The following is a 54,547-nucleotide window of genomic DNA, read 5'->3' on the forward strand; positions in this document are numbered from 1 at the left end:
TTACCTGGCCGACCGGTCGCACTATGGCGAGGTGCCCGAGATCGACGGCATCTCCGCCGGCGGGATGCCGACGCGGGTGAAGTGCCTGCACGCGCTCGCCGGTCACGCGCTCGCCGCCGGTCCCGGCGTCAACCCGATCGGCGACGCCGCCCTCGCCCGCTCCTCCTGGTCGCCGGAGCGATGCGCGTGCGTCCGTCCCGGCGCCGCGCGCGGAGACGAGGCGGGATGATCACGCGGCGGATGCTGCGCAGCATCGTCGCGGTCGCGGCGGTGGCGGCATCCGTGCTCCTGGCCGGGGCCGCCCCGGCAGCCGCATCAGCCACCCCCGCGCCGACGCCCACCCCGCCCATCCCGGACCAGCGCGCCGACCCGGTGCGGGGCGCGCAGTACTGGCTGGACGGGTCGAGGATCCGCGACGCGTGGCAGGTGACGCGCGGGAAGGGCACCACGATCGCGATCATCGACACCGGCATCGGCAAGCCCCCGGTGACCTTCGACGGCGCGGTCGCGGACGGCGCCGACTTCTCCGGCAGCGGCACCGAGGACGGACGCACCCCGGTCGGCGCCGTGAACAGCAATCACGGGACCTGGGTGGCCTCCCTCGCCGCCGGCCGCGGCAATCCGGACGGCACCGGCCTGATCGGCGTGGCCCCCGAGGCGCAGCTGCTGTCGATCTCGCTCGGCTTCGGGGCGTCCGCGGCGGCCCCGTTCACCGAGCAGGTCGCGGACGCCATGCGCTGGTCGGTGGACCACGGCGCCGACGTGATCAACCTGTCCTTCACGACGAACACGCTGGACTGGGATCAGAGCTGGGACGAGGCGTTCCTGTACGCCTTCGAGCACGACGTGGTCGTCGTGGTCGCCGCGGGGAACCGGGGGAGCGGCACCGGCATCGTCGGCGCTCCCGCCACCATCCCCGGCGTCCTCACGGTCGGCGGGGTGGACCAGGCCGGCAAGGCGAGCCTGGAGGCGTCCACCCAGGGCTTCACCATCGGCGTCTCCGCGCCCAGCGAGGACCTGCTCGGCATGTCCGCGGACGGCAAGGTGGTGCAGTGGGACGGCACCAGCGGCGCCGCCCCCATCGTGGCGGGTGCGGCGGCGCTCGTGCGCTCCGCGCACCCCGACCTGGACGCCGCCAACGTCATCAACCGGATCATCAGGACGGCGGCGCCCGTCCCCGGCGCCGCGAAGCCGCACGATCCGCTCTACGGCTACGGGCTGCTCGACGTGCACGCGGCCGTGACGGCGTCCGTCGCCCCGGTCGCGGAGAACCCGATGGGCGACCTCGAGGAGTGGATCCGGCTGCATCGGCGCGCGGCATCCGAGCCCCAGCCGGAACCGGAGGTGACGCCCGTGAGCGTGCCGCCGCTGCCGGCTGCGGACCCGCCCAGCGAGCCCGGATCGCCCCTGCTGCCGAGCTCTGAGTCGCTGCGTTACGGTACCCTCCCGCTTCTAGCACTCACGGTCCCTGGTATCCTGATCGGGCTTGGCGTCACCGCAGCTGCCCGGCGCATCCGTCTGGCGCGCGGTCGTCGCACGCCTTCACCCTGACGACGAGGAGTTGTCCCCCTGTGCCTCAGAACACCGCCGTGCCTGAGAACGCCGTGCCGAAGATCCTGATCGTCGGTGGAGGCTACGCAGGCTTCTACACGGCCTGGAAGCTCGAGAAGCACCTCCGCAAGGGCGAGGCCGAGGTCACCATGGTCGACCCGCTGCCCTACATGACGTACCAGCCCTTCCTGCCCGAGGTCGCGGCCGGATCGATCGAGCCGCGTCACGCGGTGGTCGCGCATCGCCGTCACCTCAAGCGCACCAACGTCATCACCGCGAAGGTCACCGGCATCGACCACGCCAACAATGTCGCCACGATCACGCCCCCGATCGGCGAGCCGTACGAGTTCGCGTACGACCAGATCGTCGTCACCGCCGGCGCCGTCTCGCGCACGTTCCCGATCCCCGGCATCGCCGACAACGCGATCGGGATGAAGACCATCGAGGAGGCCGTCGCCGTCCGCGACCGCCTGTTGTCGAACTTCGACAAGGCGGCCGCCATCCCGGCCGGGCCGGAGCGCGACCGGCTGCTCACCGTCGTCGTCGTCGGTGGCGGCTTCGCCGGCATCGAGGCGTTCGCCGAGCTGCGCTCGCTGGCATCCGCCCTCGTCTCCAAGTACCCCCAGCTCACCTTCGAGGACACCCACTTCCACCTCATCGAGGCGATGGGGCGGATCATGCCGGAGGTCTCGCTGAAGACCAGCGAGTGGGTGCTGAAGGACCTCGCCAAGCGCGGCGCGAACGTGCACCTGGACACCCAGGTCACCAGCGCGGTCGACGGCGACGTCGAGCTCTCCACCGGCGAGGTGATCCCGGCCGACCTGATCGTGTGGACTGCCGGTGTGATGGCCAACCCGACCGTCGTGCGCGGCGGCGACCTGCCCGTCGAGGAGCGCGGCCGGATCCAGACCCGTGCCGACCTGCGCGTCGGCACCGCGGACGAGATCGTCGAGGGCGCGTGGGCGGCCGGCGACGTGTCGGCCGTGCCGGACCTCTCCGGCGGCGGCGTCGGCGGCTACTGCGTGCCGAACGCCCAGCACGCCGTGCGCCAGGCCAAGCTGCTCGCCAAGAACCTCGTCGCCGTGCTGCGCGGCGAGGAGCCGAAGGAGTACTTCCACAAGAACCTCGGCGCCGTGGCCGGTCTCGGCCTCTACAACGGCGTCTTCCAGTCCGGCGACATCGCGCTGAAGGGTTTCATCGCCTGGATCGCGCACCGCGGCTACCACGGCCTGGCCATGCCGTCGTGGGAGCGCAAGTGGCGCGTGCTGTGGGGCTGGTGGAACAACCTGTGGCTCGGCCGCGACATCGTGAACCTGCAGGCCGTGCAGCACCCGCGCGCCGCCTTCGAGGAGTTCGCGGCACGTCCGCGTCCGGCTGCGGATGCCACGGCGCCCGCGCCCGCGAAGACCGAGCCGGCCGCCGCGAAGGCCGAGCCGGCGGCGGCGAAGGCCGGCGCCGCGGCCGCGAAGAAGGATGCCGCGGACAAGAAGCCCGCCGCGAAGAAGCCGGTCGCCAAGAAGGCCTCGGTCAAGACGGCGGAGAAGGCGAGCGCCTGATCCGGCCGGACGCCGAGCCGTCCGGACGCTGAGCCTGTCGAAGCGTCCGCAACTCGCCGGACGCTGAACCTGCCGGACGCTGAGCCTGTCGAAGCGTCCGTCACGACCCGAAGTCACGACCCGAAGAGCGCGCCGCGGTCCTCAGGACCCGGCGCGCTCTTTCGCGTCCCCGAAACCCTCTTACCTTCGTCATCTATCGAGTTACGATAGATACATATCGTCGAACGTGAGGGGCTGATATGGGAAGACTGACGATCCTGGCGCTGCGGGTGGTCATCGCGCTGTCGCTGGCCGGCTCGGTGGTGGTGCAGGCGATGATCCTGCTCGCGGTGTGGCGCGACCTCGACGACGCCGGTGTCGCCGATGTGCAGAAGACCGTGCTGATCGCGATCTTCGCCCTCGGAGTGGTCACCATGCAGGTGTTCGCCGTGTGCATCTGGCAGCTGCTCACGCTGGTGCGGCGGGGCTCCGTGTTCTCGCATGCCGCCTTCCGGTACGTGGACGTGATCATCGGGGCGATCGCCGCGGCATCCGTCCTCGCGTTCGCGCTGGCCGCGCTCCTCGCGCCAGGGGACGTCGCCCCGGGCATCGTCGGGCTGATCTGCGGCGTGTCGCTCGTGCTCGCCGGCATCGCGCTGCTCGTGGTCGTGATGCGGCGGCTGCTCGTGCAGGCGATCGAGCGGGATGCCGAGGCGCGGGCGCTGCGCTCCGAGCTGGACGAGGTGGTCTGAGTGCCGATCATCGTGGACGTCGACGTCATGCTGGCCCGGCGGAAGATGTCGGTGGGCACGCTCGCCGAGCGGATCGGGATCACTCCCGCGAACCTCGCCGTGCTGAAGAACGGCCGCGCCAAGGCGGTGCGGTTCTCCACCCTGGACGCGCTGTGCCGGGTGCTGGAGTGCCAGCCGGGGGACCTGCTGCGGTGGGAGCCGGACGAGGCGGCCGGCGAGCGGGGCGGCGAAGTGACCGTGGCCGCGCGGGAGGACTGAGGACGCCGGCGGGGACCGTGCCCCCGCTGGGATTCGAACCCGCCCCACCGGCCCCCACCGGCCCTCCACCTGTCGCTGCGCGACGCGCGGAGCCTCCGCCGGCGGGGACCCCGGAGTCGTGTGTCTCACCCAGGCACGAGAACGGTCGACGCCACCGCCCTGCGGGCGGCGCCGCCGACCGTGCCCCCGCTGGGATTCGAACCCGCCCCACCGGCCCTCCACCCGTCGCTGCGCGACGCGCGGAGCCTCCGCCGGCGGGGACCCCGGAGTCGTGCGTCTCACCCAGGCACGAGAACGGTCGACGCCACCGCCCTGCGGGCGGCGCCGCCGACCGTGCCCCCGCTGGGATTCGAACCCAGACTGAAGCGAGTTTAAGTCGCCTGCCTCTGCCGTTGGGCTACGGGGGCGTGCACCTGCCAGCCTAGGGGGCCTGTCGCCCAGGCGACGCGCAGGACCGCCGCATAGGATGAAGTGATCCACAGAGGGGGCTTCGCATGGAATGGCTCTGGCCGGTACTGATCGTCGTCGGCGTGCTGGTGCTCGTCGGCGTCTATCTGTGGTCGACCTACAACTCGCTGGTGCAGCTGAACGTGCGCGTCGACGAGGCATGGAGCGGCATCACGGTGCAGCTCAAGCGCCGCGCGGACCTCATCCCCAACCTCATCGAGACGGTGAGAGGGTACGCCGCCCACGAGAAGGCGGTGTTCGAGAGCGTCACACGCGCTCGCGCCGAGACGCTGTCGGCGACCGGCCCCGCCGAAGCCGGAGTCGCCGAGGGCCACCTGCAGCAGGCGCTGCGCAGCCTGTTCGCGGTGGCGGAGGCCTACCCGCAGCTGCAGGCCAGCCAGAACTTCCTGCAGCTGCAGCATTCGCTGGTCGACACCGAGGACAAGATCCAGGCCGCCCGCCGCTTCTACAACGGCGGCGTGCGCGAGCTGAACACCAAGATCAAGGTCTTCCCGAACAACCTGTTCGCCCGCGGGCTGGGTTTCACCGAGCGGGAGTTCTTCGAAGTCGCCGACAACGGCGCGATCTCCGAACCGCCGCGCGTGCAGTTCTGACAGACGGGGGGATCGGTGCGCGAAGCGCGTCGGGCCCCCTCGTCTGTCAGGCGACCGTGCCCAGCTCCGCCTCCCGCGGATGCGTGTGCCGCTCCACCTCCACGTCCCGGCCGTGCAGCGCGCGGGCCACGGCGTCGGCCGCGTCGCCCCAGCCGGAGACGCTGATGCGCTCGAGTCTCTGCCATCCGGCCGCCCGCAGCAGCTCCCCGGCGATCGCCGCGGCATCCGCGTCCCGTCCCTGCGGCTCCCACCACGCCGACTGCACGCGCAGGGTCGACACCGCGCGGTCCGCCTTCAGATCCACGCGGGCGACGATCCGGTCCCCGGCGAGCACCGGCAGCGAGTAGTACCCGTAGCGGCGCTTCTCGGCCGGGACATAGATCTCGATCCGGTAGTCCAGCCCGAACACGCGCAGCGCCCGGTCGCGGAACCACACCAGCGGGTCGAACGGCGTCAGCAGCGCCGCCCGGCCGATCCGGCGGGGGAGCGCGGCCTCGCGGTGACGCCACGCCGGCAGCGGGCGCCCCGACCGCTCCCAGCCGCGCACGCGCACCGGCTCGAGCTCGCCGGCGTCCACGAGGTCGGCGATCGCGGCACGCACCGCGGTCCGGTCCCGGAGCCGGTGGTAGTCGTCCAGGTCGGCCTCGGTCGCGACGCCGTACGCGCGTGCGGCCCGGCGGACCAGCTCGCGCACGGCATCCGCCCGGGGCACGTCCCGGGACCGGACGGCGGCCGGGATCACCTGCTCCGCGAGGCCGTAACGCCGCTCGAAGCCGTTGCGCCCGGCGATCGCCACGTCGCCGCAGCGCCACAGGTGCTCGAGCGCGACCTTCGCCTCGTCCCAGTCCCACCACGAGCCGCGCTCCCGCGGAGCGTCGTCGCGGAGGTCGGCCGGACGCAGCGGCCCGTGTTCCCGCAGCTCGGCACGGACCCAGTCGAGCGTCCGGGTGTGCGCATGCATCCACGCCCCGGGCTTCGCCGCCCGCGCTCGCCAGTCGTCCATGCGGAACCGCCACAGCGCCCAGTCGCCGACCGGGATGAACGCCGCCTCGTGCGCCAGGTATTCGACGTAGTGCGTCGGGCCGGCGAGGAAGAGGCGGTCCAGCAGCGCCGGGTCGTACGCGCCCAGGCGCGAGAACATCGGCATGTAGTGGGAACGGGCGAAGACGTTGACGGAGTCGATCTGCAGCACGCCCATCCGGTCCATGGCGCGATGGAGATGGCGGGATGCCACCGCGGCGGGCGGCCGCCGCGAGAAGCCCTGCGCGCCCAGGGTCATCCGGCGCGCCTCCGCGGCGCTGAGAGTCTCGGTCACATCGCCAGGGTATCGACGGGCACCGACACCGGGTCGAGGCTCCCGCTTCGGAGCCGGGGCCGCCCCCGTCGTAGACTTGCACAATGAGCGACGAGCGCAGACCGCGGTTCCGAAACCCGTTCCGCCCCGTGCCCCCACCGACCGAGAGGACGGTGACCACCGCCGCCGACGAGACGATACCGTTCGGGCTGCGGGTCGCCGCCGGCTATTCGTGGCGGCTGCTGGTGATCGCGGCCGTGATCGGGGTGTTCATCTGGCTGGTGATGCTGCTGAAGCTGCTGGTCATCCCGCTCCTGGTCGGCATCCTGATCACCGCGCTGCTGTGGCCCGGGTTCGAGCTGATGCTGCGGGCCCGCTTCCCGCGCTGGCTCGCGATCGCGATCGCCATCCTCGGCACGATCGGCATCGTCACAGGGCTGCTGTGGCTCGTGGTGTGGCAGGTCCGCGCGCAGCTGCCGGATGTGCAGGAGAAGACCGCGCAGGCGATCGAGACCTTCCGGCAGTCGCTCGTGGACGGGCCGCTGCACCTCAGCGAGCAGCAGATCCAGGACTACATCGACCAGGGGATCGCGCTGATCCAGGAGCAGGCCGAATTCCTGTGGAGCGCGGCCGGAGCGCTCGGCGGCACCGCCGCGCACGTGCTCACCGGCGCGCTGCTGTCGCTGTTCATCCTGATCACCCTGCTCGCCGACGGCGCCGGCATCTGGCGCTGGACGGTGAAGCTGTTCCCGCGCAACGCCCGTCCGGCGGTGGACGCCGCGGCACGCAACGGCTGGGCGACGATCGTGAACTACGCCCGGACGCAGGCGCTGGTGGCGGCCATCGACGGCATCGGCATCGGCATCGGCGCCGCGCTGCTGCAGGTGCCGCTGGCGATCCCGGTCGCGGTGCTGGTGTTCCTCGGTTCGTTCGTGCCGATCGTCGGTGCGGTGATCACCGGCGCCGTCGCGGTGTTCCTCGCGCTGGTCTACAACGGCCCGCTGATCGCCCTGGCCATGCTCGCGGTGGTGCTCGCGGTGCAGCAGATCGAGGGCCACATCCTGCAGCCCATCCTGATGGGATCCGCGGTCAAGGTGCATCCGCTCGCGGTCGTGCTCGTGGTCGCCGGAGGCGCCATGATCGCCGGCATCCCGGGCGCGCTGTTCGCCGTCCCGCTCGCGGCCTTCATCAACGTCGCCGCGGTGACCATCAGCACGGGGTCGTGGCGGACCGGCGAGAAGCCCCACGCCGACCTGATCTGGAGCACGGTGCCGCATCCGCGGCAGAGGAGGAATCGATGAGCACGACCCCCAGCCTGGCCGAGTTCGAAGCGGCCGCGGAGAGCCTGGCGGGGGTGATCGCGCACACGCCCGCGCTGCCGTCGCGGGCGCTCAGCGAGAGACTGGGCGCGCCGGTCGTGCTGAAGATGGAGAACCTCCAGCGCACCGGCTCGTTCAAGATCCGCGGAGCCACCTACCGTCTCGCTCAGCTCACGGCGGAGGAGCGCCGCCGCGGGGTCGTCGCGGCATCCGCGGGCAACCATGCCCAGGGCGTCGCGCTCGCGGCGCAGGCTCTCGGCATCCACGCCACGATCTTCATGCCGCTGGGCGTGCCGGTGCCGAAGCTCCTCGCCACGCGCGGGTACGGCGCCGAGGTGGTGCTGGAGGGGGAGACCGTCGCCACCTCGCTGCAGCTGGCGGCCGAGTTCGCCGAGCGCACCGGGGCGGTCCTCATCCACCCCTTCGACCACCGCGATGTGGTGATCGGACAGGGCACGCTCGGCCTCGAGGTCTACCAGGACGTGCCCGAGGTGGACACCGTGCTGATGGGCATCGGAGGCGGCGGGCTGATCGCCGGCGTCGCCGCCGCCGTCCGGGCCGCGGCGGCACGGGACGGGCGCCGCGTGCGGATCATCGGCGTGCAGGCCGAGAACGCCGCCGCGATGCCGCCCTCGCTGCAGGCCGGGCACCCGGTGGAGATCCGCACCCAGCCGACCATCGCCGACGGCATCCTCGTCGCCCGGCCCGGCGACGTGCCGTTCGAGATCATCCGGGAGCACGTCGACGAGGTGGTCACCGTCTCCGACGACGACATCGCCCGGGCGCTGCTGGTGCTGCTGGAGCAGGCGAAGGTCGTCGTGGAGCCCGCCGGTGCGGTCGGCGTCGCCGCCATCCTCGCCGGCAAGGTGCGCGCCACCGGCACGACGGTGTCGATCCTGTCGGGAGGGAACATCGACCCGCTGCTGCTGCAGCGGGTGGTGGCGCACGGTCTCGCCGCGGCCGGCCGCTACCTCACCATCCGGATCCCGCTGCCCGACCGCCCCGGCCAGCTCGCCCGCGTCTCCGAGCTGCTCGCCGAGGCGGGCGCGAACGTGATGGAGGTGCTGCACACCCGGCACGGTCAGGGGCTGCAGATCAGCGAGGTGATCCTGCAGCTGAGCATCGAGACCCGCGGAGCCGAGCACACCGAGCTCACCCTCGACACGCTGCGTCGCGCCGGCTACGACCCGATCGTCGTCCCCGACTGAGCGCGCTCAGGCATCCGTCCCCACCTCACCCACAGACGCGTTCGGGGCGGATTCTGGCATTCGGGGCGACGCACGCACGCCCCAAGTGTGAGAATCCGCCCCGAACGGGATGGGACCGCGGGGGAGACGGGCGGGTCAGCCGGTGTAGGTCTCCACGCCGAGGATCTCCACCGGGATGGACCGGCCGTTGGGCGCCTCGTAGGAGGCCTTGTCGCCGATCTTCAGGCCGATGATCGCCTGGCCGAGCGGGCTCGCCTCGCTGTACACGTCGAGGTCGCTGCCGGCCGCGATCTCGCGGCTGCCGAGCAGGAACACCTCCTCGTCGCCGGCGACCCGCGCCGTGACGACGGTGCCGGGCTCGACGACCCCGCGGCTCTCGGGCGCCTCGCCCACCTTCGCGGTCTTCAGCAGCTGCTGCAGGGTGCGGATGCGCGCCTCCTGCTTGCCCTGCTCGTCCTTGGCGGCGTGGTATCCGCCGTTCTCGCGGAGATCGCCCTCTTCGCGGGCGGCCTCGATGCGCTTCGCGATCTCGTCGCGGCCTGTCGTGGAGAGGTACTCCAGCTCCTCCACGAGCCGGTCATAGGCCTCCTGGGTGAGGAACGGTACCTGAGCGTCTGTGGACACAGCGTGCTCCTTACGTAGCGTGGCCCCTTCAGGGGCTTCGTGATTCCCGGACACTTCCTGCGAGCCCGGTGATATGCCACGACGCCCCGGCACGGGCCGGGGCGTCGGTGTATGGCAACGAGTTTAGGACACCCAGCAGGTGTTCACCAAACCCGTCGTCGCGGTCGCGACGGTCGGGATGGTGACCTCCAGCGCCCGGGAATGCCCCTCCCCGGCGGGGATCCGGACGATCTTCCAGCCGACCACGCCGAACTCCTCGTCCTGCGCCTCCACCGCGCACACGACGTCTGCTCCGGCGGGCGCGGTCACCTGGAAGCGCAGCGTCACACTGTGCTCGTCGACGACCTGGAAGCCGAGCTCGTCGGCGTCCACGGCGTTCATCGCGCCGCTCACGGTCATCCAGCCGAACGCGCCGACGACGACGGCGGCGGCGACCCCGGCGACGATCCACGGCAGGCGGCGGCGCGCGGTGCGGCCGTAGCGGTCGTCGAGGTCGCGCGCGGTGGTCACGGTGCTCCGGGATCGATCGGGATCGTGCAGATCGGGCGTGTGCGGATCAGCGGCACGGGGGACCGGGCGGCGGGATCGGCGCGCCGTCCGGGCCGGTTAGGCTGGTGTCTCCAGGTTATGCGACCTGTGCGGGAAAGGCGGCCACATGCTCCTGTTCGGCGATCAGACTCCGATGCCGACGCCCTCGATGACCGTCGATCCGGAGGCGGTGACCCCGGGCTTCGTCGGCTTCGCGGTCGTCGCGATCATCCTCATCGCCGTGGTGCTGATCATCTGGGACATGAACCGCCGCATCCGCCGGGTGCGCTACCGCGCTGAGGTGCGCGAGGAGCTCGATGCCGAGCAGGCCGCGACGGATGCCGGGGACGACGACACCGGGCGGCCCGACGGGCCCCGCTGACGGGCCCCGTCGGCGTCCTCGTCCTCACACCCCGACCCGCTCGAACGCGTCCAGGCTGATCCCCTGATCCAGGATGCGGCGCGTCCACTCCTTCGCGCTGTGCAGACTGTGGTCGCGGTAGTTGCCGCACTCCACGGCCGAGACGCCGGGGACGTCGTCCCACTCCGCCTCCTCGGCGATGAAGGCGAGGCTGTCGCGGATCGCGGTGACGACGTCGGCGACCGCCGGTTCGCCCCACATGATCAGGTGGAAGCCGGTGCGGCATCCGAACGGCGAGATGTCGATCACCCCGTCGATGCGGTCGCGCAGCTGGCTGGCCAGCACGTGCTCGATGGTGTGCAGCCCCGCGGTGGGGATCTCGCCTTCGTTCGGCTGCACGAACCGCACGTCGAAGTTCGAGATCGCGTCCCCGCGGGGTCCGTGCTCCACGCCGATCAGCCGGACGTACGGCGCCTTGACGGCGGTGTGGTCGAGGGTGAAGCTCTCGACGTCGGCCATGCTGCCTCCTCGGGTTCGTGGCTCGTTGTCCGCATTCAGGATGCCACGCCGCGGCGCACCGCAGCCCGCTCAGCCGGGCAGGCCGAGCGAGGGGGAGTGCGGGTCCAGCGAGATCAGCAGGCACGCGGTCCAGTGGCAGAGGAAGGCGAGCACGGTGCACACGTGGAAGATCTCGTGGAAGCCGAAGTGCCCCGGCCACGGGTTCGGCCGCTTCATCGCGTACACCACGGCCCCGGCGCTGTACAGCAGGCCGCCGACGCAGACGAGGATCATCATCGCGACGTTCGCGGCCAGCAGGTCGCCGAGGTACATGACCGCCGCCCAGCCCAGCAGCAGGTAGAGGGCGACGTAGAGCCAGCGCGGCGCGGAGAGCCAGAACACGCGGAACAGGATGCCCACCAGCGCGCCGCCCCAGACCAGGCAGAGCAGCAGGACGCCCTTCTGCGGCACCAGGGCGAGCGTGGCGATCGGGGTGTACGTGCCGGCGATGAGCAGCAGGATGTTCGCGTGGTCGATGCGCCGGAACACCGCCTTCACGGTGGGGCTCCAGTCGATCCGGTGGTAGAGGGCGGAGTTGCCGAACAGCAGCAGCGAGGTCGCCATGAACACCGCGGCGGCGGTCTTGGCCGGACCGCCCTGGGCGAGCGCGATCAGCACCACGCCGGCGACGATCGCGACCGGGAACGTGCCGGCGTGGATCCAGCCGCGCCAGGACGGTTTGATGTCGACGGCCGCGTCCTGCGCAGCGGCGTCCATCAGCGGCAGCTCGGGCACATCCGTGTTCTTCGGTCGTCGAGTGCTCACCTGCTCACCCTAAGCGCGGCCGCATGCCCGCAGAGGAACATGTCGCGCGCCGCCGGGTGGCGCTCAGCGGCGCGGGGTAGCGTAGGCACGTGAGTGCGCGAGAGAGCTCGGGGCGGGGGCCCCTCTACCGGCTCTACGGGAACCTGCTGCGGCGGCGGCTCGACCCGGCATCCGTGCCCCACCACGTCGCGATGATGATCGACGGGAACCGGCGCTGGGCGCGTCAGCTCGGCTACGACTCGCCCGCCGACGGACACCGCGCCGGAGCCGCGAAGATGCGCGAGTTCCTGCAGTGGTGCGACGAGCTCGGCATCCGCGTGGTGTCGCTGTACCTGCTCTCCAGCGACAACCTGCGCAAACGCGACTCGAAGGAGATCGGCGACCTGATCGAGATCATCGCCGAGCTCGCCGACTCGCTGTCGCAGCACGGCACCTGGCGGGTCAAGCACGTCGGCCGGGCCGACATCCTGCCCGCCGAGCTGCGCCGCGTCCTGGAGGGCGCGGAGGAGCGCACCCGCGAGCACGCCGGACTGCACGTGAACCTCGCCGTCGGATACGGCGGGCGCAACGAGATCGTGGACGCGGTCCGCAGCATCATCGCCCACCACGACGCGTCCGGCGGCACGCTGGAGGATCTCGCCGCCCAGCTCACGCCGGAGATGATCGGCGAGCACCTGTACACCGGCGGGCAGCCGGACCCTGACCTCGTCATCCGCACCAGCGGTGAGCAGCGGCTCAGCGACTTCCTGCTCTGGCAGAGCGCGCACAGCGAGTTCTACTTCGTCGAGGCGCTCGGCCCCGACCTGCGCAAGGTCGACTTCCTGCGCGCGATCCGGGACTACGCCGACCGCGACCGCCGGTTCGGGCGCTGATCGGCACCGGCGCGGCGCCGGCGATGCCAGACTTGCGTCATGACCGTCTTCGACGACTACGTCGCCTCGTTCGACGCGGAACCCGGGTACCTGAACTGGGCGGCCTTCGGTCCGCTCTCTCCCGCGGTGCGCACCGAGGCGGCCCTCGACGCCGACCTCCTCGGCGGGGTGCGCCCGTCCTCCCACGCGCTCGTCGCCGAGCGCATCGACCAGGCCCGGGCGGCCGTCGCGGAGCTCCTGGGCGCGAAGGTCGACGAGGTGACCCTGCAGCCGTCCTCCACCCACGGCCTGATGCAGGCGCTGTACGGCCTGTCCGGGGCCGTCGTCGCGGCTGCCGGCGAGTTCCCCAGCATCAGCCTCACCCTGGAGCGCGCCGCGCAGGCCTCGCGCGGCGCGCTGGTGCCGCGCTGGATCACGCCGGAGGACGGGCAGGTGACGCCGGATGCCGTCGCCGCCGTGCTCGACGACGAGGTCTCCGCGCTCGCGGTCAGCCACGTCGACTTCCGCACCGGGTACCGCGCCGACCTCGCCGCGCTGCGCGAGGTCATCGGCCCGGACCGGCTGCTCATCGTCGACGCCGTGCAGTCCTTCGGCGTGGTCGAGGACGACTACGCCGCCGCGGACGTGGTCGCCGGCCACGGGTACAAGTGGCTGCGGGCCGGCCGCGGCACCGGGTTCGCCCGGTTCTCCGACCGCGCCCGGGAGCGGATCGTCCCGGTGCTCAGTGGCATCACCGGCACCGTGGCCGAGGACATGTACGCCGGCGAGCTGCCCGGGCCGGCGGCATCCGCCCGCGCCTTCACGGTGAGCGGCCCCGACCCGCTCGCCGCCGGCCGCCTCGACACCGCCGTGCGCGAGGTGCGCGACGCCGGGGTCGCGGCCGTCCAGGACCGCATCGCCGAGCACGTCGGCGAGATCATCCGGATCGCCGACCGGCACGGCATCCGCGTCGCCTCCCCGCGCGGACGCGCATGGCGCGCCGGCATCGTGTCGCTGCTGCCCGCGGAGCCGGGCCGTCTCGCCGCCTCGCTGGCGAACGCCGGCGTCGTGGTCACCGCGCGCGGGCCTGCGGTGCGGATCTCCGCGCACGCCGGCACGGATGCGGAGACGCTGCGGATGCTGGACGAGGCGATCGCGGCATCCGGCAACGAGACGTTCATCATCGGTTAATCGAACGCGCGGCGTGTCGAGGACCGGGCACCGGCGGCGGCGGTCGTAGCGTCAAGGCATCGGGCACCGTGCCCGATCGGGTCGGCCTCAAGGATCGCGACTCGTGGCCCTGGTCGACTCGTGGCGAAGCCGGGAGACATCCCGGGTCGGGAGTGGGTCGTGACCACACGTACAGCGCACCAGTCGTCCACCCGAGGGGACGGACAGTCCCGCCGCAGGGCCGCACAGCTCGGAGCCGTGTCCGATCAGGACACGGCTCTTCGCACATATGTGCTCGACACCTCCGTCCTGCTGAGCGATCCGCAGGCCCTGTTCCGCTTCGCGGAGCACTCCATCGTGCTGCCGGTGGTGGTCATCTCCGAACTCGAGGGGAAGCGGCACGACCCCGAGCTGGGCTACTTCGCCCGGCGCGCCCTGCGGCACCTGGACGAGCTGCGCATCGAGCACGGCCGGCTCGACTTCCCGGTCGAGGTCGGCGAGGGCGGCAGCCTGCGCGTCGAACTGGGCGACGGCGACATGTCGATCCTGCCGGCCGGCATCCGCCTCGGCGACAACGACAGCCGCATCCTCGCGACAGCGCTGCACCTGGCACAGGACGGCCAGGACGTCACCATCGTGTCCAAGGACCTGCCGATGCGTGTCAAGGCCGCCTCCCTGGGCCTGCGCGCGGAGGAGTACCTCGCCGAGCAGGCCGTCGACTCCGGCTGGACCGGCATCGCCTCACTCGACCTCTCCGGGGACGAGATCAGCGACCTGTACGAGAGCGAGGTGGGACTCAGTGACGACGTGCGCGGCCTGCCGGTGAACACCGGGCTCATCATCCACTCCGAACGCGGTTCGGCCCTCGGTCGGGTGACCGGCGACGGCGAGTTCCGGCTCGTGCGCGGGGACCGCGAGGTCTTCGGCCTGCACGGCCGCTCCGCCGAGCAGCGCATCGCGATCGACCTGCTCCTCGACCCCGACGTCGGCATCGTCTCCCTCGGCGGCCGGGCGGGCACCGGCAAGTCCGCCCTGGCGCTGTGCGCGGGCCTGGAGGCGGTGCTGGAGCGTCAGCAGCAGAAGCGGATCATCGTGTTCCGCCCGCTGTTCGCGGTCGGCGGCCAGGAGCTCGGCTACCTGCCCGGCGACCAGGGCGAGAAGATGAACCCGTGGGGGCAGGCCGTGTTCGACACCCTCGGCTCCGTGGTCTCCGGCAACGTGCTCGAGGAGGTCGTCGCCCGCGGGATGCTGGAGGTGCTGCCGCTCACGCACATCCGGGGGCGCTCGCTGCACGACGCCTTCGTGATCGTCGACGAGGCGCAGTCGCTGGAGCGGAACGTGCTGCTCACGGTGCTCAGCCGGATGGGTCAGAACTCCCGCGTCGTGCTCACCCACGACGTCGGGCAGCGCGACAACCTGCGGGTGGGCCGTCACGACGGCATCGCCAGCGTGATCGAGACGCTGAAGGGGCACGAGCTGTTCGGCCACGTCACGCTGCAGCGGTCGGAGCGCTCCGCGATCGCGGCGCTGGTGACGGAGCTGCTGGAGGGCGGGGAGCTCAGCTGACGGGATCCGCCGGCGCACGGATGCCCGTGGCAGGGGCGCGGGGCGGCGACCGGATAGAGTCGTAGAGGTCCCGCCCCGGGACCGATTTCACGTGCATGATTCCAGGACGGTGGGGTGCGGATGACTGAGAAGGCTGGAACGGCGGAACGGGAACTCCCGCCCGTCGCCGTCGACGAGAAACCCCGGTGGACCCCGCTGAAGATCGCGGTCTGGGCGGCGATCGCCCTGCTCGGCGGCGTGGCCTGGACGATGCTCGCGATCGTCCGCGGCGAGACCGTGAACGCGATCTGGTTCGTGTTCGCCGCCGTGTGCACCTACCTGATCTTCTACCGGTTCTACTCGAAGTTCATCGAGAAGCACCTGGTCCGCCCGGACGACCGCCGCGCCACGCCCGCCGAGTACAGGGCCGACGGCAAGGACTACGTCGCGACCGACCGCCGCGTGCTGTTCGGGCACCACTTCGCCGCGATCGCCGGAGCCGGACCGCTGGTGGGGCCGGTGCTCGCCGCGCAGATGGGGTACCTGCCGGGCACGGTGTGGATCATCGTGGGCGTGGTGCTCGCCGGCGCCGTGCAGGACTACCTGGTGATGTTCTTCTCGATGCGCCGCGGCGGCCGCTCGCTGGGCCAGATGGCGCGCGACGAGCTCGGCCGTTTCGGCGGCGCGGCCGCCATCCTGGCCACGCTGCTCATCATGATCATCATCACCGCGATCCTCGCGCTGGTCGTGGTGAACGCGCTCGGTGAGAGCCCGTGGGGCGTGTTCTCGGTGGCGATGACCATCCCGATCGCGCTGTTCATGGGCGCGTACCTGCGCTGGATCCGGCCCGGCCGCGTCACCGAGGTGTCGCTGATCGGCTTCGTCCTCCTCATCGCTGCGATCGTCGCCGGCGGATGGGTCGGCGGCACCGAGTGGGGGCAGGCGATCTTCCACCTCGACCGGGTCACGATCGCCTGGGGCATCATCATCTACGGCTTCATCGCCGCGGTGCTGCCCGTGTGGATGCTGCTCGCCCCGCGGGACTACCTGTCCACGTTCATGAAGATCGGCGTCATCGTCGCGCTCGCGGTGGCGATCGTCTTCGTCCGCCCCGAGATCACCGTTCCGGCGTTCAGCCAGTTCGCCGGCGGGGAGACCGGGCCGGTGTGGTCGGGCCCGCTGTTCCCCTTCCTGTTCGTCACGATCGCCTGCGGAGCGCTGTCGGGCTTCCACGCCCTGATCTCCTCGGGCACGACCCCGAAGATGATCGAGAAGGAGAAGCAGACCCGTTTCATCGGCTACGGCGGGATGCTGATGGAGTCCTTCGTCGCGATCATGGCCCTCGTGGCCGCGGTCTCGATCGACCAAGGCATCTACTTCGCCATGAACTCCTCGGGGGCCGCCACGCAGGGCACGGTCGAGGGCGCCGTCGCCTGGGTGAACAGCCTCGGCATCACCGGCGTGAACCTCACCCCGGAGATGCTCACGTCGACGGCCGAGGCGGTCGGCGAGGAGTCGATCGTCTCCCGCACCGGGGGTGCACCCACGCTCGCCCTCGGGCTGGCGCACATCATGCAGCAGTGGATCGGCGGCAACGCGATGATGGCGTTCTGGTACCACTTCGCGATCATGTTCGAGGCGCTGTTCATCCTCACCGCGGTGGACGCCGGGACGCGCGTGGCGCGGTTCATGCTGCAGGACTCGATCGGCAACGTCGTGCCCCGGTTCAAGGACACATCGTGGCGGGTGGGCGCCTGGATCTGCACGGCCGTGATGGTGGCCGGCTGGGGCGCGGTGCTGCTGATGGGCGTCACCGACCCGCTGGGCGGCATCAACACGCTGTTCCCGCTGTTCGGCATCGCCAACCAGCTGCTCGCCGCCATCGCGCTCGCCGTGGTGCTCACGATCGTGGCGCGCCGCCGCACCTTCCGCACGCTCTGGGTGGTCGCGCTGCCGCTCGCCCTGGTCACGGTGGTGACCGTCACGGCGTCGCTGTTCAAGATCCTCTCGCCGGTGCCGGCGGTGGGGTACTGGGCCAACCACGCCGCGTTCCGGGACGCACTCGCTGCGGGGGAGACCTCGTTCGGCACCGCCACCTCGGTCGAGGCGATGGAGGCGGTCGTGCGGAACACGTTCATCCAGGGCACTCTCTCGATCGTGTTCCTGGTGCTCGCCGTGATCGTGATCGCAGTATCGCTGCTCCGGGTCGTGCAGGCGTTCCGAGGCCACGACGCGGTCGACCACGAAGACCCCTTCGTCCCGTCGCGCCGATACGCCCCGGCCGGGCTGATCGCCTCGCCCGAGGAGCGCGCGCTCGAGAAGGAGTGGGCGGCGCTGCCGGACGACCTGAAGCCCGTCCAGGGGCACTGAGCGATGACGGATGCCACGGCGCCGGGCCCGCGCGCGTCGCTGAAGCGCGCGTGGCGGGCCCTCGCCTGGTACGTCAACGGGCTGACCGGGCAGTCGAAGTACGCCTGCTACCTGGAGCACGAGCGCGCCGTGCATCCGGACCGCGAGCCGCTGTCGGAGCGCGAGTTCTGGCGCCGGCACTACGCGGCGCAGGACGCCGACCCCGGGGCCCGGTGCTGCTGACCCGGGACCCCGCCGAACACTCCGGGGGTCGACACGCCACGTGTCGGACGGATCCCGGGAACCGCACCCCCGGCCCGGCGTGTCGACCCCCGAAGTGTCACGCCCGGGCGGCGCTCCGCGCCAGGGCCGCCAGGATCGCGGCCTGCACGGTCGGCCAGTCGTGCACGATCTGGGCGTAGTCGAAGCGGAGCGTCTCGTAGCCCCGTGCGGATGCCGCCGCATCCCGCATGAGATCCCGATGCCGCCGGGAGGAGCCGTCGTGGTTCTCCTTGCCGTCGGCCTCGAGGATGAGCCGCCCGCCGATGACGAAGTCGACGCGTCCCACCCCGTCGATCGTGACCTGGCAGTCCACGCGGATGCCGAGCAGGTGCAGCCGCAGACGCAGCAGCGACTCGAGGCCGCTGTCCGCGTCCGGGCGGGCGGTGTCCACCAGCCAGCGGGCGGATGCCGGCAGCGCGGCACGGATGCGCAGCCGCGCAGCGGCGGAGAGCAGACGCAGGCGCCACGCCGACTCGAACGACGCGAAGAAGGACTCGTCGCCCTCGCAACGGAACAGATGCACCAGCGCGGTCTCCACGTCGACGAGGCCGAGCGCGGGCGCGCCGCGGAAGTAGTGGGAGATGCAGCAGCATCCGCCGTGCGGGTAGATGCGGCCGCGCTGTCCGACCCACACGTGCGGCGGTCCGGCATCCGACAGCACCCACACACCCAGACGCCGGAGCGCCTCGGCGCAGGTGAGCGCCCCGCCGTGCAGCGCGGCGGAGCGCTGATGCGGGTCGAGACCGGGGACGGCGAACAGCCCAGGACGCAGCCGTTCGATCTCGCCGGCGCGCACGGCCTGCGCCAGGCGGGGACGGCTGATCCCGTAGCCCTGCAACTGGACGCCGCGCGCGAGACCGCCGAGCCGGGTGAGGAGCAGGAGCGGGTCGAACATCCCGACAGCATCCGACGTCGGCGGCCCCGCCAGCACCCGCAAGCCCGTGGCCTGTGGACAAGCCGGCGGATTCGCCGACGGTGGAGGACGAACGTCCGCGCACAGAACGGGGGTCGACACGCCGGATGACGGACGGATACGGCGATCCGTTCCGAAATCCGGCGTGTCGACCCCCGAAGTGTCAGGCGGGCGTCAGGCGGCGACCGCGGCGCGGGCTCAGCCCGGGTGCGTCATCGACAGCAGGTCGAGCTTCTCGTCCAGCTGCTCCAGGGTGATCTCCCCGCGCTCGACGTAGCCGAGGTCGATCACGGCGTCGCGCACCGTGATGCCCTTGGCCACCGAGTGCTTCGCGATCTTCGCGGCGGCCTCATAGCCGATGACCTTGTTCAGCGGGGTCACGATCGACGGGCTCATGCCGGCAAAAGCGGCGGCGCGCTCGACGTTCGCCTCCAGGCCGTCGATCGTCTTGTCGGCCAGCACGCGCACGGCGTTCGAGAGCAGGCGGATCGACTCCAGCAGGGCGGTGCCCATCACCGGGATGGCGACGTTGAGCTCGAAGGAGCCGGATGCCCCGGCCCACGCCACGGTCGCGTCGTTGCCGATCACGCGGGCGCACACCATGAGCACCGCCTCGGGCACGACCGGGTTGACCTTGCCGGGCATGATCGAGGAACCGGGCTGCAGGTCGGGGATGTGCAGCTCGCCGAGACCGGTGTTCGGCCCGGAGCCCATCCAGCGCAGGTCGTTGTTGATCTTGGTGAGCGAGACCGCGATGGTTCGCAGGGCGCCGGATGCCTCGACGAGGCCGTCCCGGTTGGCCTGGGCCTCGAAGTGGTCCTTCGCCTCGGTGATCGGCAGCTCCGTCTCGGCGGCGAGCAGGGCGATGACCTTCTGCGGGAAGCCGAGCGGGGTGTTGATGCCGGTGCCGACGGCCGTGCCGCCCAGCGGCACCTCGGCGACGCGGGGGAGGGCCGCCTGCACGCGCTCGATGCCGAGGCGGATCTGGCGGGCATAGCCGCCGAACTCCTGGCCGAGGGTGACCGGGGTGGCGTCCATGAGGTGGGTGCGGCCGGACTTGACGACGTCCTTCCACAGCTCCGCCTTCGCCTCGAGAGCCACGGCGAGGTGGTCCAGGGCCGGGATCAGCGTGTCGATCAGCGCCTGGGTGACGGCGATGTGCACCGAGGTCGGGAACACGTCGTTCGAGGACTGCGAGGCGTTGACGTGGTCGTTCGGGTGGACCTTGTCGCCGAGGATGCGGGAGGCGAGGGTCGCCAGCACCTCGTTCATGTTCATGTTCGAGGAGGTGCCCGAGCCGGTCTGGTAGGTGTCCACCGGGAACTCGCCGTCGTGCTTGCCGGCGGCGACCTCGTCGGCGGCCTGCGCGATGGCGTCCGCGATGCGGGCGTCCAGGGTGCCGAGCTCCTTGTTCGCCAGGGCGGCGGCCTTCTTGATCCGCGCGAGCGCGGCGATCTGCGCCGGCTCGAGGCCCTTGCCCGAGATCGGGAAGTTCTCCACGGCGCGCTGCGTCTGGGCCCCGTACAGGGCGTCGGCGGGCACGCGCACCTCGCCCATGGTGTCGTGCTCGATGCGGTACTCGATATCGGTCATGCCGATCCTTCCTCGGATGCGGGGATGTTCCCCTCGGTGTCGATGCCCACCGTGACGACGGGCACCGCGGTGCCCTCGGCGAGACGGTAGTTGGCGCCCACGATGCCCAGCCGGCCCTCCTCGACGGCGGCGCTGATCAGCTCGGAGGACTGCAGCAGGTGCTGCACGGTGTTGCGCAGGTGCTCCTTGCCGACCAGCTCGGCGTCGATCTCGGCGACCGTCGTGCCGCCCTTCTCGGCGAGCACCTTGCGCGCCGCGGGCACGATCGGGGCGATGAGCTTCCAGATGTGCGGCGGGAGCGGCGCCGCGTCGATCGCGGTGCCGTCGATCGCGGCGCGCACCGCGCCGCAGGAGTCGTGTGCGAGCACCACGATCAGCGGCACGCGCAGCACCTCGACCGCGTACTCCAGGCTCGCGACGATCGACTCGCCGAGCACCTGGCCGGCGTTGCGGACGACGAACAGGTCGCCCAATCCCTTGTCGAAGATGATCTCCGCGGCGAGGCGCGAGTCCGCGCAGCCGAACAGCGCGGCCATGGGTGTCTGGCCCTGGGCCAGCTCGTGGCGCTTCTCGACGTCCTGGTGCGGATGCTCGGGCTGCCCGGCGACGAAACGGCGGTTGCCGTCGAGCATGTCCTGCCAGGCCTGCGCGGGGGTGAGGGTGACGGTCATTCGGCCTCCGAGAGGGTGCGGATCTGCGGGGACAGGCTCTCGGCCAGCTCGGCGGTGGCCTCCGGGCTGAGCGATCCGTAGAGGAGCACGTAGTCGGGACCGGCCTGGGTGCCGAGAGCGTAGGAGACGTTGGCGTTGCGGGAAGGGTCGGCGACCTCGTACACGTCCCACTCGCGGCCGTCGATGGTGACGGCATCCGTCGGCGCGACGCCGGAGAGCACCTGCGGGGCCCACCGGGCATCCGCGTCGAAGGCCTGCGCGACGTGCACGAACCCGCGCTTCGCGGGCACCATCACGATGTCCCACACGACGGTGGCGCCGCTGTCGAGCTCGGCCGCGTTCACGCGCCAGCCGTCGGCGACCTCGGGCACGAGCACCTCGCGGTCCATGGTGCTCTCCACGTCCGCGGCGACCGCGGACAGGTCGATGGCGGGACGGGGCGCGGGCTCGCCGCGCGGGACGGCGAAGACGATCACCGCGACGACGCCGACCGTGACGATCAGCGCGGCGATCAGGTTGCGGAAGGTCTGGCTGGAGCGGTACACCTGGCTGGCCTCGGCCTTGCGCGCGGCGGTCTCATCCGGGGTCTCCGGGCGGCCCAGCTCGGCGACGATCCGCGGGGCACGGCTCATCCCCGCTCCTCCCGGCCGTCGTCGCCGGATGCTGCGGCACGGGCGGCGTCCAGCCGGCGCTTCGCGCCGAGCAGCCACTCCTCGCAGCGGGCGGCCAGCGCCTCACCCCGCTCCCACAGGGCGAGGGACTGCTCCAGGGTCGGGGCGCCCTGCTCCAGTTCGGCGACGACGCGGACCAGCTCGTCGCGCGCGTCCTCGAACGACAGGGATTCCACCGGGGTGTCGTTGGGCGCGGTCACGGCTTCCATCCTACGCGGCGGCGCCGCAGCCCCTCGCCCCGGGCTGCCTCCCGAGCATCGGCATCGTGCATCGATGCGTCGCCGGCATGCCCGACCGATGGCGGGTCAGCCCGCCTCGGGGATCTCGCCCTCCGAGCGCGCGGCGATCGAGCCGCGGTCGACCGTGATCGTCAGGGCGGTGCCGGCCGGGGCATCCGATGCGTCGCGCAGGATGACGCCGCCCTCGAGATGCGCGATGGCGTAGCCGCGGGCGAGGGTCGCCGCGGGAGAGAGGGCGCGCAGCGAGGCGCGCAGCTCGGCGGTGGCGCGCTGGGCGTCGTCGACCCGGCGGGTGACCGTGTCGCGGCCGCGGGCGGAGAGCAGCCAGATCTCCTGGGCGCGGCCGTCGACGATGTGCTCGGGGGAGCGCAGCACCGGACGCGAGCGCAGCTGCTCGAGCTGGGCGATGTCGTGCGACACCCGCTGCTGCAGCCGGGTGGTGGCGCGGGCCCGCAGCTGGGCGATGAGCGCCCGCTGCTCGCCGACGTCGGGGACGACGCGCTTGGCGGCATCCGTCGGCGTCGAGGCGCGCAGATCGGCGACGTCGTCGAGGAGCGGGTGGTCGTTCTCGTGCCCGATGGCGCTGACGATCGGGGTGGATGCCGCGGCGACGGCCCGGATCAGACGCTCGTCGCTGAAGCCGAGCAGCGTCTGCGGGTCGCCGCCGCCGCGGGCGATGATGATGACGTCGACGTCCGGGTCGGCGTCCAGCCGCGCGAGGGCGGCGAGCGTCTCCGGCACGCAGCGGTCGCCCTGCACCGCCGCGTACTCGGTGCGGAAGCGCACCTGCGGCCAGCGCAGCTCGGCGTTGCGGTGCACGTCCTTCTCGGCATCCGACCGTTCGCCGGTGATGAGCCCGATGCAGTGCGGCAGGAACGGCAGCGGCTTCTTGCGGGCCGCGTCGAACAGGCCCTCCTGGCGCAGCTGCGCGCGCAGGCGCTCCAGGCGCTCGAGCTGGTCGCCGATCCCGACGTGCTTCATCGCGGACACCGCGAAGCCGAAGTCCCCCGACTTCACGAAGTAGTCGGCCTTCACCGCCGCGACGACGTGATCGCCCACGCCGAGGTCGTTCGGGATGCGGGGGCGCACGCTCGACCAGATCCGGATGGAGATCTGGGCGTCGGAACGGGTGTCCTTGAGTCGGGCGAAGATGTTCCCGGCCCGCACGTTCCATGAGGTGATCTCGCCCTCGACCCACACGGTGCCCCACTGCGCCACGAAGTCGCGGATCGTCGCGTTCAGCCGCGCCACGGATGTCGGCGCGTCGGGCCGGGAGTCGCGCGGGGCGACGGCATCCGCGGGCGGCGCCTGGCCGGGCACGGCGGCGGCTTCGAAGACGGGCATGCCTCCATTCTCCCCGGTGCCGGCGGATGCCGTCTCCCGGGCTTCGGACAGGTGCCGCCGGTAGACTTCGAGGGTGACCTCCACCGCCGTCTCCCTCCCCGTCCCGCAGGTGCCGGGGCGCCGTCGTGCCGCCGAGCGCGCCCGCCTCGAGGACCGCCCGGTCGACGGTCGCAAGCGCGTGCTGCTGGCCGCCCCGCGCGGCTACTGCGCCGGGGTCGACCGCGCGGTCGTGGCGGTCGAGAAGGCGCTGGAGCGCTACGGCGCCCCCGTGTACGTGCGCAAGCAGATCGTGCACAACATCCACGTCGTCACCGAGCTCGAGGCGAAGGGCGCGATCTTCGTCGACGAGGTCGACGAGGTTCCCGAGGGCGCCCACGTCGTCTTCAGCGCGCACGGGGTCTCCCCGGACGTGGTGAACGCGGCCGCCGAGCGGGGCCTGCACGCCATCGACGCCACCTGCCCGCTGGTGACCAAGGTGCACCGCGAGGCCGTCCGCTTCGCCCGCGACGACTACGAGATCCTCCTCATCGGGCACGACGGCCACGAGGAGGTCGAGGGCACCGCCGGCGAGGCGCCCGATCACGTCACGATCGTGAACTCGCCCGAGGAGGCCGACACCGTGCAGGTGAAGGACCCCTCCAAGGTGGTGTGGCTCTCGCAGACGACGCTCTCGGTGGACGAGACGATGGAGACCGTGAACCGCCTCCGGACGCGGTTCCCCGAGCTGCACAACCCGCCGTCGGACGACATCTGCTATGCCACGCAGAACCGCCAGGTCGCGATCAAGAAGGTGGCCGCCGACGCCGACCTCGTCATCGTCGTCGGCTCTGCGAACTCCTCGAACAGCGTGCGGCTGGTCGAGGTCGCGCTCGAGTACGGCGCCAAGGCGGCGTACCGGGTGGACTACGCCGACGAGGTCCAGCAGGAGTGGCTGGACGGCGTGCGCACCGTCGGTGTCACCAGCGGCGCCTCGGTGCCCGAGGTGCTGGTGCAGGAGGTGCTGGCGGCGCTCGCCGAGGCGGGCTACGGCGAGGTCGAGGAGGTGCGCACCGCGGAGGAGGACCTGATGTTCTCGCTGCCGAAGGAGCTGCGCCAGGACGCCTCCGGCCAGCGCGACGGGCGCGCGCTCGGCGGCCGGACCGGCCGCTGACGGGCGCCCCGACGCCGCCGACACACGCCCGTCCACAGGGCCGGCGAGGGCTAGGATCGTCGCCGGAGGGACGATGACGGCTCCCGAGCGGGAACAGACGCTGATCGGATCGGTGCAGCGCGCCCTGTCGCTCGTCGACATCGTCGCGCGGGCCGCCCGGCCGGTGCCCGTGAAGGCGCTCGCCGCGGCATCCGGTCTCACCTCGGGCACGACGTACAACCTCGTGCGCACCCTGGTGCACGAGGGGTATCTCGCGAACGAGCCGGACGGAGTGATCCTGGGGCCGCGCTTTCACGGATTCCTCACGCCGAACGACAGCAGCGGCGTCTTCCTCGCCCTCGTGCGGGAGGCGCTCAACGCGGCCAGCGACATCGTCGGCGCGAGCGCCTACTTCGCGCGGTACGGGGATGGTGAGATCCACCTGATCGACATCGTGGACGCGCCGCGCAGCCCGCGCACCGAGCTGTGGGTCGGCATGCAAGCCAGCGCGCATGCCACGGCCCTGGGCAAGCAGATCCTCGCCGAGCTGCCGCCGTCGGAGGTGCGCGACTACCTGGCCCGAAATCCGCTGCGCCCCAGTCGAGTCCCCACTCACTGGGGTCGCCGTGTGCGTGGGGGCGTGGACCGGCGAGGACCGGACCGGCGGGGACCAGCCCCGCGGGGATCGCGCGGCCGGGGGTCGGCCCTGCCGGCGTCGTTACCATGGACGGATGACTGACGACCGCCCCCGCTACGGCGAGTACGCGAGCCCCGAGGAGCAGCGCGCGCGGGCGGGCCTGCCGCCGTTGCCGCCGCAGGGCGCCGCCGGCCCGGCCGGGCAGGATGCCGCGACAGGGCTTCCCGGGTCTGCCGGGCATCCGAGTCCCGCGTCTCCCGGGCATCCGTCGTCCTGGTCGGTACCGCCCGACGACCCCGCCGCCCCGGCCAGGACCGGTCGCGGCGCCGACCGCGTCCTCACGCTCGCCCTCCTGGCCCTCGGGCTGCTGAACGTGCTCTCGTCCATCCCGGGCTTCCTGGATCTCGCGACCACGATGGACCGCACCCTGGAGATCCTCGGCCTCCCGGGGGAGTTCACCTCCTACGCCGCCGCCCGGCTCTGGGGAGCGATCGCGACGGTCGTCCTCCTCGGCGGATACGCCGCGACGGTGTGGCTGGCTCTGCGGCGGCTGCGCGCGCGGCGGCTCGCCTGGTGGGTGCCGCTCGCCGGTTTCGCGGTCACGATGGTGCTCGTCTCGGTGTGCCTGTCCATGCCGATGTTCGGGGATCCGGCGTTCCTGCAGGGTCTCGGCGCACCGTCCGCCGGGTAGCCTCGAAGGATGAAGGCTCCGCAGCTCGCGTTCCAGGTCCACCACGCCGTCGTCACCGCCGGCGACGGAGCGGATGCCCGGGAGCGGGTGCTCGCGGTGCTCCGCCAGCACCGCATCCTGGCCGCACTCCGCGGGGGCGGACGGTCCGGCCCGGAGGCCGCGGTGCTGCTGCCGGTGACGCAGGACGGCGCGGTGCTCGCGCTCGCCGCGGACGACCGGCTCAGTTTCGGGATCACGGTCGCCGACCTGCGGGCCGGGTTCGCCGCGGAGGGGCTGGCCCTCGCGCTCGGCGAGAGCGCGGATGCGGATCCTGTGCCCGGCGGCGATGAGGGGACGGATGCTGCGCACGTCGACGGCGCCACCGAGGGCCTCACCGACGACGCCACCGAGGACCTCACGGAGGTGCTCGCCGACGACGGGCAGCGCGACGAGGATCTTCTCGCCGACGACGCGGCAACGGCCCAGTTCGCGCAGGAGCACGGCGCTTCGGCGGAGCCCGTGCGGGTCGCGGAGTTCTCGCATCGTGGACCCTGGGCCGCGCGTCTCACGGCGCAGATCCTCGGCGTCGATGTCGAGTACCTCGAGGACGGCGACTGGTCGCTCTACCGCTACCGCACCGACCGGCCGCACGGCGTGATCACGGGCGCCGGCGCGGACGGTCTGGTGGTGGAGCTGAACCTGCCGGTGCACGGCGAGGCCTGGGTGGAGGTGACCGTCCCGGCCGGCGAGACCGCGTTCTTCTGGCCGAACGCGGAGCGCGAGACCCGGCCGACGCTGGACGTCGAGGCGATCGCGGTCCCCGAGATCGCCGAGCTGTACCGGCGGATGCTGACCGAGGCCGATGGCCTGGAGGACGAGATCGCGCTGCTCGGGCGGGATGTGGACGCCGAAGCGGTGCGCCGCGCCTGCATCCCCGAGTCTCTCGGCGGAGTCGCCGGGGAGCGGGAACGGCTGACCGCGTTCCTGACGGCGTTCGGAGTGCCGCCGTCCCTCGCCGCCGCGGCGCTGCCGGACGCGGACTCGCTCCCGGCACCGGGCGACGAGGCGCCGTCGGCAGCCGCGACCCGCCGATTCGCGCCGCAGGGCTGGCCCGCCGTGATCGGCGGGATCCTCGTCGGCGGCCTGAGCGAGACCGTTCCGCTCACCGCGCGGAGCCACCCGGTCGCACGGCTCGCGCGTGCGCTGGAGCGCCGACCGCAGCTCGCCGCGGCGGCGAGCACCGCCGAGATCGCGGCCGGCGTCGCACTGCTGCGCGGACGGTCGGGTCTCGCCCGCGTGATCGGTGCTCTGGCAGTGCTGGACGGCCTGGCCGACCTCGGCCTCCTCGCCCTGCGCATCCGCCGGCGCTGACTGCGGAGCCGGCCCGCGGCCGCGTCGCTCGTCGTCACGCGGTCCCGGCACCCCCGGAGACGACGAAGCCCCCGTCCGGCCGCGACGAGCGCGGCAGCGGACGGGGGCTCCGTGCGGATGTCAGCTCTGCGACTGGCCGTACGAGCCCAGCTGGCGGGTGGACTCGACCACGCGAGCCGCCATCGCCGACTCGGCGATCTTGCCCCAGGCGCGCGGGTCGTACTGCTTCTTGTTGCCGACCTCGCCGTCGACCTTCAGCACGCCGTCGTAGTTCTGGAACATGTAACCGGCGATCGAGCGGGTGAACGCGTACTGCGTGTCGGTATCGATGTTCATCTTGATGACGCCGTTGGCGACCGCCAGCGCGATCTCCTCGTCGGTGGAGCCGGAGCCGCCGTGGAAGACGAGGTCGAGGGGCTTCGGGCCGGTGCCGTACTTCTCGGCGACCTGGGCCTGGATCTCGCCCAACAGCTCCGGACGCAGCTTCACGTTGCCGGGCTTGTACACGCCGTGCACGTTGCCGAAGGTGAGGGCGGCGATGTAGCGGCCGTTCTCCCCGAGACCCAGCGCCTGCACGGCCTGGTCGACGTCGGCGAAGGTGGTGTAGAGGGCCTCGTTGGAGCCCTCGTGCTTGATGCCGTCCTCCTCGCCGCCGACGACGCCGATCTCGACCTCGAGGATCGCGTTGATGTTCTTCATCCGGGGGAGCAGGCTCTTGGCGATCTCGATGTTCTCGTCGAGCGGCACCGCCGACCCGTCCCACATGTGCGACTGGAAGATCGGGTTGCGCCCGGCCTTGACCTCTTCCTCGGAGGCCGCGATGAGCGGCTCGACGAAGCCGCCGAGCGCGTCCTTCGGGCAGTGGTCGGTGTGCAGCGCGACCGTGATCGGGTACGACTTGGCGACCTCGTGGACGTAGCGGGCGAAGGCGAGGGCGCCGGTCGCCCGGGCCTTGACGGTGTGGCCGGCGAAGTAGTCGGCCCCGCCCGTGGTGACCTGGAGGATGCCGTCCGATCCGGCCTCGGTGAGGCCCTGGAGCACCGCGTTGATGGTCTGCGAGCTGGAGACGTTGATGGCCGGGTACGCGAAGCCGCCGGCCTTCGCGCGGTCGAGCATGTCGGCGTACTGTTCCGGGGTGGCAACGGGCATGGATTCTCCTGCGGTCGGGGGAGGGATGTCCTTCCACACTCTAGTGGCGAGGGGGACGGATGCCGGGGGCTGTGTCGCCGGTCACCACCACCGGCCTTCGTCGATGTTAAGAACGTGGAATTCTTCATGCTCTGAACGGCGAGAATCGCGGGGTCGCGTGCGCCGGGCTGGCTAGGCTGGGCGGCATGGTGAGTCTCACAGGCGATCTCAGCGCCCTCCGCCCCGACCGCAACCTCGCACTCGAGCTCGTGCGCGCCACTGAGGCGGCGGCGATCCGCGCGGTGCCGTTCATCGGCCGCGGCGACAAGGAGGCGGCGGACGGCGCGGCCGTGGACGCCATGCGCGCCTTCCTGGGCACCGTGCACTTCCAGGGCCGGGTCGTGATCGGCGAGGGCGAGAAGGACAACGCGCCGATGCTGTTCAACGGCGAGGTGGTCGGCACCGGCCGCGGGCCGGAGTGCGACATCGCGGTGGACCCGATCGACGGCACCTCGCTCACCGCAGCGGGACGCCAGAACGCGCTCTCCGTGATCGCGGTGTCCGACCGCGGCACCATGCTGGACGCGTCCAGCGTCTTCTACATGTACAAGCTGGTCACCGGCCCGGCCGGGGTCGGCGTGGTGGACATCCGCCTGCCCATCGGGGAGAACATCCGGCGCCTCGCCAAGGCGCTCGGCAAGCCGGTGGACGAGATCGTCGTGTCGGTGCTGAACCGTCCCCGTCACGAGAAGCTGATCGAGGAGATCCGCGAGGCCGGGGCGGGCACCCGCCTGATGAGCGACGGCGATGTCGCCGGCGGCATCAACGCGGCCCGGCACGGCGCCCGCACCGACATGTGCGTCGGCATCGGCGGCAGCCCCGAGGGCATCGTCACGGCCTGCGCCATCAAGGCCCTCGGCGGGCACATCCAGGGGCGGCTGTGGCCGCGCGACGACGAGGAGCGCCAGCGCGGCATCGACGCCGGCCTCGACGTCGACAAGGTGTACGAGGCGGACGACCTCGTCAAGGGCAACAACACGATCTTCGTCGCTACCGGCGTCACCGACGGCCAGCTGGTCGCCGGCGTCCGCCGGGAGGGCGGTTACCTCTACACCGAGAGCGTGGTGCTGCGCGGGGCATCCGGCACCCTGCGCCGGATCGCGTCGGAGCACCTCGTCTCCAAGTGGCTCTGAGCTGAAGGTCCGGCGAAGCCGGACGCGCTGGACGCGGATCGTCACCGAACCGGTATCCGGCGACCACCGCGGCATCCGGGCATTCCCAGCGGATGCTGGCACAATGTTCCTCGGCCGGTGCGCGTGCATCGGGACAGGCCAGGAACAGGAGATCGCGATGACCTCGCCGGACGAGTCGCCCGCTGGGGCGCCGCGCGTGCAGCACGTGACCACCAAGACCGGCCGCATCGTGCGGGTGACGGAGGCGCAGGCGGCGGCCGTGGCGGCGCAGACCGCGAAGACGCCGACCGGCTCGACGAAGATCATCATCGACCCCGCGCGCCGCACCGACGTGCTCTTCCGCGTCCGCCGCGACGAGGGTCACGAGATCAGCTCGTGGTGGATGATCGGCGCGTTCCTGGTCACCTCGGGGATCGTCATCGCCCTGCTGTCCTGGGTGCCCGGCACGGCCTGACCAGCAACAGGGCCTGACCGGGAACAGGCCGAGCCTCAGGCGACGGCGGCCTCCGCAGCCGCGAGCAGCGGCTCGGTGAGCGCGACGCCCGCCGCGGTGGCGAGCGCGTCCACGTCGTTCGCGCCGAACCGGCGGGCCGCGTCGATGACGATGTGCGCGCAGGCGCGGGCATCCGCGAGCGCGTCGTGGTGGGGGAAGGCGCCGAACCCGGCCGCCTCGGCCGCCTTCGGCAGCCGGTACGACTCGAGCCGGTAGGTCTTGCGGGCCAGTGCGAGCGAGCAGAGGGAGCGGTAGGGCGGGGCATCCGTCCCCGTCGCCTCGCAGGCGCGGCGCAGCACGTTCAGGTCGAAGCCGGCGTTGTGCGCGACCAGGACGTCCGCGCCGGCGAAGGCGCACAGGCGGTCGAGCTGCTGCGACCAGCCCGGTGCGGACGCGACGTCCTGCGGGCGGATGCCGTGGATCCGGACGTTCCACTCGTTGAACTCGTCGTGCCCGGCGGGCGGGCGGATGAGCCACCCGGTGGTCGCGACCACCTCGCCGCCGCGCACCCGCACCATGCCGACCGCGCAGGCGGATGCCGGGCTGGAGTTCGCGGTCTCGAAGTCGATCGCAGTGAAATCCAGGGGCACCTCTCCACCCTCGCGGCCGTCCGCCGTCGCTGCCGTCAGGCGCGCCGTCGAACGCGCGATCCGGGCCTCGGGCCCACCGCGTCGCACCGCCGGACGCTGAGCCTGTCGAAGCGTCCCGTGGATCCGGACGCTGAGCCTGTCGTAGCGTCGGTCCGTCGCACCGACGCTGAGCCCGCCGAAGCGTCATCCGGGTACCGTGACGGTATGAGCAGTGAGCGAGCGACCTCGTTCGGCGCCGCGGCGTCGAGCTACGAAACCGGACGGCCGGAGTACCCCGCCGACGCCGTCGCCTGGATGCTGGCGGAGCTCCCGGCAGGATCACGGCGCATCGCCGACGTCGGCGCGGGCACCGGCAAGCTCACGCGCGCCCTGCGGGCGGTGCTCGACGACGCCGAGGTGGTCGCGATCGATCCGGATGCCGCGATGCTCGCCGTCCTCCAGGATGTGGCGCCGGGGATCCCCACCTTCCTCGGCACGGCGGAGTCGCTGCCGCTGCCGGACGCGTCCGTGGACGCCGTCGTGCTCGGCCAGGCCTGGCACTGGGTGGAGCCGGAGGCCGCATCGCGCGAGATCGGCCGGGTGGTGCGGCCCGGCGGCACCCTCGGACTGATCTGGAACGTGCGCGATGAGCGCGTCGACTGGGTGCGGCGGCTCACCGGCATCATGCACGGCAGCCCGGCCGAGGAGATGATCGCCGGCGACGGGCCCACCGTGGCCGCCCCGTTCGCGGCGCCCGAGTCCCGGACGTGGGAGTGGCGGCGGCCGATCACCCGGCCGCGGCTGCACGACATGGCCGGCTCGCGCAGTTATGTCATCACCGCATCGGATGCCGAGAAGCAGCGCATCCGCCGTGACATGGACGCCCTGTTCGACGACCTCGGACTCCGCGACGGGCAGACGATCGAGCTGCCCTACCTGACGAAGGCGTTCCGCGCGCGGCGCGCCGGCTGACCGCGAACGCCCGCATCCCCCTCGCGTCACGCGTCGCCCATCGTCGTCGAGTCGCCAGGACAGGAAGCGGATGCGGGCATCCGTCGGGTCGGCGCGCAGCATCCCGCCGGTAGACTCGACGCCCGTGGCTCTTACTATCGGGATCGTCGGCCTGCCCAACGTCGGCAAGTCCACCCTCTTCAACGCACTCACCAAGAACGACGTGCTCGCGGCGAACTATCCGTTCGCGACGATCGAGCCCAACGTGGGCGTGGTGAACCTGCCCGACCCGCGGCTGAACACGCTCGCCGAGATCTTCGGCAGCGAGCGCATCGTGCCCGCCACCGTGTCGTTCGTCGACATCGCCGGCATCGTGCGCGGCGCCAGCGAGGGGGAGGGGCTCGGCAACCAGTTCCTCGCCAACATCCGTGAGGCGGATGCCATCGCGCAGGTGGTCCGGGGTTTTGCCGACGACGACGTGGTGCACGTCGAGGGTGCGATCGACCCGAAGGGCGACCTGGAGACGATCAACGCCGAGCTCATGCTCGCCGACCTGCAGACCCTCGAGAAGGCGATCGTGCGCCTCGAGAAGGAGGTGCGCGGCAAGAAGACCGACCCGTCCGTGCTGGAGGCGGCCAAGGCCGCGCAGGACGCGCTCGAGCGCGGGCAGCTGCTGTCCACGAGCGGCATCGATCTGGTGCCGATCAAGGAGCTCGGCCTGCTCACCGCCAAGCCGTTCATCTTCGTGTTCAACGTGGACGAGCAGGTGTTGACGGATGCTGCCCGCAAGGCGGAGCTCGCCGCGCTCGTCGCGCCGGCGCAGGCGGTGTTCCTGGACGCGAAGATCGAGTCGGAGCTGATCGACCTCGACCCGGAGGACGCCGCCGAGCTGCTCGCCTCGACCGGCCAGGAGGAGTCCGGCCTCGACCAGCTCGCCCGCGTCGGCTTCGACACCCTCGGGCTGCAGACCTACCTCACGGCGGGCCCGAAGGAGGCGCGGGCCTGGACGATCGGGAAGGGCTGGAAGGCACCGCAGGCGGCGGGCGTCATCCACACCGACTTCGAGAAGGGCTTCATCAAGGCGGAGGTGATCTCCTTCGACGACCTGGTCGCCGCCGGCTCCGTGGCCGAGGCCCGCGCGCGCGGCAAGGCGCGCCTGGAGGGCAAGGATTACGTGATGCAGGACGGCGACGTGGTGGAGTTCCGGTTCAACGTATAGCGTTATTGACGCCATTCGGTACGTCCGAGGAGTTCTGGATGAACCTGCAGTCCAACTACGAGCTGCGTCTTGAGCGGCGGGCTCTGCGTGACACGGTGGCCGAGATCACGCCACTGAAGGTCGCGTGAGCGGGCCTGAACGCCGACTCGTCCGGAAGGTTCGTGCACGAAGAGCGAGGCGCGGCGGCCTCCGTGCATCGTCGGATGCCGGAGGCGCGGTCGAATCGAGAGGTGAGCCGCATGTCGTTCGTGCCCGATGAGGTCCTCGCGTTCATCGACGAGGTGTCGGCCCTTCCGGCTGAGTCGCTGCAGCAGGTCCGGCACGCCGTCGCGGTCGCGACCGCGTCGGGGGCGAGGAAGGCGTCCGATGCGCCGAAGCTCAGCGCTTCGGAGTTGGACGCGCTGATCAAGCGGATCAGTGATGCGTTCGCCGCGCGTGCCGACGAGCTCCGCGCCTTGACTCCACGTGGTGCGCTGAATGCGGCGATCGTGAACGCCACGGTCGCCTCGCAGGCGATCTGGAAGCGCGACCGGCTGACGGAGGCACAGTTCGAGTCCTTCGCCGGCATGTACCGCGACGTCGGCATCGCGGTCTGACGAGGAGCAGCGGACGGGCCGCGGAGCGGCGCGGGGTCCGCAGCCCGGCGGTTCCTCCTCGACCTCGGTGCGGATGTCGGACGGTCGATGTCCCCGGCCGGTGGGAGGATGGGCGCATGCCCGAGTCGCCGGAGGTGCAGGCGCTCGTCGAGTTCCTCGACGAGCAGGTCGACGGCCGTGTCATCGCGGGCGTGGACATCGCGGAGTTCCGTACCGTGAAGACGCGCGATCGTCCGCCCGCCACGCTCATCGGCGCGAAGATCGACGGAGTGCGGCGCTTCGGCAAACACGTCGGGTTCGACACGACTGCCGGCTGGCTGATGATCGGGTTCGGCCGCAACGGCTGGATCCGATGGCTGCCCGGGGGAGACCCGGCCGATGATGAGACGCCCGTGCCCGAGGTCGCCCGGATCGTGCTGGACGGTGATCGAGACGGCTCATGGAGCGGTGATGCAGATCGTCGACACCGGAGACTTCCTCGCCGTCAGCGCGGCGGTCGTCGACGCCCCCACCCACCTGGCCGCCATCGCAGGTCTCGGGCCCGACCCGCTCGCACCGGAGTTCTCCCGGGAGGATCTCGAGCGCGCGCTCGGCACCCGGCGGAAGCAGATCAAGGCCCTGCTGCAGGAACAGACCTCGCTGGCCGGAATCGGCAACGCCTACTCCGACGAGATCCTGCACCGCGCACGACTGCCGCACACCGTACACGCCGCGGCGCTCGACGCCGCGGCTCGCGAGCGCCTGTTCCACGCCGTGGTCGAAGTGCTGAGGGGCGCCGTCGCGGACCGCCGCGGGCTGCCGCCCGAGCGGCTCAAGCAGGCGAAGGTCGATGCGATGGTCGTGCACGGACGCGGCGGCCAGGCGTGCCCGGTGTGCGGCACGATCATCGTCGATCACGCCTTCGCGGGGGCATCCGCACAATTCTGTCCGCACTGTCAGCCCGAGCCCGTCCCCGGCTGACGAAGCCGGGACGGTGGCGGGGCGCTTGCTGCGCCTCGCAGGGCCCGGTCGCACCCGAACGCTGCGTTCGCTCGATGCGCTGCTCCTGGCCGCCTCGACGTCGGTGCCCTGGGGCGGCCGGGGTGACATCAGAGAGTGAGCCCCGCCCGGGTTCGACGTCCACCGCCGCCGTCACGCGTCCAGACCGGCAGGATACGCTGGAATCCGACCCCTGCCCGCCGAGACGAGGAGCCGCACGCCCATGACCGACACCCAGATCTTCGAGCCCGACGGACGCGCCATCCCCTTCGTAGACGAAGGCGACGGCCCCGTCAAGCTCGTGCTGATCCAGGAGCACGGTCTGGCCGCCGACGTCCTCAGCGTCGTCGGGCACTACCTCGCCGAGGAGGCAGGGTTCCACGTGCTGCGCATCGGTCACCGGGCCGACGCGGCGGGCGTCTCGTTCGAGGAGCGGGTGGCGGATGCCCTCGCGGTCATCGACCACGTCGGCCTCGAGGACACCTGGTTCGGCGGCCACGGGTTCGGCGGGACCGTGGCGCGCGCCCTCGTCGCCGCGCACCCCGACCGCGCGAACGGGCTGCTGCTGCTCGGCGTCGAGGGGGCCGACATCGAGCTGCCCCCGCACATCCCGGTCCTCATCATCCAGGGCACCGACGACACCACGACGCCGGCCGAGAACGCCGAGCGTCTCCGCTCGTCGGCCCCCGAGCGCGCCAGCATCAAGACCGTCGAGGGCGACCACCTGTTCCCGATGACGCACCCCATCGACACCGCGGGCATCATCGAGGAGTACCTCGACTGGGACTGATCGGTCCCGCGCGCGAGCATCGCCGCGGAACCCTCGACCGGCGTACGCTGTGGCTGTCGCCGACGAAGGGAGCACCGTGTCCGATCACCTCGAGCATCCCGTGCACGATCACGTCCCCACGCCGGACGAGCCCACGATCCCCGAGCTCGAAGAGGACGAGACCGTCGCCCCGCGCCCGGAGGAGGAGATCGCCGACGTGCTCCGCGCCGAGCCCGACGTCGCCGATCACAGCGGTCATTCCGGCTGAGCCCCGGTCATCTCGTCGTCATCCTGCGGAGCAGGACCGCGCCGGATCGGTACAGTCGGCACCAGGGATGAGATGAGGGTGCCGTGGACGTGATTGCGCTGACGCTGATCGTCGCCGCCGCGTTCGGCACGCTCGCGCACCTCCTGCGGGTGCCGGCGCTGGTCGGGTTCCTCGCCGCCGGCTTCGTGCTCGGCGCGATGCACATCGAGCCGTTCACCGGTCTCGAGCGGATCGCCCAGATCGGCGTGACGCTGCTGCTGTTCACGATCGGGCTGAAGTTCGACATCCGGGCGCTGCTGCGCCCCGAGGCCTACGGCACCACGGCCATCCACATGATCCTCAGCGTGCTGGTCGGCGCCGGCACCGTCGGGCTCGCCACGGTCATCGGCCTCACCTCGGTGGACGGCTGGCGTACGCTCGCGCTGGTCGGCTTCGCCCTGTCCTTCTCGTCGACCGTGCTCTGCGTGAAGGTGCTCGAGGACCGCTCCGACGACGGATCCCTGTACGGGCAGACGGCGATCGCCATCCTCGTGCTGCAGGACGTTGCCGCGGTGGCCTTCATCACCGTGAACGCCGACGAGCCGCCGAGCCCGTGGGCGTTCGCGCTGGTTCTGGTGCTGCCCCTCGCGTGGGCGCTGCGGAAGGTGCTCGGCCTGATCGGCCACGGCGAGCTGCTGGTGCTCTTCGGCGTCGTGATGGCGCTCGGGCCCGGCTACCTGGCTTTCGAGTCGGTGGGCATCAAGGGCGACCTCGGTGCGCTGGTGATGGGGCTGCTGTTCGCGACCCACCCCCGCGCGATCGAGATGTCCAAGGCGCTGTTCAGCGTGAAGGAGCTGTTCCTGATCGGTTTCTTCCTGCTGATCGGCATGGGAGCGGCCCCGACCTGGGCGGATTTCGGCCTCGCCCTTCTGCTGTGCGTGATCCTGCTGCCGCTGACCTTCATCGGCTTCGTCTGGCTGTGCCGGCTGTTCGGGCTGCGCAACCGCACCGCGATCAGGACCGGCCTCGCGCTGAGCAACTTCTCCGAGTTCGGGATCATCGTGGCCGCGTTCTGCGTGGCCGCCGGGCTGCTCACCGAGCGCTGGCTCACCGTGATCGCGATCGCCGTCGCGCTGAGCATGGTCGCCTCGTCCATCGCCAACGCGCACGGCCTCCGTCTGATCACCGCTCTGACCTGGCTGCCGGCCCAGGAGATCTCCAAGCTCCGGCCCGCCGATCGCCCGATCGACACCAGCGACGCCGACGTCGTCGTGCTCGGCATGGGGCGCGTGGGCCGTGCCGCGTACGAGCGCCTCGTGGACGAGGGCGGCCTGCGTGTGCTCGGCGTCGACAACGACCACGCCGTGATCACACGGCTCGAGGCCGATGGCCTGAACGTGGTGGAGGGGGACGCCACGGACGTGGAGTTCTGGAGCCGCCTGGCGTCCGGCGGCTTCGTGAAGACCGTCGTGCTGGCGATGCCGTTCCACGGCTCGAACACGTTCGCGCTGGAACGGCTGCACGAGGCGGGTTTCGACGGGCGCGTGGTGGCGGTGGCGCAGCATCCCGATCAGGTCGAGCACCTGGCCGCGAGCGGCGTCGACGGCGTCCTCAACATCTACGCCGGCGCCGGCCACACGCTCGCCGGCCTCGCGATGGCCGAGGACGAGGACCGCCCCGAAGCCGGGGACCCCGGCCGTCCGGCCGGCTGATCCCCGGCGTCGGGGCGGTGGTGTGCTACTTCAGCTGCCCGCGCACCTCGCCGCCCGGGTAGGTCTGCGTGTGCACGTTGACGTACCAGTCGCCCGGGTCCTCCTGGATGCCGGCGAGGATCGACGGGTCGGTGACGGTCGTGCATCCGTCGACCGCGAAGGACGTCTCGTTCGGGACGTCGAGGTGGATGCGGATCGGCCCGGCCTCTCCGCGCGGGGCGCTGTGCACGTGCGCGGCGCCGGCCGGGACGGTCAGGCCGGTCACCTCGATGGTGTAGCAGAACTGGTCGCCGTCGATCGTGTAGCTGAACATGCCGTGGGCGCCGCCCTTGGCATCCGTCGTCTCCTGTCCGTTGTTCAGCGGGATGGCGGGCGCGGCGGTCGCGGCGGACGCGCCTCCGACGGCGAGCAGCGCGAGCGCGGCGGCGAGGGCCGCCCGGTGACATGGCGCATGATCGGACACGACAGGAGGTTCGACATGCGATCGAAGACGACCGGCGTCCTTCTCGGCGCCGCCCTCGTGCTCACCCTCGGCGTTGCCGGGTGCTCGTCCCCGTCACCGGGCGGGGGAGAGGAGCCGGCCGATCCCGGCTACGGCGTCTCTCCTTCGGAGGAGCCGTCGGAGACGCCCTCCGCAGAGGCGTCCGGCGAGGTCGCGCTGATGACCGCGGACTCGTCACTGGGCGAGATCGTCGTGGACGGCGAGGGCATGACCGTGTACATGTTCGACAACGACACGCAGGGCACCGACAGCAGCGCGTGCACCGTCCAGTGCCTGGAGAACTGGCCGATCGTGACGGTCGACAGCGAGACGCCCGAGGTGGACGGCGTGACCGGCGAGGTCGGCACCATCATGAGCCCCGAGGGCGAGATGCAGCTGACCCTGAACGGCTGGCCGCTCTACTACTTCGCCGGCGACGCGGCCCCCGGGGACGTCAAGGGGCAGGGCGTCAACGACGTCTGGTGGGTGCTGTCGCCCTCCGGTGAGCGCATGGCCGAGTGAGCTGGGCGCCGGGGCCGGGCGTCAGCTGCGCAGCCTCTTGCGCAGGAACACCTGCTCGGTCCCGTCGCCCTGCGGCACGCGCTCCGTCTCGCGGTACCCGCACCGCCGGTACAGCCGCAGATTCGCCTCGCTGAGGCTGCCCGTGAACAGCTCCGCCTCCGCGGCGTGGCTCTCGCGTTCGGCGACCTCCAGCAGCATCCGCCCGATGCCCTCGCCCTGCATGTCGGGGGCGATCGCGATGCGCCCGATGAGGAGGAGGTCGCCGTCGACCCGCGCGCGGATCGCTCCGACCAGTCGCCCGCCGACACGGGCGGTCCAGCCGATGCACTCGCGCAGCTCGGCCTCCACCTGCTCCAGCGTCTGCGTCAACGGCGGCATGTCGACGCCGCCGTAGATCTGCGCCTCGGAGACGAACGCCGCGCGCTGCAGGGTGAGCACCTCTCCGGCGTCCTCCGGCCGGATCGGCGCCAGTTCGACATCCGGCGCGTCCTCGTCCTCGTGCATCCGTCGCTCCCTCCTGCGATCGCCGACGCCCGTACCGTGCCCGAGCGCGAGACCGAAATCAAGCCCCTGGGCTCCGGCCCGAGACGGATGCTACCGTCGCGGCGCGTCCGGAACCGGGCGATCGAGAACATGAGGTGAACATCCATGGCTGAGAAGCGCACCACCAAGACGACTACGAAGAACGACGCCTCGGGCGCGAAGACGACGCGACGGCAGAACGCGGAGAAGGGCTTCACGGCCTCCGCGAAGCTGGCCGGCGACCTGCAGGCGGCGCTCGTCGACCTGCTGGAGCTGTCGCTGCAGGGCAAGCAGGCGCACTGGAACGTGGTGGGGCGCAACTTCCGCGACATGCACCGCCAGCTCGACGAGATCATCGCGGCCGCGCGCGGCTTCAGCGACACGGTCGCGGAACGGATGCGGGCGCTGCACGCCGTCCCGGACGGCCGCAGCGACACGATCGCCCAGTCGACCACGCTGCCGCCGTTCCCGGCCGGCGAGGTGTCCACGGAGGAGACGGTGGATCTCGTGACCGAGCGACTGGAGGCGACGGTGGCCACCGTGCGCCGGGTGCACGATGAGGTGGACGAGGAGGATCCGACCTCGGCCGACATCCTGCACGCGATCATCGAGAAGCTGGAGCAGTTCGCCTGGATGGTGAGCGCGGAGAACCGCACTCCCGCCGGCCGCTGACCTGGCCGGGACGCGGCACGACCGAACGCCGCCGCAGGACGACCCGGTAGGTGATGAGTCCCGGGTACGCGAAGAGCCGCCGCAACCCGCTCAGGGGGTGCGGCGGCTCTCGGCGTGCCGGTGGGGGATCAGACCGGCTGCGGCAGGAGCGTGAACGACACCGCCCCCTGCTCGTCGACCCCGGCGTCCAGCGTCTTGTCCGCGAGCGCCTCCGAGGCCTCGTGCTCGAGGAAGACGCGGGCGCCGCCCTCGCCCTCCACGATGTCGTCGCCCGGCTCGGGCGCGGGAGCAACGGTCAGCGCGAAGCGCGCCTCGTCAGCCGGGCCGGTGCCGGACGTGTGGATGAGCAGGCCCGCGGACGGGTCGGCGCTCTGCTGCGCGACGATGCTCGTCGCGATCGTGCTGGCGTTGTCGGTCAGGGTGAGCATGCGCTCTCCTTCCGGGTCGGGGCACCGCACCGTACGACGCGGTGTCCGGGCCACGATTCCGCACCTGGGCGCCGACCTCAACCCGAGCGCACCCACTCGCAGGCCTTTCACACCTGCCGCATGCGGACCTCCCAGCCCGGCCGTCCGGCGCCTACCGGCGGTCGCGCTCGCGGCTGCGCATCATCAGCGGAAGGCCCGCCCACAGCGCGAACACGACGACCACCCCGATCCCGGCCGCGATCAGCGCCGAGGTGCGATCGATCGTCACGTCCAGGATGAGGGCGGTCACGCCGACCGTCACGGCGCCGACGACGATGAGGTTCGCCTTGAGCAGCCGGCTGGTCATCCGCACCAGCTCCGGCTTGCGGCGCTGGGCGAACAGCATCCGGTGCAGCCCCACGGGGGCGAGGGCGAGAGCGGTGGCGGCGGCGGCGAGCAGCACCAGCACCACGTACAGGCTGCGCTGCACGTCGTCGAGCTCCGCGAAGCGCGGCTGGAAAGCGACCGCGAGGAGGAAGCCGGTGAGGATCTGCGTGCCGGTCTGCATCACCCGCAGCTCCTGCATCAGCTCCTCCCAGTTGCGGTCGGCGCGCTCGTCTGGCGTCTCGTCGCGGCCGTCGGGCATGGCATCCGCCGTCATCGGCGCACCGCCGCGGCCTGGAGAGCGGATGCCAGCGCGGGATCGAGACCGGGCACGTCGTCCGTCGGCACGGTGAGGGCCAGCAGGGCGCGGCTGAAGTAGTTGCGCGCGGCGGCCGCGAGGGTGATGTCGACGATCTGCCGATCGTCGAAGCCGTGCGCGCGCAGCTCCTCGGTGTCGGCATCCGTCATCGTCGCCGGGTCGCCGGAGAGCCGGGCGGCGTACCGGATCACGGCCTGCTCGGCCGGCGTGAACGCGCTGTCGTCGCCTTCGGCGAACCCGCGCAGCCCGGCTTCGTCGGCGACACCGGCCCGCAGCGACTTGCGGGCGTGGGCGAGCAGGCAGTGCGAGGACCCGATGGCGCGCGCCGCCCCGAGCGTGGCCGCCTCGTACACGCGTACGCCGATGGAGGGCACGACGGCCCGGATCAGCGCCTCGAACGCGCTGTACGCCTCGGGGTTCACGGCCATGGCGCGGGTGTGCCCGTACACGACGCCGTCGGCCTCCCTGTCCTCGGCGTACATGCGGGCGACGTCACCGGTCGCGGTCTCGACCGGGGGAGGAGCGATGATCATGTCGGGACGGTACTCCGGCCGGGCCGGCAAAGGGTAGGGCTTGCGCGCCGGAGCCGGTGCTCGCTAGGGCCCGGAGCCGCTGCTCGTCTGGGCCCGTACGATCGGAGTATGGCCGAGACACCCGAACTCCTGACCCCGCTCGTCCCCGGGCTGTCGTCCTCCGCCGGCGCGGACGCCGGCCTGTGCGCCGACGGGGTGTGCCTGCTGCCGGACGCGGCGGACGACTGAGCCCGGCGGCCGCCGAGCGTTCCGACGCAGAGGGCGCCCAGGGCGCCGACGCAGAAGGCCGGGACCCTCGCGGCCCCGGCCTTCTGCTGCGATCAGTGACCGGCGTGGGCGGGCGCCTCGGCGTCCTGGTCCTCGGGCTTGCGGATGAGGAACGCTCCGACGATCGTCACGGTGGAGATCACCGCGCCGATCAGGAAGGCGACCCGCGAACCGGAGGCGACCGCGGCCGCCACGCCCGTGCCGCCGCCGGCGTTCACGATCACGGTGAACACCGCCATCATCACCGCGATGCCCGCCGCGCCGGCGACCTGCTGGATCGTGCCGATCACGGCGCTGCCGTACGAGTAGAACCTCGGGCTCAGCGACGCCAGCGATGCGGTGAACAGCGGGGTGAACGACAGCGCCAGCCCGACCGACAGCAGCGTCTGCGCCACCAGCACCACCCACACGCTCGTGCCCACGCTGAGCGTGGTGTAGAACCACAGCATCGTGGCCGCGAGGATCGAGCCGGGGATGAGCAGGATGCGGGTGCCGTGCGCGTCGTAGATCCGCCCGATCACCGGACCGAGCAGACCCATCGCGAGGGCACCAGGGAGGACGGTGAGGCCCGCGGTCGTCGTGTCCAGCTGCAGCGCGTCCTGCAGGTACAGCGGGACGACGGTGATGGTGCCGAAGAACGCCAGGGACAGCAGGAACATCTGCGCCATGGACAGTGAGAACCCGGTCGAGGCGAACACGCGCAGGTCGAGCAGCGCGTCGTCCTCGCGCTGCAGCCGGACCTGGCGGAGCAGGAAGACCAGCAGCCCGACGACCCCCACGACGAGCGCGATGGCCAGCGGCACCCAGGAGCCGCCCGCCTCGGCGAGCGAGCCGATCTGGCTCAGGCCGTACACCAGGCCGCCGAAGCCGAACGCCGACAGGATGATCGATGGCACGTCGATCGGCGCGTGCGTGCGCTCGCCGACGTTCGTCAGCCAGCGCCAGCCCACGAACATCGCCGCGAGCGCGATCGGCAGCACGACGACGAAGATCGCGCGCCAGCTGAAGTGGTCGAGCAGGAACCCGGACAGGGTCGGGCCGATCGCGGGAGCCAGCGAGATGACGATGCTGACCCGCCCCATCATCCGCCCCCGGGCGGCCGGCGGCACGAGGTTCATCATCGTGGTCATCAGCAGCGGCATCATGATCGCCGTGCCGGACGCCTGCACCACGCGGCCCAGCAGCAGCATCGGGAAGCCGATGGCGACCGCGGCCAGGATCGTGCCGGCCGAGAACAGCGCGAGCGCACCGAGGAACATCTGCCGCGTCGTGAAGCGACGCAGCAGGAAGCCGGTGGTCGGGATGACCACGGCCATCGTGAGCATGAAGGCGCTGGTCACCCACTGCGCGGCGAGCGGGTCGATGCGCAGATCCTGGATGAGGTGCGGGATCGCCATGCCCATCGTCGTCTCGTTCAGGATCGCCACGAAGGCTGCCGTCAGCAGCACCCAGATGACCGCCATGTCCTTGCGAGGGATCAGAGGTTCCGCGGATGCGCGAGTGGGCACCGAGCCAGTGTCGACAGCAGACATGGGTTTCCTTAAAGGGGGTGGTCGGCGCGAATGCGCGGGGGAGCGTCACATCCTAACCGACGGCGTGGAACCGGTATTCCCGATCCGGTGAACTCGGTCCCACGCGGCCCCGCCCGCGTCGGCCGCAGTAGCCTGAAGGCCATGAACATGGGCGGCATGAGCGGTCGCGTCGGGTTCCGCGGCGTGGACGAGGAGGCGCAGCGTCGGCTCAACGCGCAGGCGCCCGAGGTGCCCGGTCTGGGCCGGCGGGTGGCCGCGCTGTTCGCCCCCTACCGCGGCCGCCTGGCGCTCACCGCGCTGCTGGTCGTGATCGGCGCGGGGCTGGCGGTGATCCCGCCGCTGCTGGTGCAGCGGATCTTCGACCACGCCCTGTTCCCCGTGGACGGCTCGGCCCCCTCGCTCGGGCTGCTCACGGCGCTCGTCGCCGGCATGATCGGATTGTTCCTGCTCTCCGCCGCCTTCGGCGTGGCCCAGACGTGGCTCACCTCCACGGTCGGCAACGAGGTCACCGGCGACCTGCGGGTGAAGCTGTTCGAGCATCTGCAGTCGATGGAGCTCGGCTTCTTCACCCGCACCAAGACCGGCGTGATCCAGTCCCGGCTGCAGAACGACGTCGGCGGCGTCTCCGGTGTGCTGACGAACACCGTCACCAGCATCCTCGGCAACACCGTCACCGTCGTCGCGTCGCTGGTCGCGATGATCCTCATCGACCTGCGCCTCACCCTGATCGCGGTCGTGGTGATGCCGATCCTCGTGCTCGTGCAGCGCCGCGTCGGCCAGGTGCGGGCCCGGATCGCCGGGGAGACGCAGGAGTCGCTGTCGGAGCTGACCAGCATCACCCAGGAGACGCTGAGCGTTTCCGGCATCCTGCTGTCCAAGGCGTTCAACCGTCAGCGCACCGAGTCGGCCCGCTACCAGCAGGAGAACCGCAACCAGGTGCGCCTGCAGGTGCGGCGGGCGATGAGCGGCCAGGGGTTCTTCGCCGTCGTGCAGGTGATCATGTCGAGCATCCCCGCCGTGATCTACCTCGTCGCGGGCCTGTTCATCGTGGGCGGCACCGGGGAGATCACCGCCGGGGCGATCGTCGCGTTCACCACGGTCCAAGCCCGCCTGCTGATGCCGCTGATGGGGCTGATGCGGGTGGCGCTGGACCTGCAGACCTCCCGGGCCCTGTTCGCCCGCATCTTCGAGTACCTCGATCTCGTACCGCAGATCCAGGACGCCCCGGACGCGATCGACGTCGCCGACGCCCCCGGCCCGCGCGGCCGCATCGCGTTCGAGGACGTCGTCTTCCGTTACCCGGATGCCGCCGCGGACAGCCGCCCGACGCTGGACGGCGTCTCCTTCGTGGCCGAGCCCGGCAGCCATGTCGCGTTCGTCGGGCCGTCCGGCGCCGGGAAGACGACGATCCTGTACCTCGCGCCGCGGCTGTACGAGGCCACGGCGGGGCGGGTGCTGTTCGCCGGCGCCGACGTGCGGACGCTGCGGCAGGAGTCGATCATCGACGACATCGGGATCGTCTCGCAGGAGACGTATCTGTTCCACGCCACGATCCGCGAGAACCTGCGGTATGCGAAGCCGGACGCCACGGATGCCGAGCTGGAGGCCGCCTGCCGGGCCGCGAACATCCACCACGTCATCGCAGGGTTCGATGACGGCTACGACACGGTCGTCGGGGAGCGCGGCTACCGGCTCTCCGGAGGCGAGAAGCAGCGCATCGCGATCGCCCGGGTGCTGCTGAAGGACCCGCCCGTGCTGCTGCTGGACGAGGCCACCTCCGCGCTCGATACGGTGTCGGAGCGGCTGGTGCAGGATGCCCTCGACGAGGCGGCGAAGGGACGCACGACCCTGACCATCGCGCACCGGCTGTCGACCGTGATCGGAGCGGACGTCATCCATGTGGTGGATGCCGGGCGGATCGTCGAATCCGGCACCCACGCCGAGCTGCTCGCCGCGGGCGGGCTGTACGCGGCGCTCGCCGCGGAGCAGATGGCCGCCACACGGGTGCTCGACGGCGACGGCCGCTGAGCCGGCGCCCGTCAGTGCACGGACATCCCGCCGTCGACGAACAGGGACTGCCCGGTGACGTACCCGGAGGACGGGCTCGCCAGGAAGACCGCGGCGCCGGCGAAATTCTCGGGCTCCCCGTTGCGCCCGATCATCGTGCGGGCCGCGAGCGCCTCGACCCGTCCCGGCTCCTGCGGCAGGCGTGCGTTCAGCGGGGTGAGCACGAACCCGGGGACCAGCGCGTTGCTGGTGACGCCGGTCCCGCCCCAGGCCTCCGCCTCGGACCGGACCAGGGATTCGACCGCGCCCTTCGACATCCCGTACACGCCACTGCCGACGAACGCGCGGTGCGCCTGCTGCGAGCTGATGTGGATGAGCTGGCCGTACCCCCGCTCGGCCATCCGTGGCGCGAAGCGCTGACCGAGCAGGAACGGCGCGAAAGCGTTCACCATCATGGTGGCGTCCCAGTCCGCCTCGGTGATGTCCGGGTAGGGCGGCCGGATGTTGATTCCCGCCGAGTGCACCAGGATGTCGGGCTCCCCGAACGGTGCGGTGACGGCATCCGCCACGGCACGGACGCCGTCCCGCGAGCCGAGATCGCCCGTGACGGCGGCGGTGCGGCCGGTGAGGGAGAACAGGTCGTCGAGGTAGGTCATGGTCACCAGGCCAGGGCGTCGGCGAGAGCGGGGTCGGGGGCCGTGTCGGCGAACTCGGGGAGCGCGCGCAGCCCGGCCAGGAAGGCGTCCAGTTCCGCCCAGTACGCGGGATCCGGATGCGCCTGCGCGATGCGCTGCAGCGGCGGCACGTCCATCGCGAGGATGAGGTTGAGCCGGGCGAGCACCGCGGCCGGATGCCCGGCGCGCCCGAGCACCTCGATGCCGCCGCGGAGCGCGGCGAGATAGTCGCGCAGCACGGGCAGCGTGTCCTTGCCCTGCGTGATCGAGGTGCCGTCGGCGCGCACCCGCCACGACACCACCACCTCCGGGATGACGTCGAAGGCCGCCGCGCGGGTGTACATCAGCTGCGCGACGATCTGGTCCTCGTAGGCGACCCCCTCGGGGAAGCGCAGGTCGTCCCAGAACTCCGTCCGGCTCAGCTTGGACCAGGCGACGATGTTCGCCGAGGCGTCCGGATGCTCCGCGAGCGTCGTGCCCAGCCGCCGGGGCGAGGTGGCCGCCGCGACCCACGGCTGGACCTGTCCCGGCCGGTACTCGCCGTCGATCAGCCGGCTGCGCACGTACGCGCCGGCGACGAAGTCGCTGCCGGACTCGGTGAGGGCGGCGAGCCAGCGGGCGATCGCGTCGGGTGCGAGCTCGTCGTCCGCGTCGAGGAACCCCAAGTACGGGGTGTCCACGAGCTCGAGCCCGGCGTTGCGGGCGCCGCCCAGGCCGCGCGCCTCCTGGTGCCGCAGCAGCATGAACCGGGGATCGGCGTCCGCGGCTGCGGCGAAGATCGTGCGGGTGTCGTCGGCCGAGCCGTCGTCGATGAGCACGGCCCGCCAGCGGGACTCGGTCTGCGCCTGCAGGGAGGCGATCGCGGCGGGGGCGTAGGCGGCGATGTCGCGCCCCGGCACGATCATCGTCACGAGGGGGGTCACCCGCCGAGTCTACGGCCGCCGCCCGGTCCCCGATGCGCGCACCCTCCCGGTCGTTGAGCGAGGACCGCGGAACGGGGCGTTTCGTCTCGCTTCGGTTGCTCAACGACCGGAGAACGCTCCGACGGCGGTGACGGCTTCGGCGACGAGGCGTGCGAGGCGCTCCGGGGCATCAGGGGGCAGGTGAGTGCGGCCGAAGGTGAAGCGGACCGCGGTCTGCGCGACCTCCGGGCGGATGCCGAGGGCCAGCAGCACTGGAGACGGTTCGTCGCTGCCGGCGGCGCACGCCGAGCCGCTGGAGGAGAGCACCCCGCGCCGCTCCAGCTCGAGCAGAACCGCCTCGCCGCTGGTGCCCGCGAACGTGAAGCTCGCCACGTTCGGCAGCCGTCCCGCCGCGCCGACGGCGTCGGGATCCGCCGTGTCCGAGTCCTGCGGAGCGCCGGTCAGCGCCGCACAGGGCACCTGCGCGAGCACACCCGCGATGAAGGCCCGTGCGGCGGCGCCGACGCGGGCGGCCGCCTCGGCGCGCTCGGCCTCGGCGAGGTCGAGGGCGGTGGCGAGGGCGACCGCCCCGGCGACGTTCTCGGTGCCGCTGCGGCGTCCGCGCTCCTGCCCGCCGCCGTGCAGCACCGGCTCGACGGGGATCCGCGATCGCACCGCCAGGGCGCCGGTGCCCTTCGGCGCGCCGAGCTTGTGACCGGCGATCGACACCGCATCCGCCCCGAGCCCCGCCAGCGGCAGCCATCCGGCGGACTGCACCGCGTCGAGGTGGAACGGCACACCGCGCTCCCGGGCCACCGCGACGAGCGCGGCCGCATCCTGCACCGTCCCCACTTCGTTGTTCGCGTGCCCGATGCTGATCAGCGCGGTGTCCTCGCGGATCGCGGCGGCGAGGTCGCGCGGGTCCACCCGTCCGCAGCCGTCGACGGGCAGCACGGTCACCTCGGCGCCGTGGAAGCGCCGCAGGTGGTCGGCCGACGCGAGGATCGACTCGTGCTCGATCGTCGTGGTCACCAGGTGCCGGCGCGAGCCGCCCAGCACGATGCCCTTCACCGCGAGGTTGTTGGCCTCGGTGCCGCCCGAGGTGAACACGACGTCCCCGCGGCGCATCCCCAGCGCCGCCGCCACGCGCGATCGCGCCTGCTCGAGCGCCTCCGCCGCCGCGTGCCCGGCGCCGTGGTGGCTGGACGGGTTGCCGAAGACGTCGGTGAGGTACGGTCGCATCGCCTCGAGCACCTCTGGACGCACCGGCGAGGTGGCGGCGTGGTCGAGGTACAGCATCAGCCGTTCCGCTCAGCAGAGCCCGCGTCCGTGCCCACGTCGAGGCGCACGTCCAGGCCGAGGTCGAGCGCCCGGGCGGAATGCGTGAGCGCGCCGACGGAGATGACCTGCACGCCGGTCTCCGCGATCGCCCGCACAGTGTCCAGGGTCACCCCGCCGGATGCCTCGGCGGTCGCGCGGCCGCCGATCAGCGCGACCGCCGCGCGGAGGTCGTCGAGAGTGAAGTTGTCCAGCAGCACCGTGTCGGCCCCGCCCTCGAGCACCTCCGGGATCTGCTCCAGCCGGTCCACCTCGACCACGACATGCGTCGTGTGCGGCAGCCGCTGGATCCCCTCGCGCAGCGCCGCGGCGACGTCCCTCCCGCTCTGACGCAGCACGGCGAGGTGATTGTCCTTCGCCATCACGGCATCCGACAGCGAACGGCGGTGATTGCTGCCGCCGCCGGACACCACGGCGTGACGCTCGAACTCGCGCAGCCCCGGCGTGGTCTTGCGCGTGTCGGCGATCCGCACGCCGGTGCCGGCCACGGCATCGACATAGGCGGCGGTGAGCGTGGCGACGCCCGCCATCCGCTGCACGAAGTTCAGGGCCACGCGCTCCGCGGTGAGGACGCTGCGGGCGTTCCCGCTGACGCTGGCGAGCACATCGCCGGCCTCGAAGCGGTCGCCGTCACCGACGTGCAGGTCGACCTCGACGCCGGGGTCGGTGAGGGCGAACGCCGCCGCGAACACGTCCCCGCCGCTGAACGTGCCGGCCTCACGGGCGACGAGATCGGCGGTCGCCACGGCATCCGCCGGCAGCAGGGCGGTGCTGGTGATGTCGCCCCACGGGGCGTCCTCCTCAAGGGCGGCGCGGACGACCCGGTCGAGGGCGGCGGCGGTGATCATCGGGCTCCGATCAGGGCGGGGGCGTCGAGGTGGTGCGCGCCGACGGATTCCGTGCGGGCGAGGGCCGCGGATGCCATGGCGCGGGCGACCGTGAGCAGGTTGGCGTCCTCGAGGTCGCTCACGGTGCGGATGCCGCGGGCGCGCCAGGCGCCGAGGTCGCGGACGGCGGATGCCAGGCCCTCGGGCGTGCGGAGGAGGCCGACCCGCGTCCAGAGGAGGTGCTGGAGCTGGTCGCGGGCGACGACGGGGGAGGCCCCCGGTGGGTGCGTTTCGCCCCGCTTCGCTCGCTCAACGACCGGGGGGTGAACGACCGGGATGTCGATGACGGAGGTCTCAACCTGCGGGGCGTCGAGGGCGTCGACGAGGCGGGCGGCGAACACGGCGCCCTCGAGGAGGGAGTTCGACGCCAGCCGGTTCGCCCCGTGCACGCCCGTGCGCGCGGTCTCGCCGACCGCCCACAGCCCGGGCAGCGACGTGCGGCCGTCGACGTCGGTCACCACACCGCCCATCAGGTAGTGCGCGGCCGGCGTGACCGGCACGGGTTCGCGCGACCAGTCCCAGCCGCGGGAGCGGATCTCCCGGTCGATCGTCGGGAAGCGGCGGGCGAGCTCGGCGGCTCCGAGGCCGGTCGCGTCCAGTCGCACCGGGGCTCCCTGTGCGGCGGCGCGCCGGGCGACCGCGCGCGCCACGACGTCGCGCGGCGCGAGCTCGGCATCCGGGTGCTCGTCGAGCAGGAAGCGCCGGCCGTCCTCGTCGACCAGCGTCGCCCCGGCCCCGCGGACCGCCTCCGACACCAGGAACCCGGTCCCGCCATCCACCAGCACCGTGGGGTGGAACTGCACGAACTCCAGGTCGGCCACGGCCGCCCCGGCCCGCAGCGCCATCGCGATCCCGTCGCCGGTCGTCCCGGCCGGGTTCGTGGTGTGCGCGAACAGCTGCCCGGCGCCGCCGGTGGCCAGCACCACGGCATCCGCCTCGATCTCCTCACCGCGTCCGATCCCGTCGCGTCCGATCCCGTCGCCGAGGAGTCGGATGCCGTGCACGCGGCCGTCGCCTGCGAGCAGGTCCGCGGCGGCGGCGTGCTCGCGCACGCGGATCCGCGCCTCCCGCACCCGCGCGGTCAGCGCGGTCGACACCGCGCGGCCGGTCGCGTCCCCGCCGGCATGCGCGATCCTCGGCCGGCTGTGCGCGGCCTCCAGCCCGCGGGCGAGGGAGCCGTCGGCCGCGCGGTCGAAGACCACCCCGGCGCCGGCCAGCATCCGCACCGCCGCCGAGGCGCCGTCCACGAGCGCGGCGATGGCGACCGGGTCGCCCAGGCCGTCGCCGGCGTGCGCGGTGTCGAGGGCGTGCAGGGCGGGGGAGTCGCCGGGGCCGTACACCCCGGCGATGCCGCCCTGCGCGTGCGGGGTGCACCCGTCGCCGAGTGCTCCCTTCACCAGCAGCTCCACCTCGTGGCCGCGCGCCGCGGCGAGGAGCGCCGTGCTCAGCCCGGCGATCCCGCCGCCGGCGACCAGGATCCTCATCGCGGTCTCGCCGCCAGCATCCGCTCGAGCGCGACCCGGGCCGGCTGCGCGACCTCCTCGGCCACGCGGATGCGGTTCGGGGTGCGTCCGGCGACGAGCTCCTCGAGCACCCAGGCCAGGTAGCCGGGGTGGATGCGGTACATCGTCGAGCACGGGCAGACCACGGGATCGAGGCAGAAGATCTCGTGCTGCGGATGCTGGGCCGCGAGCCTTCGGACGAGATTGATCTCGGTGCCGATCGCGAACACGGTCGGCTCCTCCGCGGCGGCGATGGCGCGGCGGATGTAGTCGGTGGAGCCGGCCTCGTCGGCGGCGTCGACGACCTCCATCGGGCACTCGGGGTGCACGATGACCCGCACGCCAGGATGCTCGGCGCGCGCCTTCGCGATCTGGTCGACCGTGAACCGGCGGTGCACCGAGCAGAAGCCGTGCCACAGGATCACGCGGCTCTCGCGCAGCTCGTCCTCGGTGGCGCCGCCGAGCGGCCGGCGGGGGTTCCACATCGGCATCCGCTCCAGCGGCACGCCCATGGCCTTGGCCGTGTTGCGGCCCAGGTGCTGGTCGGGGAAGAACAGCACCCGGCGCCCGCGTGCGAACGCCCACTCCAGCACCGTGGCCGCGTTCGACGACGTGCACACGATGCCGCCGTGGCGGCCGACGAAGCCCTTGATCGCCGCAGACGAGTTCATGTACGTCACCGGCACCACGGGCACGAGCCCGTCGGCGTCCGGCTCGTCGAGGGGCCCGAGCACCTCGGCCAGCTGCTCCCAGCAGTCCTCGACCTGGTCGATGTCCGCCATGTCCGCCATGGAGCATCCGGCCGCCAGGTTCGGCAGGATCACGGCCTGCTCGGGGCGGGAGAGCAGGTCCGCGGTCTCGGCCATGAAGTGCACGCCGCAGAACACGATCGCCTCGGCATCCGGATGCTCCAGCGCGGCGTTCGCGAGCTGGAAGGAGTCGCCCACGTAGTCGGCGTGACGGACGACCTCCTCGCGCTGGTAGAAGTGCCCGAGCACGACGACGCGCTCGCCGAGGGTCGCACGGGCGGCGCGGATGCGGGCGTCGAGCTCGTCCTCGCCCGCCTCGCGGTACGCGGCGGGGAGCTCGCCCTGCCGTGGCGCCCCGACCGGGATCACGTCGCCCATGGACGAGCCGGGTCCGTACCCGGGGCGGGTGTCGAAGTCCCACGGGCCGGCGGCGAGGTCGGTCGAGCAGGTCGCCTCGGTCGAGGCGCCCGACACGATCGCGCGGATGGCGTGGTCGACCGAGGGATCGGTCAGCGGAAGCGAGGAGGTGGGCATCGGGCACCGCCCTTTTGGTCGGGGTGACACTTACTGTGCTCGAGAACAGATTATGTCGAACTGACCAGAAGTGCAATCAGGGAGCGAGGCGCACGCCGGAGCGCGCCGGGTCACGCCTCCGCGATGTAGCGGTACAGCCGGGCCGGGCGGTGCTTGCCGGTGCGGAAGTGCTCAGTCGGCACGAGCTCGTCCGAGCCCTCGAGGAGGCGCCGGAAGTTGGACGGGTCGAGTCGCCGGCCGAGCACGGTCTCGTACACCTCGCGCAGCTCGGTGAGGGTGAACTCGTCCGGCAGCAGGCCAGCGGCGATGCGGCTGTAGCCGACCTTGTTGCGCAGCCGCCACAGCGCGTACTCGGCGATGCGGTTGTGGTCGAAGGCGAGAGCCGGCAGCGCGTCCACGTCGAACCACTCCACGTTCTCCGGCGCGCCCTCGGATGCCCGCTGCGCATCGACGAGGTCGGAGCGCAGCAGCGCCCAGTACACCACCGAGATCACCCGCGACGGGGAGCGGTCGACGTCGCCGAAGGTGTACAGCTGCTCCAGGTAGCTCGGGGTGAGCGCCGTGGTCTCGGCGAGGGTGCGGGATGCCGCGGCGTCGAGGTCCTCGGCGGGGTCGAGCCAGCCGCCGGGGAGCGCCCACATGCCGAAGTGCGGCTCCTGGGTGCGGCGCACCAGCGGCAGCATCAGCCGGTCGCCGTCCGGCGCCGAGCGCAGCGAGAAGATCACCGCCGACACGGCGACGCGGATCGCGTCCTGCTCGCCGTTCGCCGCTGTCACATCGACGAGCCTAAGGCCGGCACCCCTCCCGGCCCGAACCGCGGCCGGGTCCGGCGCGCCGACGCGGTAGAGTGATCCCGACAATCGAACACAGGCCGAACGTCTCGTGCGGGAGAGCCCGGTGAAGCAGGCCGGGCACCGAAGGAGCAAGCCTCCCCGCCAATCTCTCAGGTACCCCCACCGCGCGGGTCCGGCCGCTCTGGAAAGCGATGCTCCGGCATCCGCCGACGGTGAAAGCCCTCCCCGGAGGGCGAAGCTCTCAGGCACATGACAGAGGGGGAGTTCCACGGTGCAGCGCCGATGCTGCCCGCCCGACCCTGACCGGGAGAACTCCGTGACCGAATCCCCGACGACGCGCGACAGCGCGGCGCAGCCCCAGCGAGCCACCCCGCTCCGTGAGCGCCACGAGGCGCTCGGAGCGTCCTTCACCGACTTCGGCGGCTGGCAGATGCCGGTGCGCTACACCTCCGACCTCGCCGAGCACCACGCCGTGCGCCAGGCCGCGGGCATCTTCGACATCTCGCACATGGCCGAGTTCACCGTCCGCGGCGCCGGCGCGGCCGACTTCCTCGACTACGCCCTCGCCGGACGGCTGTCCGCGCTCGCCGTCGGCAAGGCGAAGTACTCGCTGCTGCTCGCGGAGACCGGCGGCATCATCGACGACGTCATCGTCTACCGGATGCAGGAGGACGACTTCCTGATCATCTCGAACGCGGGCAACCGCGATGCGGTGCGGGCGGCGCTCACGGCGCGGACCTCGGGGTTCGAGGTCGAGGTCGCCGACGTGTCCGACGACTACGCCCTCATCGCCGTGCAGGGCCCGGCCGCCGAGGCCATCGTCGCGGCCACCGCCGGCATCGAGGAGGTCGGCGTGCCGTGGAGCGACCAGAAGTACTACGCCTGGGCGTCGGCGAGCTTCGCCGGGCGCCCGCTGCTGCTCGCCCGCACCGGCTACACCGGCGAGGACGGCTTCGAACTGCTGGTGGACGCCCGCGACGCCGTCGCGCTGTGGGACGCGCTGCTCGTCGCCGGTGAGGGGCACGGACTGGTGCCCGCCGGTCTCGCCGCCCGCGACACCCTGCGCCTGGAGGCCGGGATGCCGCTGTACGGGCACGAGCTCACCCTCGACACCACGCCGGTGCAGGCCGGGCTCGGCCGCGTCGTCGTCGCCGACAAGGAGCGCTTCGTCGGCAAGGAGGCCCTGGCCGATGCCGCGGGCGCCGGCGGCCGGGTGCTCGTCGGGCTCACCGCCGAGGGCCGGCGCGCCGGCCGTGCCGGGTACCCGGTCCGAGACGCGGACGGCGCCCAGATCGGCGAGATCACCAGCGGCGCGCTCAGCCCGACGCTCGGACACCCGATCGCGATGGCCTACGTCGACGCCGGTTCCGCCGCCGAGGGAACCGGAGTATTCCTTGATGTGCGGGGCACCCTCATCCCCGCGACCGTGACCGCCCTGCCTTTCTACCGGAGGAAGAAATGACCGATCTCACCGCCCTCAAGTACAGCGAAGAGCACGAATGGGTCGCCGCTGACGGCGCCGTGGCCACGGTCGGGGTGACCGACTACGCGGCCGACAGGCTGGGCGACGTCGTCTTCGTGGAGCTGCCGGCCGTCGGCACGGCGATCACGGCGGGCTCCGTGGTCGGCGAGATCGAGTCCACGAAGTCGGTCGGGGAGCTGTACGCCCCCGTCTCCGGCACCGTGGTCGAGGTCAACGACGCCGTCGTCGACGACCCGTCGCTGGTGAACTCCGCGCCGTTCGAGGGCGGCTGGCTGATCAAGGTCGAGGTGGCCGACGGCGCCCTCGACGGGCTGCTCGACCGCGACGCGTACGTCGCGCTCACGGAGGGCTGAGAGTGGATTCCTTCGCCGATCGCCATATCGGGACGACCGCCGACGCACAGCGACGGATGCTGGCCGCTCTCGGCATCGACGCCACGGCGGCCACTGCCGCGGGCTCCCCTGACCGCGCGCCGGACGTGCTCGCTTCCGCCGTGGAGACGCTGATGCGACAGGCCGTCCCCGCCGCCATCTTCACCGAGGCGCCGGACGCTTCGACGCGCTCAGCGTCCGGGGAAGGCTCAGCGTCCGGGGAAGGCTCAGCGTCCGCGTCCGTGATCCCGCCGGCCGCCTCGGAGGCGGAGACCCTCGCCGAGCTGCGCGCCCTCGCCTCCCGCAACCGGGTGAGCCGGCCGATGATCGGCCTCGGCTACTACGGCACGTTCACCCCGTCCGTGATCCAGCGCAACGTCCTGGAGAACCCGTCCTGGTACACGGCGTACACGCCCTACCAGCCCGAGATCTCCCAGGGCCGGCTGGAGGCGCTGATCAACTTCCAGACCATGGTGTCCGACCTCACCGGTCTGTCCATGGCGAACGCGTCGATGCTCGACGAGTCGACCGCGGTCGCGGAGGGCATGCTGCTGGCCCGGCGG

The 54,547-nt window shown here is 72.0% G+C and carries 59 protein-coding genes, 1 tRNA gene, 2 pseudogenes and 2 riboswitches (2 of these 64 running past the window's edge); of the genes and pseudogenes, 35 read left to right on the top strand and 27 right to left on the bottom strand.

The annotated features are described in order from the left end of the window. The 5 genes from JRG78_RS03205 to JRG78_RS03225 all read left to right on the top strand — a co-directional run. Window positions 1–229: the final stretch of a DUF501 domain-containing protein gene (locus tag JRG78_RS03205; protein ID WP_259607594.1), read on the top strand. 302 nt of this gene lie to the left of the window's left edge; the window shows 229 of its 531 coding nt (coding positions 303–531); its start codon lies beyond the left edge, outside the window; the stop codon is at window positions 227–229. Further along, the gene (locus JRG78_RS03210; RefSeq protein ID WP_259607596.1) at window positions 226–1,551 is read left to right on the top strand and encodes a S8 family serine peptidase; all 1,326 of its coding nucleotides are present in this window, start codon (window positions 226–228) and stop codon (window positions 1,549–1,551) included. Before JRG78_RS03205 ends, JRG78_RS03210 begins: the two co-directional genes overlap by 4 nt. A gap of 53 nt (window positions 1,552–1,604) precedes the next feature. Continuing rightward, window positions 1,605–3,107 (top strand): NAD(P)/FAD-dependent oxidoreductase, encoded by a 1,503-nt coding sequence (locus JRG78_RS03215; RefSeq protein WP_259608253.1) that lies wholly within the window; start codon window positions 1,605–1,607, stop codon window positions 3,105–3,107. Window positions 3,108–3,346: 239 nt separating this feature from the next. Then, complete coding sequence (locus JRG78_RS03220; RefSeq protein ID WP_259607598.1) at window positions 3,347–3,838, top strand: DUF2975 domain-containing protein; 492 nt, start codon at window positions 3,347–3,349, stop codon at window positions 3,836–3,838. Further along, entirely contained in the window at window positions 3,839–4,096 is a 258-nt protein-coding gene (locus tag JRG78_RS03225) for a helix-turn-helix domain-containing protein (protein ID WP_259607599.1), read from the top strand. 334 nt (window positions 4,097–4,430) lie between these two features. On the opposite strand, the gene JRG78_RS03230 is transcribed toward JRG78_RS03225, so the two are convergent. Then, window positions 4,431–4,503 (bottom strand) — tRNA-Leu (locus tag JRG78_RS03230). An 87-nt stretch (window positions 4,504–4,590) separates the two neighbouring features. Here JRG78_RS03230 and JRG78_RS03235 point away from each other — a divergent pair. Next, window positions 4,591–5,157 (top strand): LemA family protein, encoded by a 567-nt coding sequence (locus JRG78_RS03235; RefSeq protein WP_259607601.1) that lies wholly within the window; start codon window positions 4,591–4,593, stop codon window positions 5,155–5,157. 46 nt (window positions 5,158–5,203) lie between these two features. Here JRG78_RS03235 and JRG78_RS03240 read toward each other — a convergent pair whose 3' ends face one another. After that, window positions 5,204–6,472, bottom strand: a complete 1,269-nt coding sequence (locus JRG78_RS03240) for a winged helix-turn-helix domain-containing protein (protein ID WP_259607603.1) — start codon at window positions 6,470–6,472, stop codon at window positions 5,204–5,206. Between the two features lie 83 nt (window positions 6,473–6,555). On the opposite strand from JRG78_RS03240, the gene JRG78_RS03245 reads away from it, so the two are divergent. Further along, a complete protein-coding gene (locus JRG78_RS03245; RefSeq protein WP_259607604.1) occupies window positions 6,556–7,752 on the top strand; it encodes an AI-2E family transporter in 1,197 nt (398 codons plus the stop codon). Beyond that, the gene (ilvA, locus tag JRG78_RS03250) at window positions 7,749–8,978 is read left to right on the top strand and encodes a threonine ammonia-lyase (protein ID WP_259607605.1); all 1,230 of its coding nucleotides are present in this window, start codon (window positions 7,749–7,751) and stop codon (window positions 8,976–8,978) included. Before JRG78_RS03245 ends, ilvA begins: the two co-directional genes overlap by 4 nt. Before the next feature lie 135 nt (window positions 8,979–9,113). Here ilvA and greA read toward each other — a convergent pair whose 3' ends face one another. Together greA and JRG78_RS03260 are read right to left on the bottom strand one after the other, a co-directional pair. Further along, on the bottom strand, window positions 9,114–9,602 hold the full coding sequence (greA, locus tag JRG78_RS03255; RefSeq protein WP_259607606.1) for a transcription elongation factor GreA: 489 nt from the start codon (window positions 9,600–9,602) through the stop codon (window positions 9,114–9,116). Window positions 9,603–9,725: 123 nt separating this feature from the next. After that, entirely contained in the window at window positions 9,726–10,112 is a 387-nt protein-coding gene (locus tag JRG78_RS03260; protein WP_259607607.1) for a DUF4307 domain-containing protein, read from the bottom strand. A gap of 145 nt (window positions 10,113–10,257) precedes the next feature. On the opposite strand from JRG78_RS03260, the gene JRG78_RS03265 reads away from it, so the two are divergent. Then, entirely contained in the window at window positions 10,258–10,512 is a 255-nt protein-coding gene (locus JRG78_RS03265; RefSeq protein WP_259607608.1) for a hypothetical protein, read from the top strand. Window positions 10,513–10,536: 24 nt separating this feature from the next. Here the strand turns inward: JRG78_RS03265 and JRG78_RS03270 are convergent, their stop codons facing one another. Both JRG78_RS03270 and trhA read right to left on the bottom strand, forming a co-directional pair. After that, window positions 10,537–11,010 carry an S-ribosylhomocysteine lyase gene (locus JRG78_RS03270; protein ID WP_259607609.1) on the bottom strand — a complete coding sequence of 158 codons (474 nt, stop codon included), beginning with the start codon at window positions 11,008–11,010 and terminating at the stop codon, window positions 10,537–10,539. A gap of 69 nt (window positions 11,011–11,079) precedes the next feature. After that, window positions 11,080–11,766, bottom strand: coding sequence for a PAQR family membrane homeostasis protein TrhA (gene trhA, locus JRG78_RS03275; protein ID WP_259608254.1), 687 nt, complete (start codon window positions 11,764–11,766; stop codon window positions 11,080–11,082). A 137-nt stretch (window positions 11,767–11,903) separates the two neighbouring features. On the opposite strand from trhA, the gene JRG78_RS03280 reads away from it, so the two are divergent. From JRG78_RS03280 to JRG78_RS03300, 5 genes are all read left to right on the top strand, one after another. Further along, window positions 11,904–12,686: an isoprenyl transferase gene (locus JRG78_RS03280; protein WP_259607610.1), complete on the top strand. Its 783-nt coding sequence runs from the start codon at window positions 11,904–11,906 to the stop codon at window positions 12,684–12,686. Window positions 12,687–12,725: 39 nt separating this feature from the next. Continuing rightward, window positions 12,726–13,856: an aminotransferase class V-fold PLP-dependent enzyme gene (locus JRG78_RS03285; protein WP_259607611.1), complete on the top strand. Its 1,131-nt coding sequence runs from the start codon at window positions 12,726–12,728 to the stop codon at window positions 13,854–13,856. Between the two features lie 237 nt (window positions 13,857–14,093). After that, the gene (locus JRG78_RS03290) at window positions 14,094–15,401 is read left to right on the top strand and encodes a PhoH family protein (protein WP_259607612.1); all 1,308 of its coding nucleotides are present in this window, start codon (window positions 14,094–14,096) and stop codon (window positions 15,399–15,401) included. 120 nt (window positions 15,402–15,521) lie between these two features. Next, the gene (locus JRG78_RS03295) at window positions 15,522–17,750 is read left to right on the top strand and encodes a carbon starvation CstA family protein (protein ID WP_259607613.1); all 2,229 of its coding nucleotides are present in this window, start codon (window positions 15,522–15,524) and stop codon (window positions 17,748–17,750) included. Window positions 17,751–17,753: 3 nt separating this feature from the next. Then, window positions 17,754–17,972, top strand: coding sequence for a YbdD/YjiX family protein (locus JRG78_RS03300; protein WP_259607614.1), 219 nt, complete (start codon window positions 17,754–17,756; stop codon window positions 17,970–17,972). A 97-nt stretch (window positions 17,973–18,069) separates the two neighbouring features. On the opposite strand, the gene JRG78_RS03305 is transcribed toward JRG78_RS03300, so the two are convergent. From JRG78_RS03305 to xseA, 6 genes are all read right to left on the bottom strand, one after another. Further along, window positions 18,070–18,906: a type IV toxin-antitoxin system AbiEi family antitoxin domain-containing protein gene (locus JRG78_RS03305; RefSeq protein ID WP_259607615.1), complete on the bottom strand. Its 837-nt coding sequence runs from the start codon at window positions 18,904–18,906 to the stop codon at window positions 18,070–18,072. Between the two features lie 216 nt (window positions 18,907–19,122). Continuing rightward, window positions 19,123–20,517 carry a class II fumarate hydratase gene (locus JRG78_RS03310; protein WP_259607616.1) on the bottom strand — a complete coding sequence of 465 codons (1,395 nt, stop codon included), beginning with the start codon at window positions 20,515–20,517 and terminating at the stop codon, window positions 19,123–19,125. Next, the gene (locus tag JRG78_RS03315; RefSeq protein WP_272653598.1) at window positions 20,514–21,188 is read right to left on the bottom strand and encodes a carbonic anhydrase; all 675 of its coding nucleotides are present in this window, start codon (window positions 21,186–21,188) and stop codon (window positions 20,514–20,516) included. Before JRG78_RS03315 ends, JRG78_RS03310 begins: the two co-directional genes overlap by 4 nt. Next, window positions 21,185–21,820, bottom strand: a complete 636-nt coding sequence (locus JRG78_RS03320) for a DUF4245 domain-containing protein (protein ID WP_259607618.1) — start codon at window positions 21,818–21,820, stop codon at window positions 21,185–21,187. The genes JRG78_RS03315 and JRG78_RS03320 overlap by 4 nt, the downstream gene beginning before the upstream one ends. Next, window positions 21,817–22,068, bottom strand: a complete 252-nt coding sequence (locus JRG78_RS03325) for an exodeoxyribonuclease VII small subunit (RefSeq protein WP_259607619.1) — start codon at window positions 22,066–22,068, stop codon at window positions 21,817–21,819. Before JRG78_RS03325 ends, JRG78_RS03320 begins: the two co-directional genes overlap by 4 nt. A gap of 96 nt (window positions 22,069–22,164) precedes the next feature. Then, window positions 22,165–23,442 (bottom strand): exodeoxyribonuclease VII large subunit, encoded by a 1,278-nt coding sequence (xseA, locus tag JRG78_RS03330; protein ID WP_259607620.1) that lies wholly within the window; start codon window positions 23,440–23,442, stop codon window positions 22,165–22,167. A gap of 109 nt (window positions 23,443–23,551) precedes the next feature. Between xseA and JRG78_RS03335 the strand changes: the two genes are divergently transcribed. From JRG78_RS03335 to JRG78_RS03350, 4 genes are all read left to right on the top strand, one after another. Beyond that, window positions 23,552–24,592: a 4-hydroxy-3-methylbut-2-enyl diphosphate reductase gene (locus tag JRG78_RS03335; protein ID WP_432806444.1), complete on the top strand. Its 1,041-nt coding sequence runs from the start codon at window positions 23,552–23,554 to the stop codon at window positions 24,590–24,592. Window positions 24,593–24,665: 73 nt separating this feature from the next. Continuing rightward, entirely contained in the window at window positions 24,666–25,310 is a 645-nt protein-coding gene (locus JRG78_RS03340) for an IclR family transcriptional regulator (protein ID WP_272653599.1), read from the top strand. After that, window positions 25,303–25,899 carry a DUF6264 family protein gene (locus JRG78_RS03345; RefSeq protein ID WP_259607623.1) on the top strand — a complete coding sequence of 199 codons (597 nt, stop codon included), beginning with the start codon at window positions 25,303–25,305 and terminating at the stop codon, window positions 25,897–25,899. The genes JRG78_RS03340 and JRG78_RS03345 overlap by 8 nt, the downstream gene beginning before the upstream one ends. A 9-nt stretch (window positions 25,900–25,908) precedes the next feature. Continuing rightward, the gene (locus JRG78_RS03350; RefSeq protein WP_259607624.1) at window positions 25,909–27,249 is read left to right on the top strand and encodes a hypothetical protein; all 1,341 of its coding nucleotides are present in this window, start codon (window positions 25,909–25,911) and stop codon (window positions 27,247–27,249) included. 120 nt (window positions 27,250–27,369) lie between these two features. On the opposite strand, the gene fbaA is transcribed toward JRG78_RS03350, so the two are convergent. Then, window positions 27,370–28,398 (bottom strand): class II fructose-bisphosphate aldolase, encoded by a 1,029-nt coding sequence (gene fbaA / locus JRG78_RS03355; RefSeq protein ID WP_272653600.1) that lies wholly within the window; start codon window positions 28,396–28,398, stop codon window positions 27,370–27,372. A 185-nt stretch (window positions 28,399–28,583) separates the two neighbouring features. On the opposite strand from fbaA, the gene glpX reads away from it, so the two are divergent. Further along, window positions 28,584–29,570 (top strand): class II fructose-bisphosphatase, encoded by a 987-nt coding sequence (gene glpX / locus JRG78_RS03360; RefSeq protein ID WP_272653601.1) that lies wholly within the window; start codon window positions 28,584–28,586, stop codon window positions 29,568–29,570. Window positions 29,571–29,727: 157 nt separating this feature from the next. Then, window positions 29,728–30,024 (top strand): hypothetical protein, encoded by a 297-nt coding sequence (locus JRG78_RS03365; protein ID WP_259607627.1) that lies wholly within the window; start codon window positions 29,728–29,730, stop codon window positions 30,022–30,024. A gap of 35 nt (window positions 30,025–30,059) precedes the next feature. Here JRG78_RS03365 and JRG78_RS03370 read toward each other — a convergent pair whose 3' ends face one another. Further along, window positions 30,060–30,653, bottom strand: a complete 594-nt coding sequence (locus tag JRG78_RS03370; RefSeq protein WP_259607628.1) for a 3'-5' exonuclease — start codon at window positions 30,651–30,653, stop codon at window positions 30,060–30,062. A 204-nt stretch (window positions 30,654–30,857) separates the two neighbouring features. Here JRG78_RS03370 and JRG78_RS03375 point away from each other — a divergent pair, with 204 nt between their 5' ends. The 9 genes and pseudogenes from JRG78_RS03375 to JRG78_RS03415 all read left to right on the top strand — a co-directional run bounded on the left by JRG78_RS03375 (window position 30,858) and on the right by JRG78_RS03415 (window position 37,104). Further along, window positions 30,858–31,604 (top strand): class I SAM-dependent methyltransferase, encoded by a 747-nt coding sequence (locus JRG78_RS03375; RefSeq protein ID WP_259607629.1) that lies wholly within the window; start codon window positions 30,858–30,860, stop codon window positions 31,602–31,604. A gap of 124 nt (window positions 31,605–31,728) precedes the next feature. Continuing rightward, a complete protein-coding gene (ychF, locus tag JRG78_RS03380; RefSeq protein WP_259607630.1) occupies window positions 31,729–32,802 on the top strand; it encodes a redox-regulated ATPase YchF in 1,074 nt (357 codons plus the stop codon). 2 nt (window positions 32,803–32,804) lie between these two features. Beyond that, window positions 32,805–32,930, top strand: a pseudogene (locus tag JRG78_RS03385) (HigA family addiction module antitoxin); the annotation flags it as partial. A gap of 102 nt (window positions 32,931–33,032) precedes the next feature. Beyond that, complete coding sequence (locus JRG78_RS03390; RefSeq protein ID WP_259607631.1) at window positions 33,033–33,398, top strand: hypothetical protein; 366 nt, start codon at window positions 33,033–33,035, stop codon at window positions 33,396–33,398. Between the two features lie 116 nt (window positions 33,399–33,514). After that, a pseudogene (locus JRG78_RS03395) lies at window positions 33,515–33,766 on the top strand (DNA-formamidopyrimidine glycosylase family protein); the annotation flags it as partial. Between the two features lie 82 nt (window positions 33,767–33,848). Next, on the top strand, window positions 33,849–34,358 hold the full coding sequence (locus tag JRG78_RS03400; protein WP_259607632.1) for a zinc finger domain-containing protein: 510 nt from the start codon (window positions 33,849–33,851) through the stop codon (window positions 34,356–34,358). Window positions 34,359–34,599: 241 nt separating this feature from the next. Continuing rightward, the gene (locus JRG78_RS03405) at window positions 34,600–35,166 is read left to right on the top strand and encodes an alpha/beta fold hydrolase (RefSeq protein ID WP_259607633.1); all 567 of its coding nucleotides are present in this window, start codon (window positions 34,600–34,602) and stop codon (window positions 35,164–35,166) included. 76 nt (window positions 35,167–35,242) lie between these two features. Then, a complete protein-coding gene (locus JRG78_RS03410) occupies window positions 35,243–35,413 on the top strand; it encodes a hypothetical protein (RefSeq protein ID WP_259607634.1) in 171 nt (56 codons plus the stop codon). 83 nt (window positions 35,414–35,496) lie between these two features. Beyond that, complete coding sequence (locus JRG78_RS03415) at window positions 35,497–37,104, top strand: cation:proton antiporter family protein (RefSeq protein WP_259607635.1); 1,608 nt, start codon at window positions 35,497–35,499, stop codon at window positions 37,102–37,104. Between the two features lie 25 nt (window positions 37,105–37,129). Here the strand turns inward: JRG78_RS03415 and JRG78_RS03420 are convergent, their stop codons facing one another. Then, the gene (locus JRG78_RS03420; protein WP_259607636.1) at window positions 37,130–37,567 is read right to left on the bottom strand and encodes a CHRD domain-containing protein; all 438 of its coding nucleotides are present in this window, start codon (window positions 37,565–37,567) and stop codon (window positions 37,130–37,132) included. Window positions 37,568–37,582: 15 nt separating this feature from the next. Here JRG78_RS03420 and JRG78_RS03425 point away from each other — a divergent pair, with 15 nt between their 5' ends. Continuing rightward, window positions 37,583–38,107: a COG4315 family predicted lipoprotein gene (locus JRG78_RS03425; protein WP_259607637.1), complete on the top strand. Its 525-nt coding sequence runs from the start codon at window positions 37,583–37,585 to the stop codon at window positions 38,105–38,107. Between the two features lie 21 nt (window positions 38,108–38,128). Here JRG78_RS03425 and JRG78_RS03430 read toward each other — a convergent pair whose 3' ends face one another. Continuing rightward, the gene (locus JRG78_RS03430) at window positions 38,129–38,611 is read right to left on the bottom strand and encodes a GNAT family N-acetyltransferase (RefSeq protein WP_259607638.1); all 483 of its coding nucleotides are present in this window, start codon (window positions 38,609–38,611) and stop codon (window positions 38,129–38,131) included. 144 nt (window positions 38,612–38,755) lie between these two features. On the opposite strand from JRG78_RS03430, the gene JRG78_RS03435 reads away from it, so the two are divergent. After that, a complete protein-coding gene (locus tag JRG78_RS03435; protein ID WP_259607639.1) occupies window positions 38,756–39,301 on the top strand; it encodes a Dps family protein in 546 nt (181 codons plus the stop codon). A gap of 128 nt (window positions 39,302–39,429) precedes the next feature. On the opposite strand, the gene JRG78_RS03440 is transcribed toward JRG78_RS03435, so the two are convergent. The 4 genes from JRG78_RS03440 to JRG78_RS03455 all read right to left on the bottom strand — a co-directional run bounded on the left by JRG78_RS03440 (window position 39,430) and on the right by JRG78_RS03455 (window position 42,743). Next, the gene (locus tag JRG78_RS03440) at window positions 39,430–39,729 is read right to left on the bottom strand and encodes a Fe-S cluster assembly protein HesB (protein ID WP_259607640.1); all 300 of its coding nucleotides are present in this window, start codon (window positions 39,727–39,729) and stop codon (window positions 39,430–39,432) included. Between the two features lie 151 nt (window positions 39,730–39,880). Then, complete coding sequence (locus JRG78_RS03445; protein ID WP_272653602.1) at window positions 39,881–40,354, bottom strand: DUF6328 family protein; 474 nt, start codon at window positions 40,352–40,354, stop codon at window positions 39,881–39,883. 11 nt (window positions 40,355–40,365) lie between these two features. After that, entirely contained in the window at window positions 40,366–40,944 is a 579-nt protein-coding gene (locus JRG78_RS03450) for a carboxymuconolactone decarboxylase family protein (protein WP_259607642.1), read from the bottom strand. 320 nt (window positions 40,945–41,264) lie between these two features. Beyond that, window positions 41,265–42,743 carry a DHA2 family efflux MFS transporter permease subunit gene (locus tag JRG78_RS03455; RefSeq protein ID WP_272653603.1) on the bottom strand — a complete coding sequence of 493 codons (1,479 nt, stop codon included), beginning with the start codon at window positions 42,741–42,743 and terminating at the stop codon, window positions 41,265–41,267. Window positions 42,744–42,890: 147 nt separating this feature from the next. Between JRG78_RS03455 and JRG78_RS03460 the strand changes: the two genes are divergently transcribed. Further along, the gene (locus tag JRG78_RS03460) at window positions 42,891–44,771 is read left to right on the top strand and encodes an ABC transporter ATP-binding protein (RefSeq protein ID WP_272653822.1); all 1,881 of its coding nucleotides are present in this window, start codon (window positions 42,891–42,893) and stop codon (window positions 44,769–44,771) included. 11 nt (window positions 44,772–44,782) lie between these two features. On the opposite strand, the gene JRG78_RS03465 is transcribed toward JRG78_RS03460, so the two are convergent. The 7 genes from JRG78_RS03465 to JRG78_RS03495 form a co-directional block, all read right to left on the bottom strand. Continuing rightward, the gene (locus tag JRG78_RS03465) at window positions 44,783–45,406 is read right to left on the bottom strand and encodes an SDR family NAD(P)-dependent oxidoreductase (protein WP_272653604.1); all 624 of its coding nucleotides are present in this window, start codon (window positions 45,404–45,406) and stop codon (window positions 44,783–44,785) included. Window positions 45,407–45,408: 2 nt separating this feature from the next. Beyond that, window positions 45,409–46,347: a glycosyltransferase family 2 protein gene (locus JRG78_RS03470; RefSeq protein WP_336297702.1), complete on the bottom strand. Its 939-nt coding sequence runs from the start codon at window positions 46,345–46,347 to the stop codon at window positions 45,409–45,411. A gap of 99 nt (window positions 46,348–46,446) precedes the next feature. Continuing rightward, window positions 46,447–47,625, bottom strand: a complete 1,179-nt coding sequence (locus JRG78_RS03475) for a cysteine desulfurase family protein (protein WP_272653605.1) — start codon at window positions 47,623–47,625, stop codon at window positions 46,447–46,449. Beyond that, on the bottom strand, window positions 47,625–48,512 hold the full coding sequence (nadC, locus tag JRG78_RS03480) for a carboxylating nicotinate-nucleotide diphosphorylase (RefSeq protein WP_272653606.1): 888 nt from the start codon (window positions 48,510–48,512) through the stop codon (window positions 47,625–47,627). Before nadC ends, JRG78_RS03475 begins: the two co-directional genes overlap by 1 nt. Continuing rightward, window positions 48,509–50,035 carry an L-aspartate oxidase gene (gene nadB, locus JRG78_RS03485; RefSeq protein WP_272653607.1) on the bottom strand — a complete coding sequence of 509 codons (1,527 nt, stop codon included), beginning with the start codon at window positions 50,033–50,035 and terminating at the stop codon, window positions 48,509–48,511. The genes nadC and nadB overlap by 4 nt, the downstream gene beginning before the upstream one ends. Then, window positions 50,032–51,336 carry a quinolinate synthase NadA gene (nadA, locus tag JRG78_RS03490; protein ID WP_272653608.1) on the bottom strand — a complete coding sequence of 435 codons (1,305 nt, stop codon included), beginning with the start codon at window positions 51,334–51,336 and terminating at the stop codon, window positions 50,032–50,034. Before nadA ends, nadB begins: the two co-directional genes overlap by 4 nt. A gap of 110 nt (window positions 51,337–51,446) precedes the next feature. Next, complete coding sequence (locus tag JRG78_RS03495; RefSeq protein ID WP_336297720.1) at window positions 51,447–52,070, bottom strand: NUDIX hydrolase; 624 nt, start codon at window positions 52,068–52,070, stop codon at window positions 51,447–51,449. Window positions 52,071–52,211: 141 nt separating this feature from the next. Further along, a riboswitch (glycine riboswitch) is annotated at window positions 52,212–52,305 on the top strand. 1 nt (window position 52,306) lies between these two features. Next, window positions 52,307–52,393, top strand: a riboswitch (glycine riboswitch). Window positions 52,394–52,446: 53 nt separating this feature from the next. Between JRG78_RS03495 and gcvT the strand changes: the two genes are divergently transcribed. The 3 genes in view from gcvT to gcvP are tightly spaced (each overlapping or abutting the next) and all read left to right on the top strand, a layout consistent with a single transcriptional unit that may run on beyond the window. After that, window positions 52,447–53,592 (top strand): glycine cleavage system aminomethyltransferase GcvT, encoded by a 1,146-nt coding sequence (gene gcvT / locus JRG78_RS03500; RefSeq protein ID WP_272653610.1) that lies wholly within the window; start codon window positions 52,447–52,449, stop codon window positions 53,590–53,592. Next, complete coding sequence (gene gcvH, locus JRG78_RS03505; protein WP_259607651.1) at window positions 53,589–53,966, top strand: glycine cleavage system protein GcvH; 378 nt, start codon at window positions 53,589–53,591, stop codon at window positions 53,964–53,966. Before gcvT ends, gcvH begins: the two co-directional genes overlap by 4 nt. Continuing rightward, a protein-coding gene (gcvP, locus tag JRG78_RS03510) for an aminomethyl-transferring glycine dehydrogenase (protein WP_442927370.1) crosses the window boundary here: on the top strand, window positions 53,963–54,547 show its 5' end (the start). Its footprint extends 2,391 nt past the window's final position; only the first 585 of its 2,976 coding nucleotides appear in the window; the start codon lies at window positions 53,963–53,965; its stop codon lies beyond the right edge, outside the window. The genes gcvH and gcvP overlap by 4 nt, the downstream gene beginning before the upstream one ends.

The sequence above is a fragment of the Microbacterium sp. EF45047 genome, assembly GCF_028472845.1.
Taxonomy (GTDB): Bacteria; Actinomycetota; Actinomycetes; order Actinomycetales; family Microbacteriaceae; genus Microbacterium; species Microbacterium neungamense.

Bases quoted from the DNA above. Each gene is read 5' to 3' on its own strand.
- JRG78_RS03400 (WP_259607632.1), top strand. From the start codon at position 33,849: ATGCAGATCGTCGACACCGGAGACTTCCTCGCCGTCAGCGCGGCGGTC.
- JRG78_RS03210 (WP_259607596.1), top strand. From the start codon at position 226: ATGATCACGCGGCGGATGCTGCGCAGCATCGTCGCGGTCGCGGCGGTG.
- trhA (WP_259608254.1), bottom strand. From the start codon at position 11,766: ATGGACGCCGCTGCGCAGGACGCGGCCGTCGACATCAAACCGTCCTGG.
- xseA (WP_259607620.1), bottom strand. From the start codon at position 23,442: ATGCCCGTCTTCGAAGCCGCCGCCGTGCCCGGCCAGGCGCCGCCCGCG.
- ilvA (WP_259607605.1), top strand. From the start codon at position 7,749: ATGAGCACGACCCCCAGCCTGGCCGAGTTCGAAGCGGCCGCGGAGAGC.
- JRG78_RS03450 (WP_259607642.1), bottom strand. From the start codon at position 40,944: ATGATCATCGCTCCTCCCCCGGTCGAGACCGCGACCGGTGACGTCGCC.
- nadA (WP_272653608.1), bottom strand. From the start codon at position 51,336: ATGCCCACCTCCTCGCTTCCGCTGACCGATCCCTCGGTCGACCACGCC.
- JRG78_RS03265 (WP_259607608.1), top strand. From the start codon at position 10,258: ATGCTCCTGTTCGGCGATCAGACTCCGATGCCGACGCCCTCGATGACC.
- JRG78_RS03405 (WP_259607633.1), top strand. From the start codon at position 34,600: ATGACCGACACCCAGATCTTCGAGCCCGACGGACGCGCCATCCCCTTC.
- JRG78_RS03340 (WP_272653599.1), top strand. From the start codon at position 24,666: ATGACGGCTCCCGAGCGGGAACAGACGCTGATCGGATCGGTGCAGCGC.
- JRG78_RS03345 (WP_259607623.1), top strand. From the start codon at position 25,303: ATGACTGACGACCGCCCCCGCTACGGCGAGTACGCGAGCCCCGAGGAG.
- JRG78_RS03320 (WP_259607618.1), bottom strand. From the start codon at position 21,820: ATGAGCCGTGCCCCGCGGATCGTCGCCGAGCTGGGCCGCCCGGAGACC.
- JRG78_RS03300 (WP_259607614.1), top strand. From the start codon at position 17,754: ATGACGGATGCCACGGCGCCGGGCCCGCGCGCGTCGCTGAAGCGCGCG.
- JRG78_RS03245 (WP_259607604.1), top strand. From the start codon at position 6,556: ATGAGCGACGAGCGCAGACCGCGGTTCCGAAACCCGTTCCGCCCCGTG.
- JRG78_RS03475 (WP_272653605.1), bottom strand. From the start codon at position 47,625: ATGCTGTACCTCGACCACGCCGCCACCTCGCCGGTGCGTCCAGAGGTG.
- JRG78_RS03440 (WP_259607640.1), bottom strand. From the start codon at position 39,729: ATGCTCACCCTGACCGACAACGCCAGCACGATCGCGACGAGCATCGTC.
- JRG78_RS03460 (WP_272653822.1), top strand. From the start codon at position 42,891: ATGGGCGGCATGAGCGGTCGCGTCGGGTTCCGCGGCGTGGACGAGGAG.
- JRG78_RS03295 (WP_259607613.1), top strand. From the start codon at position 15,522: ATGACTGAGAAGGCTGGAACGGCGGAACGGGAACTCCCGCCCGTCGCC.
- JRG78_RS03285 (WP_259607611.1), top strand. From the start codon at position 12,726: ATGACCGTCTTCGACGACTACGTCGCCTCGTTCGACGCGGAACCCGGG.
- JRG78_RS03315 (WP_272653598.1), bottom strand. From the start codon at position 21,188: ATGACCGTCACCCTCACCCCCGCGCAGGCCTGGCAGGACATGCTCGAC.
- nadC (WP_272653606.1), bottom strand. From the start codon at position 48,512: ATGATCACCGCCGCCGCCCTCGACCGGGTCGTCCGCGCCGCCCTTGAG.
- JRG78_RS03445 (WP_272653602.1), bottom strand. From the start codon at position 40,354: ATGCCCGACGGCCGCGACGAGACGCCAGACGAGCGCGCCGACCGCAAC.
- fbaA (WP_272653600.1), bottom strand. From the start codon at position 28,398: ATGCCCGTTGCCACCCCGGAACAGTACGCCGACATGCTCGACCGCGCG.
- gcvH (WP_259607651.1), top strand. From the start codon at position 53,589: ATGACCGATCTCACCGCCCTCAAGTACAGCGAAGAGCACGAATGGGTC.
- JRG78_RS03220 (WP_259607598.1), top strand. From the start codon at position 3,347: ATGGGAAGACTGACGATCCTGGCGCTGCGGGTGGTCATCGCGCTGTCG.
- JRG78_RS03430 (WP_259607638.1), bottom strand. From the start codon at position 38,611: ATGCACGAGGACGAGGACGCGCCGGATGTCGAACTGGCGCCGATCCGG.
- JRG78_RS03365 (WP_259607627.1), top strand. From the start codon at position 29,728: ATGACCTCGCCGGACGAGTCGCCCGCTGGGGCGCCGCGCGTGCAGCAC.
- nadB (WP_272653607.1), bottom strand. From the start codon at position 50,035: ATGAGGATCCTGGTCGCCGGCGGCGGGATCGCCGGGCTGAGCACGGCG.
- JRG78_RS03310 (WP_259607616.1), bottom strand. From the start codon at position 20,517: ATGACCGATATCGAGTACCGCATCGAGCACGACACCATGGGCGAGGTG.
- JRG78_RS03465 (WP_272653604.1), bottom strand. From the start codon at position 45,406: ATGACCTACCTCGACGACCTGTTCTCCCTCACCGGCCGCACCGCCGCC.
- glpX (WP_272653601.1), top strand. From the start codon at position 28,584: ATGGTGAGTCTCACAGGCGATCTCAGCGCCCTCCGCCCCGACCGCAAC.
- JRG78_RS03270 (WP_259607609.1), bottom strand. From the start codon at position 11,010: ATGGCCGACGTCGAGAGCTTCACCCTCGACCACACCGCCGTCAAGGCG.
- JRG78_RS03325 (WP_259607619.1), bottom strand. From the start codon at position 22,068: ATGGAAGCCGTGACCGCGCCCAACGACACCCCGGTGGAATCCCTGTCG.
- JRG78_RS03455 (WP_272653603.1), bottom strand. From the start codon at position 42,743: ATGTCTGCTGTCGACACTGGCTCGGTGCCCACTCGCGCATCCGCGGAA.
- JRG78_RS03435 (WP_259607639.1), top strand. From the start codon at position 38,756: ATGGCTGAGAAGCGCACCACCAAGACGACTACGAAGAACGACGCCTCG.
- JRG78_RS03235 (WP_259607601.1), top strand. From the start codon at position 4,591: ATGGAATGGCTCTGGCCGGTACTGATCGTCGTCGGCGTGCTGGTGCTC.
- JRG78_RS03305 (WP_259607615.1), bottom strand. From the start codon at position 18,906: ATGTTCGACCCGCTCCTGCTCCTCACCCGGCTCGGCGGTCTCGCGCGC.
- JRG78_RS03425 (WP_259607637.1), top strand. From the start codon at position 37,583: ATGCGATCGAAGACGACCGGCGTCCTTCTCGGCGCCGCCCTCGTGCTC.
- JRG78_RS03350 (WP_259607624.1), top strand. From the start codon at position 25,909: ATGAAGGCTCCGCAGCTCGCGTTCCAGGTCCACCACGCCGTCGTCACC.
- JRG78_RS03375 (WP_259607629.1), top strand. From the start codon at position 30,858: ATGAGCAGTGAGCGAGCGACCTCGTTCGGCGCCGCGGCGTCGAGCTAC.